Here is a 55,985-nt window from a genome sequence, read left to right as displayed (position 1 = left end):
TTGAAAGCAATGCAGTCTCCTGAATCCATTGCCGCCAAGCGTGGCAAAAGCGTCAAGGAGATCTTCTGATCATGGCTACCGTTAAAGTTACGCTGATCAAAAGCATGACCGGCCGCATCCCTAACCACAAACTGTGCGTTAAGGGTCTGGGTCTGCGTCGCATCGGTCACACTGTAGAAGTCCAGGATACTCCCGAGAATCGCGGGATGATCAACAAGGCTTACTACATGCTGCGTGTCGAGGGTTAATCGATGAAACTCAATGATCTGAGTCCAGCGCCGGGTTCCCGTCGCGAAAAGCATCGTCCGGGCCGTGGTATCGGTAGCGGTTTGGGTAAGACTGGTGGCCGTGGTCACAAAGGTCAGACCTCTCGCTCCGGTGGCACCATTGCTCCAGGCTTTGAAGGCGGTCAACAGCCGCTGCATCGTCGCCTGCCGAAGTTCGGTTTCGTTTCCCTGAAAGCCATGGATCGCGCAGAAGTGCGTCTGTCCGAGCTGGCTAAAGTGGAAGGCGACATCGTCACCGTGCAGTCCCTGAAAGATGCCAACGTGATCAACGTCAACGTACAGCGTGTGAAAATCATGCTGTCCGGTGAAGTGACTCGCGCTGTCACTATCGGCAAGGGAATCGGCGCCACCAAAGGTGCGCGTGCGGCTATCGAAGCAGCTGGCGGCAAGTTCGAGGAATAAATGGCTAAGCAAGGTGCTCTCTCTGCGCTCGGCAAAGGCGGTATGTCTGAACTCTGGGCTCGTCTGCGTTTTCTGTTCCTGGCGATTATCGTCTACCGAATAGGCGCACACATCCCGGTTCCAGGTATCAACCCGGACCGACTCGCGGACCTGTTTCGACAGAATGAGGGGACCATTCTTAGCTTGTTCAACATGTTTTCCGGCGGCGCGCTGGAACGGATGAGCATCTTTGCACTGGGGATCATGCCGTACATCTCGGCATCGATCATCATGCAACTGATGACCGCCGTCAGCCCGCAGCTGGAACAGTTGAAGAAGGAAGGTGAAGCTGGCCGTCGCAAGATCAGCCAGTACACCCGCTACGGCACTGTCGTCCTCGCTCTCGTCCAGGCTATTGGCATGTCCATTGGTCTGGCGGGGCAGGGCGTTGCGTTCACTGGTGACTTTGGCTTCCATTTCGTCGCGGTATCCACGTTTGTGGCTGGTGCGATGTTCATGATGTGGCTGGGTGAGCAGATTACTGAGCGTGGTGTTGGCAACGGTATCTCGATGTTGATTTTTTCGGGTATCGTCGCCGGTCTTCCGAGAGCGATCGGGCAGTCTTTCGAGTCTGCACGTCAGGGTGATATCAACATCTTCGCCCTGGTTGCCATCGGTTTGCTGGCAGTAGCGATTATCGGTTTCGTGGTGTTCATTGAGCGTGGTCAGCGTCGTATTGCTGTTCACTACGCCAAGCGTCAGCAGGGCCGCAAGGTCTTCGCTGCGCAGACCAGCCACTTGCCGCTGAAGGTGAACATGGCCGGTGTTATTCCGGCTATTTTCGCGAGCAGCATTTTGCTGTTCCCGGCTTCGTTGGGTGCCTGGTTCGGTCAGTCTGAAGGTATGGGCTGGTTGCAGGACATCTCGCAGTCGATCGCTCCTGGTCAGCCGTTGAATATTCTGCTGTTTAGTGCAGGGATTATTTTCTTCTGCTTCTTCTATACGGCGTTGATGTTCAATCCGAAAGACGTAGCGGAAAACCTGAAGAAGTCCGGTGCCTTTATTCCGGGCATCCGTCCAGGTGAGCAGTCTGCGCGCTACATTGATGGCGTTCTGACCCGCTTGACCATGTTCGGTGCTCTTTACATGACGGCCGTCTGCCTGTTGCCCCAGTTCCTGGTGGTTGCAGCCAACGTACCGTTCTACCTTGGCGGGACCTCGTTGCTGATCGTCGTCGTGGTTGTGATGGACTTCATGTCCCAAGTACAATCGCACCTCGTTTCGCACCAGTACGAATCCCTGATGAAGAAAGCCAACCTGAAGGGTTACGGCAGCGGCATGCTGCGCTGACCCATAAGGTTCGAGGAGTTGGTGATGAAAGTTCGTGCATCGGTGAAAAAGCTGTGCCGTAACTGCAAGATTATTCGCCGCGAAGGTGTTGTTCGAGTAATTTGCAGCGCGGAACCGCGTCACAAACAGCGCCAAGGCTGAGTGTGATTGTGCTTCAAGCCCGGCAGCTAGTGCGCTGCCGGGTTGATTATTTGTTATTACAGCGATATTATCTCGCGCCCTATTTCTTGGCTTCCGGGGCGTAGGTAGCTGTCAATTGGAGTCCCACTGAATGGCCCGTATTGCAGGCGTTAACATTCCAGATAACAAGCATACTGTTATCTCGCTGACCTACATCTATGGTGTTGGTCGCACTACTGCACAGAAAATTTGTGCAGAGACTGGGGTAAACCCAGCAGCAAAGATCAAAGATCTGAGCGACGAGCAGATTGAACAGCTGCGTGGCGAAGTGGCGAAGTTCACCACTGAAGGTGACCTGCGTCGCGAAATCAACATGAAAATCAAGCGCTTGATGGACCTCGGTTGCTATCGCGGTCTGCGTCATCGTCGCGGTCTTCCAGTGCGCGGTCAGCGTACCAAGACCAACGCGCGTACCCGTAAAGGTCCGCGTAAGCCGATCCGCAAGTAATCGCCCCAGCGAATCGACAGGAATTTAATCATGGCAAAACCTGCTGCTCGTCCTCGTAAAAAAGTTAAAAAGACAGTGGTTGATGGCATCGCCCACATCCATGCATCTTTTAACAACACCATCGTGACCATTACCGACCGTCAAGGTAACGCTCTTTCCTGGGCTACCTCCGGTGGTTCGGGTTTCCGCGGTTCCCGCAAGTCCACCCCGTTTGCTGCTCAAGTAGCTGCTGAACGTGCTGGTCAAGCTGCGCTGGAATACGGCCTGAAAAACCTCGACGTCAACGTCAAAGGTCCAGGTCCAGGTCGTGAATCCGCAGTCCGCGCTTTGAACGGCTGTGGCTACAAGATCGCCAGCATCACCGACGTGACGCCAATCCCGCACAACGGGTGCCGTCCGCCGAAGAAGCGCCGCGTGTAATCCAGGAGATTGTAAAGAATGGCTCGTTACATTGGTCCAAAATGCAAACTCGCTCGTCGCGAAGGCACCGATCTCTTCCTGAAGAGCGGCGTGCGCGCGATCGAATCGAAGTGCAACATTGAAGCAGCACCTGGTATCCACGGCCAACGCCGCGGTCGCCAGTCCGACTACGGCACCCAACTGCGTGAAAAGCAGAAGGTCCGTCGTATCTACGGCGTTCTCGAGCGTCAATTCAGCGGCTACTACAAAGAAGCTGCTGGCAAGAAAGGTGCAACCGGTGAAAACCTGCTGCAACTGCTCGAATGCCGTCTGGACAACGTTGTATACCGTATGGGCTTTGGTTCGACTCGTGCCGAATCCCGTCAGCTGGTATCGCACAAGTCGATCAGCGTAAACGGTCAGACCGTTAACGTTCCGTCCTACCAGGTTCGTGCTGGTGACGTGGTTGCTGTTCGCGAGAAAGCAAAAAATCAACTTCGCATTGTCCAAGCTCTCGATCTGTGTGCCCAACGTGGCCGCGTAGAATGGGTAGAAGTAGACACTGAGAAGAAGTCGGGCGTTTTCAAGAACGTTCCAGCTCGCAGTGATCTGTCCGCCGACATCAACGAAAGCCTGATTGTCGAGCTCTACTCCAAGTAAGGGCTAGAAAATAGGTGCATCCATGCAGATTTCGGTAAATGAGTTCCTGACACCCCGCCACATTGATGTGCAGGTTGTCAGTCCAACCCGCGCCAAGATCACTCTCGAGCCTCTCGAGCGTGGCTTTGGCCATACCCTGGGCAACGCGCTGCGCCGCATCCTGTTGTCCTCAATGCCCGGCTGTGCAGTAGTCGAGGCCGAGATTGACGGTGTGCTCCACGAGTACAGCGCCATCGAAGGTGTACAGGAAGACGTAATTGAAATCCTGTTGAACCTTAAAGGTCTGGCTATCAAGCTGCACGGTCGTGACGAAGTTACGCTGACCTTGTCGAAGAAGGGTTCGGGGGTGGTTACCGCTGCCGATATTCAGCTGGATCATGATGTCGAGATCGTTAATCCCGATCACGTAATCGCTAACCTGGCGTCTAACGGCGCCCTGAACATGAAGCTCGTAGTAGCTCGTGGTCGTGGTTATGAACCGGCAGACTCGCGTCAGAGCGATGAAGACGAAAGCCGCAGCATCGGTCGCTTGCAGCTTGACTCTTCGTTCAGCCCGGTTCGCCGTATCGCATACGTGGTGGAAAACGCCCGTGTCGAGCAGCGTACTAACCTGGACAAGCTGGTTATTGATCTGGAAACCAACGGTACCCTGGATCCTGAAGAGGCAATTCGCCGCGCTGCAACCATCCTGCAACAGCAGTTGGCTGCGTTCGTCGACCTCAAAGGTGACAGTGAGCCAGTGGTTGTCGAGCAGGAAGACGAGATCGATCCGATCCTGCTTCGCCCGGTTGACGATCTGGAACTGACTGTACGTTCGGCTAACTGCCTTAAGGCGGAAAACATCTACTACATCGGTGACCTGATTCAGCGTACCGAAGTAGAGCTGTTGAAGACTCCGAACCTGGGCAAGAAATCCTTGACTGAAATCAAGGACGTTCTGGCCTCCCGCGGTCTGTCCCTCGGCATGCGCCTCGACAACTGGCCGCCTGCAAGTCTTAAGAAGGACGACAAGGCGACTGCCTGATCGTCGTAATCACCGAACGTAGTGTTTGGTAAGGAATGAACCATGCGTCATCGTAAAAGTGGTCGTCACCTGAGCCGCACCAGCTCGCACCGCAAGGCCATGTTCCAGAACATGGCGGTGTCGCTGTTCGAGCACGAGCTGATCAAAACTACTCTGCCAAAAGCCAAAGAACTGCGCCGCGTTGCCGAGCCGCTGATCACTCTGGCCAAGACAGATAGCGTTGCTAACCGCCGTCTGGCTTTCGACCGTACTCGTTCGAAAGCTATCGTTGGTAAGCTCTTCAACGACCTGGGCAAGCGTTACGCTACCCGTGAGGGTGGCTACCTGCGCATCCTCAAGTGCGGTTTCCGCGCTGGCGACAACGCGCCTATGGCGTACGTCGAGTTGGTTGATCGTGCTACTGCTGGCGAAGCTGTATCTGCCGAGTAAGACGTCAGTCTGAAACAAAGAACCGGGCCTAGTGCCCGGTTTTTTGTGCCTGTAAGAAACGCGCCCTCTGTACAAGCGTCTCCCGCGTCCACGTCGTCATTATGTGATGGGGATGATAATTAGTTTTTCTCTATCGATACCTGCAAGTTAATGAATTTGTAGCTGTCATATTGATGATCAATACTCCCTCTCAGCCGATAGCCGGCAGTTCAAGACCGACAGAGGAAGGAAGATCGCATGAGCCAAAACAAAACGCTTACCACCGCCAGTGGCGCTCCTGTTGCCGATAACCAGAATTCCCGTTCCGCCGGCCCTCGAGGCCCGCTGCTGCTCGACGACTTTCACCTGATCGAGAAGCTTGCCCACTTCAACCGTGAAAACATCCCTGAGCGCCGTGTACACGCCAAAGGTTCGGGTGCCTACGGTATGTTCACCGTGACGCGCGATATCACTCAATACACCAGCGCGAAGTTGTTTGATGCGGTCGGCAAGCAAACTCCAACGTTTCTGCGGTTTTCCACCGTGGGTGGTGAGCGCGGCTCGGCCGATACCGAACGTGATCCACGCGGATTTGCCTTGAAGTTCTACACCGAGGAAGGCAACTGGGACATCGTCGGCAACAACACACCAGTGTTCTTCATTCGCGATCCACTGAAGTTTCCAGACTTTATCCACACGCAGAAGCGTTTGCCGCAAAGCAACCTGAAGAGTGCCCAGATGATGTGGGACTTCTGGTCGCATTCGCCTGAGGCGCTGCACCAGGTCACCATCCTGTTCTCCGACCGGGGCATCCCTGACGGATACCGCCACATGCATGGCTTTGGCAGCCACACTTACAGCCTCATCAACGCCCAGGGTGAGCGTTACTGGGTGAAGTGGCACTACAAGACCAAACAAGGGATCAAGAACCTTGCTCCTGCCGAGGCTGCGCGCCTAGCGGGAACTGATCCGGATTACGCCCAGCGCGATTTGTTCAATGCCATCGAACGCGGTGATTTTCCGAAATGGCGCGTGTGCATTCAGATCATGAGCGAGGCTCAAGCGGCGGCGCATTACGAGAACCCGTTTGATGTGACCAAAACCTGGTCGCAGAAAGAGTTTCCACTGATCGAAGTGGGTGAGTTGGAACTCAATCGCAATCCGCTGAACTACTTTGCTGAAGTCGAGCAAGCGGCATTCGGTCCTAGCAACATGGTCCCAGGTGTTGGCTTATCGCCTGATCGCATGCTGCAAGGTCGCGTATTCGCTTACGCGGATGCTCACCGCTACCGTGTTGGCACCAATCACCAGCAACTGCCGGTTAATGCGCCCCGAAGCCCGGTGAACAGCTACCAGCGTGATGGTTCGATGGCGTTTGGCAGTAACGGCGGCGCGGCACCTAACTACGAGCCGAACAGCTACGTTGAATCGCCGAAGCAAGCGCCTCGCTATGCGGAGCCGCCATTGGCACTGAGCGGTGCGGCTGATCGCTACGATCACCGCGAGGATACCGACTACTACAGTCACGCCGGTGCGTTGTTTCGCTTGATGACTGAAGAGCAGAAATCACTGCTGGTCAGCAACATCGCCGGAGCGATGGCGGGTGTGTCGAGCGATGTGGTTGACCGCCAATTGCAGCATTTCTACAAAGCCGATCCGGCGTATGGAGAAGCAATCGCAAAGCTGCTCAACGTACAGCTTAACGAAGTCTAAATGAGAAGCAGAACCGCCCTCGATTGGGCGGTTTTTGCGTTATTTAAACCACTTTTCTCAGAATATCTTCGCTTTTATCGCGCAAGCGGAGTGACCAATCGGTCGTCGTGGTTCAAACTACAAACTTTCAAGCAGGGAGATGTAGGGCGATGCAAGGCCACCCAGATGTGATCGATTACCTCAACACGTTGCTGACCGGCGAACTGGCCGCGCGTGATCAATATTTCGTCCACTCGCGGATGTATGAGGACTGGGGTTTCACCAAGCTCTACGAACGAATCAACCACGAGATGGAAGAAGAAGCCGGACACGCTGATGCCTTGATGCGCCGGATTCTGATGCTCGAAGGCACGCCGCGTATGCGTCCGGATGATCTGGATGTCGGCACCACCGTTACCGAGATGCTTGAAGCGGATTTGCGTCTGGAATACAAGGTCCGTGCCGCGTTGTGCAAAGGCATCAAGCTCTGCGAGCAGCACAAGGACTATGTCAGCCGCGAAATGCTGCGGGTTCAATTGCATGACACCGAAGAAGATCACACCTACTGGCTCGAGAAGCAGTTGGGTCTGATCAAGTTGATCGGGCTTGAGAACTACCTGCAATCCCACGCCTGATTGCATAGGGGAAGCCCCAACGTCTTTTGCAGGAGCGAGCTTGCTCGCGAAAAATCTGAAGGCGCTGCGTTATCGTTTACGACCTTCGTCGGAACGCCGCCCGGAGCAAGCTAGCTCCTGCAGATACAAAAAAAGCCCCTGTCACCGATGAAGTGACAGGGGCTTTTTCATGGGGGCAGGTTAAGCCCGATCGCGCTCCAGCAGCGGCTTGAGGTAGTAACCGGTATGGGATTGCTTCATCTCGGCCACTTCTTCCGGCGTGCCGACGGCAATGATCTGCCCGCCCTTGGAACCACCCTCCGGTCCCAGGTCCACCAGCCAGTCAGCGGTCTTGATCACGTCCAGGTTATGTTCGATCACCACCACGGTGTTGCCGTGATCGCGCAGGCGATGCAACACGTCCAGCAGTTGCTGGATATCCGCGAAGTGCAGCCCGGTGGTCGGTTCATCGAGGATGTACAGGGTCTTGCCGGTATCACGCTTGGACAGTTCGCGGGAGAGTTTCACCCGCTGGGCTTCACCGCCGGACAGCGTGGTCGCCGATTGCCCCAGTTTGATGTACGACAGGCCGACGTCCATCAACGTTTGCAGCTTGCGCGCCAGGGCCGGTACGGCATCGAAGAACTCCCGCGCTTCCTCGATGGTCATCTCGAGGGTTTCGTGGATGCTCTTGCCCTTGTACTTGATCTCCAGGGTTTCGCGGTTGTAACGCTTGCTCTTGCACACGTCGCACGGAACGTAGATGTCCGGCAGGAAGTGCATCTCCACCTTGATCAGGCCGTCGCCCTGGCAGGCTTCGCAACGGCCGCCCTTGACGTTGAAGGAGAAGCGCCCCGGCCCGTAGCCCCGGGAGCGGGACTCCGGTACGCCGGCGAACAACTCGCGGATCGGTGTGAACAATCCGGTGTAGGTCGCCGGGTTGGAGCGCGGTGTACGGCCGATCGGGCTCTGGTCGATGTCTACGACCTTGTCCAGGTGCTCCATGCCCTTGATGCTGTCGTGGGCGGCCGCCTCAAGGGTAGTGGCGCCATTCAGCGCTGTAGCGCTTAAAGGGAACAGCGTGTTGTTGATCAGCGTCGACTTGCCTGAGCCGGATACGCCCGTCACACAAGTGAGCAAACCAATTGGAATCTCCAGGTCGACATTGCGCAAGTTGTTGCCACGCGCGCCCTTGAGCGACAGCGTCAGCTTCTTGTTGCGCGGCGTGCGTCTGGCCGGGACTTCGATCTTTACCCGGCCCGACAGGTACTTGCCCGTCAGCGAGTCCGGATGCGCCATGACCTCGGCCGGTGTGCCTTCGGCGACGATATGCCCGCCGTGCACGCCGGCACCCGGGCCTATGTCCACCACGTAGTCGGCCAGGCGAATGGCGTCTTCGTCGTGCTCGACCACGATCACCGTGTTACCGATATCGCGCAGGTGCTTGAGGGTGCCCAGCAGCCGGTCGTTGTCGCGTTGATGCAGGCCGATGGAGGGTTCGTCGAGGATGTACAGGACGCCCACCAGGCCGGCGCCGATCTGGCTGGCCAGACGGATACGCTGGGCCTCGCCACCGGACAAGGTGTCTGCACTGCGATCCAGCGACAGATAGTCGAGGCCGACGTTGACCAGGAACTGCAGGCGTTCGCGGATTTCCTTGAGAATCTTGTCGGCAATTTCGCCACGGCGGCCGGTGAGCTTGAGCCCGCCAAAATAATCGGATGCCTCACCGATCGGCAGGTTGGTCACCGCCGGCAGGGTTTTCTCGCCGACCCACACGTGCCGCGCCTCACGCCGCAGGCGGGTGCCGCGGCAGTCCGGGCACGACTGGGTGCTGAGGAACTTGGCCAGCTCTTCGCGCACCGATGCCGATTCGGTCTCGCGGTAGCGTCGCTCCAGGTTCGGCACAATGCCTTCGAACGGATGCGAGCGTTTGACGATGTCGCCGCGGTCGTTCAGGTATTTGAAATCGACGTTTTGCGAACCGCTGCCATGCAGGATGAATTTCTGCTGGTCGGCGGGCAGTTCGTTGAACGGTACTTCCAGGCTGAACTTGTAGTGCGAGGCCAGCGAGCCGAGCATCTGGAAGTAATAGACGTTGCGCCGATCCCAGCCACGAATCGCCCCTTCAGCCAGGGTCAGTTCGCCATTGACCAGGCGCTTGATGTCGAAGAACTGCTTTACCCCCAGACCATCACAGGTCGGGCAGGCGCCGGCCGGGTTGTTGAAGGAGAACAGCTTGGGCTCCAGCTCGCTGATCGCGTGGCCGCAGATCGGGCAGGCGAAGCGTGCGGAGAAGATCATCTCTTCTCCCGGTTCGTCGTCCATCGGTGCCACCAGGGCGATACCGTCCGCCAGCTTCAGCGCGGTCTCGAAGGATTCGGCCAGGCGTTGTTGCAGGTCGGCGCGGACCTTGAAGCGGTCGACCACGACATCAATGGTGTGTTTTTTCTGCTTGTCGAGCTTGGGTGCTTCGTCCAGCTCGTAAAGCTTGCCGTTGATCCGGGCACGGACGAACCCTTGGGCGCGCAGTTCTTCGAAGACCGACAGGTGCTCGCCTTTGCGCTCGCGAATGACTGGCGCCAGCAGCATCAGCTTGCTGCCCTCCGGTTCGGCGAGGACCAGGTCGACCATCTGGCTGACGGTCTGCGCTTCCAGCGGGATGTCGTGGTCCGGGCAGCGCGGGATACCCACGCGCGCATAGAGCAGGCGCAGGTAGTCGTRRATTTCGGTGATGGTGCCGACCGTCGAGCGCGGGTTGTGCGAGGTCGACTTCTGCTCGATGGAGATCGCCGGCGACAGGCCTTCGATGGTGTCGACGTCGGGCTTTTCCATCATCGACAGGAACTGCCGGGCGTAGGCCGACAGCGATTCGACGTAGCGGCGCTGACCTTCGGCGTACAGGGTGTCGAAAGCCAGGGACGACTTGCCGGAGCCGGACAGGCCGGTGATGACGATCAGCTTGTCCCGCGGCAGGGTCAGGTCGATGTTCTTCAGGTTGTGGGTTCGAGCCCCACGAATCAGGATCTTGTCCAAGGTGGCCTCGCTCGGCGGGCGTCGAAAACGTAGGAGTATACGGCCAAATACTGGATGGATGCACACTATCGAACGAGTGGGCTACTGTCTTACATGAAGAGTGTGTCAGCAATGCGCGTCAAAGCGTCGCGATATACCCTGCCAATCGATGGGACTGGTAGAATCGCCGCCGGTTCACATGAGGTTTTTCCATGCACGATCCCCACAGCGAGCGCATGAGTGGCAGCGAGACCCGGGCGGCAAGCGGTCTGGCCCTGGTGTTCGCCTTCCGTATGCTTGGCATGTTCATGGTGTTGCCGGTACTGGCGACCTATGGGATGGATCTGGCCGGAGCCACGCCGGCCCTGATCGGTCTGGCGATTGGCGCTTATGGCCTGACCCAGGCAGTGTTCCAGATTCCTTTCGGTTTCATTTCCGACCGCATCGGTCGCCGCCCGGTGATTTACCTGGGCTTGGTCGTCTTTGCCCTCGGCAGTCTGCTGGCAGCCAATGCCGATTCGATCTGGGGCGTGATCGCCGGGCGGATCCTGCAGGGCGCCGGGGCGATTTCCGCGGCGGTCATGGCTTTGCTGTCCGACCTGACCCGCGAGCAACACCGGACCAAGGCCATGGCCATGATCGGCATGACCATCGGCCTGTCGTTTGCGGTGGCCATGGTGGTCGGCCCGCTGCTGACCCGCGCCTTCGGGTTGTCCGGGCTGTTTCTTGCCACCGGCGGTATGGCGCTGTTCGGCATCGTGATCGTGATGTTCATGGTGCCGCGCTCTACCGGGCCGTTGCAGCACCGCGAGTCCGGTGTCGCGCGCCAGGCGCTGATCCCGACGCTCAAGCATCCGGACCTGCTGCGTCTGGACTTGGGCATTTTTGTGTTGCACGCGATGTTGATGTCCAGCTTCGTCGCCTTGCCACTGGCGCTGGTCGAGAAAGCCGGGCTGCCCAAAGAGCAGCACTGGTGGGTGTACCTGACTGCGCTACTGATTTCTTTCTTCGCCATGATCCCGTTCATTATCTACGGCGAGAAGAAACGCAAAATGAAACGAGTTTTACTCGGCGCCGTCGTGACACTGATGCTCACTGAGCTATTCTTCTGGCAGTTCGGCGATAGCCTGCGGGCTCTGGTGATCGGTACGGTGGTGTTCTTCACCGCATTCAATCTGCTGGAAGCTTCGTTGCCATCGCTGATCAGCAAGGTCTCACCGGCAGGCGGCAAGGGCACGGCGATGGGGGTTTATTCCACCAGCCAGTTCCTGGGCTCGGCACTGGGGGGAATCCTCGGTGGCTGGCTGTTCCAGCATGGCGGTCTGTCGGTTGTGTTCCTCGGATGCGCCGGTCTGGCTGCCCTCTGGCTGGCCTTTGCTGTTACCATGCGTGAACCTCCCTACGTCACAAGCCTGCGCTTGCCGTTGTCGCCCGAGGCGATCCGCGAAGCGGGTCTGGTCGAGCGCCTGAAGGCGGTCGTAGGGGTAACAGATGCAGTCATCGTCGCAGATGAGGCGGCGATTTACATCAAACTGGACACCGAACTATTGGATCGCACCACCCTTGAGTGCCTGGTGAACAACCCGGCCGGGGCAGCGTGCGTAGCCTAGGAGAACGTTATGGCCCGTGGGGTTAACAAAGTCATATTGGTCGGCACTTGCGGCCAGGATCCCGAAGTTCGCTACTTGCCTAACGGTAATGCCGTGACCAACCTGAGTCTGGCGACCAGCGAACAGTGGACCGACAAGCAAACCGGTCAGAAAGTCGAAAAGACCGAATGGCACCGTGTGTCGATGTTCGGCAAAGTGGCGGAAATCGCTGGCGAATACCTGCGTAAAGGTTCGCAGGTTTACATCGAAGGCAAGCTGCAGACCCGCGAGTGGGAAAAAGACGGTATCAAGCGTTACACCACCGAAATCGTGGTCGACATGCAAGGCACCATGCAACTGCTGGGCGGCCGTCCACAGGGCGACCAGCAGGGCCAGGGCGGCGGTAACAACTACCAGCAATCCGCTCCGCGCCAGCAGGCTCCGCGTCCACAGCAGTCGGCGCCGCAACAGTCGCGCCCGGCACCACAGCAGGCAGCTCCTCAGCCGGCTCCGGATTTCGACAGCTTTGATGACGATATTCCGTTCTAAAGCAGCTGCAAGCCTCAAGCCTCAAGCTACAAGCAGCAAGCTGACAAAACAAAACCCGCACTTCGGTCTGAAGTGCGGGTTTTTTATGGGCGGTGAAATTTAGTTGCAGAATCAGGCCGCGATGAACTCGTCGGTCGAGACAACGCTGGCATACGCAAACGCCAGGGCCGCCATGAAAGCTGCATGAACCTGCACCGCCGGAACCGTCACGCCATTGAACTCCAGGTCACGGGTGGCGCAGGCGTCGTGGATCACTGTGACCTTATAGCCAAAGTCTGCCGCCGCACGAGTGATGCCATCGATGCACATGTGGCTCATGCTGCCCACGACCACCAGTTCCTTGATGTCTTGCTCGTCGAGGATCGATTTCAGCCCGGTTTCGCGGAATGAATTGACGAAGTGCTTGAGCACCACCGGTTCGTCGGCGCGGTTGAGGACTTTGGGGTGCAGCTTCGCGCCTTCGGAGTTCGGGGTAAAAAACGGCGCCTCTTCGGTGGTGAATTCGTGGCGGATGTGCACCACCGGATCACCCGCGTCGCGGAAGGCCTTGATCAGGCGTGCGGCGTTGTCGGCGGCGGCGTCGGCGCCAACCAGCGGCCACTTGCCTTGGGGGAAGTAGTCATTCTGGATATCGACTACGATGAGCGCTTGCCTGGTCATGACTGTTTCCTCGAAGTGTGTGTTGGCGTGGAATGAAGTATTGGCTCCGGCAGGCGATCCGGGGATTGGCCGCACCGACAATAGAAGGGGGAAAACTGACAATGGACGCAGAAAGGGCAATCGCCGAACTGGGGGTGTTGATCTATCCCGGGGCGCAGATGGCGGCGGTGCATGGGTTGACGGATTTGTTCGGGGTGGCGAACCGGATCGCCGCCGAACATCAGTCTGCGCAGTTGCCGCTGCTGCGGGTCAGCCATTGGCAGGTCGAAGGCGATCAGGCGCCGGTTCGGGTTTTCGACAGCCATCCCGGCCCGGAGCGCGCGCTGGTGGCCGTGTTGATTCCGCCGTCGATCACCGGTTTTTCCGAGGACAAGGCGCCACAGGGATTGATCCACTGGTTGCGTCTGCAACATGCCAGTGGCGCGACGCTGGGCGGGGTCTGCGTGGGGTCTATCCTGTTGGCCGAAAGCGGTCTGCTCGATGGTCGCAGCGCCACCACCCATTGGACCTCGGCCAAAGCCTTCGCCGAACGTTATCCGGCGATCCGGCTCAAGGCCGATACGCCGATTGTCGATGACGGCGACCTGATTACCACCGCCGGGCTGATGGCCTGGTCCGAATTGGGTCTGCGCCTGGTCAACCGGCTGCTGGGGCCGAGCATCGCCACCAGCACCGCACGTTTTCTGGTGGTGGAGCACAGCGACAGCGCCAGCGAGTGCGGCAGCAACTTCGCGCCGATCCTCAGTCACGGCGATGCCGCGATCCTCAAAGTGCAACACTGGCTGCAAAGCACCGGGGCGACGGATGTGTCGCTGGCGGCGATGGCCGAAAAGGCTGGCCTGGAAGAACGCACCTTTCTGCGCCGCTTCCGCGCGGTCACCGGGCTCAAGCCCACCGAATACTGCCAGCATCTGCGAGTCGGCAAGGCCCGGGAAATGCTCGAATTCACCAACGGCACCATCGACCACATCGCCTGGACGGTGGGTTATCAGGACCCCGGAGCGTTTCGCGCGACGTTCAGGAAAATCACCGGGCTGGCGCCGAGTGATTATCGGACGCGGTTCGGGGTGACGCCGGGTACTGCGGCACGGTAAGTGGTACAGCGCAAATCCGGTGTGGGAGCGAGCTTGCTCGCGATGAGGGCATGACATTCAACATTGATGTGCCTGACACACCGCTATCGCGAGCAAGCTCGCTCCCACAGGGTCGGGTGTGCGGCCTGGAGTCATGCAAAATGCCGGAGTATCAAAGGGCGTCGTGCAGAATAAAACAGGCCACATGCCATCACTTTCTACGCAGCGGGCTGATTTAAAACCCCTTTTTCTGTAACGGGCCTTGGCCTGATCCCTGCACCCCTTCAGCTACATTCATCAAGCGTCGATTGAAGGGGGAAGCATGACCCCGACAAACCGCAAGAAACTGGTGGTCGCCCATTCGGTGCTCACCGATGCGCCGCTGCATGAAGTCGAAACCAACCGTGCGCTGGCCCGTTGGCTGGCGCAGATATTGGGGCTCAAGTACGGCGGCAGCTACGATCCGCAGTTGCACGAAGGGCGGGACCTCTACCTGTTGCCGACCCAGACTCTGGTGGGCGCTGCGGCTGCCCGGCAACTGGGGATCAAGGGGCCGGAGGACTTGTGGGGCGGTTATGTCGACCACGACTTCATCTGCACCAAAGCCATCAGTCACGGCTTGTTGAACCACGATGCCCATGCACCACCAGGCTGGGCGCCGTTGTTTTCCGAGCGGGTGCGCAGCGTAGTGCTCGACGGCCTCAGCGTGTTTTCCCTGAAGGATGCACGGCCGGCGGCAGAACATTTGTTGTACGCCGGGCCGATCCGCCTGAAGCCGATTCATGCCTGCGCCGGACGTGGTCAGGAAGTGATCAACAGCCTCGACCGGTTCGACGAGATGCTTGCCAGGCCTGACGCCAAAAAACTGTTCAGTGAAGGCGTGGTGCTGGAGCAGGATCTCGACCAGGTGATCACCCACAGCGTCGGCCAGAGTTTTATCGGCAACAAGGTACTCAGTTACTGCGGTGATCAATACCTGACCGAGGACGCTCAGGGTGAACAGGTGTATGGCGGGTCAAGGCTGCTGGTGGTGCCGGGTGGCTATGACCAATTGCTGAAGCTGGATCTGCCGGAAGACGTGCGCCTGGCGATCCATCAGGCTCAGGTTTTCGACAAGGCGGCGGATGAAGCCTATCCGGGTTTTTATGCATCGCGGCGCAACTACGACATCGCCCAGGGCGTTGACAGTGACGGCCAGCGGCGCAGTGGCGTGCTCGAACAGTCCTGGCGCATGGGCGGTGCCAGCAGCGCCGAGGTGGCGGCCTTGCAGAGTTTCGTCAACGATCCGGGGATGCGCGCGATTCGTGTGGCTTCGGTGGAAACCTACATCGATCAGCCGCTGCCGGCAGACGCCATCGAGGTATACCGCGGGCCGGCGCAGACCAATGACTTTCTCCTCAAGTACGTAACGGTTGAATCCTATGACGGCTAGAAGCGAATCCATTCAGATCGACATAGACAATGAACAGATGAGCGGGACTTTTCTGAGTCCCAAATCGAAGGTCCCCGGCGTGCTCTTCGTGCACGGCTGGGGCGGTAGTCAGGAACGGGACCTGGAACGCGCCAAAGGCATCGCCGGGTTGGGCTGTGTGTGCCTGACCTTTGACCTGCGCGGGCACACCGGTGGCACCGGCATTCCATTGTCCCGGGTGACCCGGGAAGACAATTTGCGTGACTTGCTGGCGGCCTATGACCGTTTGCTCGCGCACCCGGCCCTCGATACCTCGGCGATTGCCGTGGTCGGCACCAGTTACGGTGGTTATCTGGCCGCGATTCTGACCTCGCTCAGGCCCGTTCGCTGGCTGGCACTGCGGGTGCCGGCACTGTATCGCGACGAGCTATGGCACACGCCGAAGCGCGATCTGGACAAGCTGGATCTGCGCGATTACCGAAGCACCCTGGTGTGCGTCGACAGCAATCGTGCCTTGCATGCCTGTTCGCTGTTCACCGGGGATGTGCTGTTGGTGCAGTCAGAGACCGACGAATACGTGCCCCACGCGACGATCATGAGTTACCGCGCGGCCTGCCAGCAGACTCACTCGCTGACCCACCGCATCATCGACGGTGCCGACCATGGATTGAGCGACCCGGTTTCACAGCAGGCTTACACCTCGATTCTGGTGGGCTGGATTACCGAGATGGTGGTGGGGGAGCGGTTGAGCATTATTCAATCATCCTGAGATTTGCGCTGTGCTTGCGGACGCCTTCGCGGGCAAGCCCGCTCCCACAGTGGGCCCGTGTGAACTCACAATGTATGACTTACGCAGATCAAAGGTGGGAGCGAGCTTGCTCGCGATGGCGGTCCTGGAAGCACCACAAATTACTTGGGTTTCTTCGCAATCCGTAACGACTTGGCCTTGGCTTCCACCAGCAGGTACATCACCAGGGCAATCAACAACGGCAGGATGAAATAAATCGCCCGATAGGCCAGCAAGCCCGCCACCAGGCTGCCCCGCGAAAACTCGTGTTGCAGCAGCGCAACGAACACCGCCTCGAGCACGCCGAGCCCGGCCGGGATGTGCGTGATGACTCCGGCGATGGCGCTGATCAACAACACCCCCAGCACCAGTGGATAGTCGAGCTTGCCCGGCAGCAACATGAAAATCACCGCCGCCATCAGCGACCAGTTCAGTGCCCCGAGCGCCAGTTGCAGCACCGCCATGCGTAGCGACGGCAGGTCGATTTCCATGCCGCGAATCGCCCACTCCCGACGTTTGGCAAACCGGCACGCCGCCAGGTACCCGGCGCTCAGCAGCAACAACAAGAGCCCGACGCCTTGCAGCGCGCTACTGCTGAGTCTCCAGCCCGGCGGCATGTGCACCAGCCCGCTGCTGAACACCGCGCCGGCAATCACCATGTAGCCGAACCAGTTGGTCGCCAGGCTCAGGCCGAGAATTTTCGCGATGTTGCTCTTGCTCACCCCGAGCCGCGAATACAACCGGTAACGCATGGCGATGCCGCCGACCCAGGCGCTTAGATTCAGGTTAAAGGCATAGCTGATGATTCCCACGGGCAGGATCTGTTTCCACGTCAGGTTCTGGCGGATGTAGGTGCGGCCGATCAGGTCGAAGCAGGCGTACACCAGAAAACTCACCAGGGTCAGCCCCGACGCAATGATCAGCGTACGCACTTTGAAATCGGCCAGGTTATCGAACACTTCGTCCCACTCGATGCGCTGGGCGAGCATTGTGAACAGCACAATCAGCATCAGGAAAAACAGCATCGTCAGCGGTCGTTTCCAGTGGCTCCAGTGGGATTTGCCCGAATGTTTGGCGGGGGCCGGCGCGTGGGTCTCAGCGCGGTTCATGGTCAGCGCTCCCGGTCGGAGGAGGGAAGGGTTTCAGGCGAGGTTTATGCGCCGGCAGCCAACCGGCCCACGCCGGGAAATGCCGCAGGAAGTGAAACACCAGAAAACCGACGGTCATGTGCCAGACGCGACCTCGTGGCGCGATATCGGGAGACATGGCCTTGCAATGGTTGTCGCTGAGGTCTTCCAGGCGATCGAACAAATGACGATTGAAGCCGTGGTCGCGGATCAGCACGTTGGCTTCCAGATTCATCGACAGGCTCAACGGGTCCAGGTTGCTGGAACCGACGGTGCTCCAGTCTTCGTCCACCAGCGCGACTTTGCCGTGCAGCGGGCGGTCGCAATATTCGTAGATCTTCACCCCGGACTTGAGCAGGTAATCGTAAGTCATGCGCGCGGCGAGCCTGGCCACCCGCATGTCTGGCTGTCCCTGCAGGATCAGCCGCACATCAACGCCACGGCGGGCCGCGTTGCGGATCTCGCGCAGCAAGCGGAAACCGGGAAAGAAGTAGGCGTTGGCGATCACCACCCTGCGCTGTGCCTGACGCAGCACCTGGCGGTAAACCTCTTCGATGTCGCTCGGGTGTTCCCCGTTGTCGCGGTACACCAGCCGCACCTGACCATCATGATCGTTGAGGGCCAGTTCCGAACGTCGCACCCGGCGTCGCTGCCACCAGTATTTTGCCCGCACCGGGCGACCACATTGCAGCAGGGCGAAGTGATGGATATCGGCAACGGCCGGACCCTGAACTTCTACGGAGTAATCCTGTTTGGCCTCGGGACCGAAGTCGGCCAGATGATCGGCGGAAAAGTTGATCCCGCCGACGAATGCGACGGTGCCATCCACCACCACAATCTTGCGGTGCAGGCGCCGGAACCAGTTGGTGCGGATGCCCAGGCGTTTCGGTGCCGGGTCGAACATTTGCAGGTGCACCCCGGCTGCGGTCAGGGCGGTGAGGAACCCGCTACTCAGTTCGCCACAGCCAAAACCGTCGAGGCTGACGGTGGTGCGAACACCACGTTGAGCGGCTTCGATCAGGATTTGTTGCAGCTCATTGCCGACCTTGTCCTCGAACAGAATGAAGGTTTCCAGCAGGATTTCACTTTGCGCCCGGCGCAGGGCTTCAAACACCCGGGGAAAATACGCTTCGCCGTTTTCCAGCAACTCGACGCGATTGCTGCCTTGCCAGCCGTATTCGATATCGACCGTTATTGGCTCGCGGGTGGGCGGAGCAGGGATGTGTTCCAGCGTGGTTTTTTCCATCGACTGGCTGCTCATAGCTCTATCTCCACCGACAGTGGGACGTGGTCGGAAAGGTGCGACCAGGGCCGGATTGTCAGCACGCGTGGATGGCTGGCCTTGAGGTTGCGCACGTAGATACGGTCCAGGCGCAATACCGGCAAGCGCGCGGGGAAACTGCGCGCCGGTTTGCCATGGTGCGCGGCGAAGACTTCACGCAAACCGCTGGGCTTGAGCAGCGCATCGGCGCGCTGGCGCCAGTCGTTGAAGTCGCCGGCGACGATCACCGGGGCATCGCCCGGCAGGGCGTCCAGACGCTGGGCGAGCAATTTCAGTTGTGCCGTGCGGTGGGTTTCGCGCAACCCCAGATGCACGCAAATCGTATGCACCTCCTGGCCGTCGCCGGGCAAACGCAACACGCAATGCAACAGCCCGCGGTTCTCGTGCCCGCTGATGGACACGTCGAGGTTGTCGTGGCGGATGATCTGGAATTTCGACAACAGCGCATTGCCGTGATCGCCCGCCGGATACACCGCATTGCGTCCATAGGCGAACTGCGGCCACAGGGTGTCGGCGAGGAACTCGTATTGCGGCATCGCCGGCCAGTTGGTGTAGCGCCTGGGGTGCTGCTCGTGGGTGCCGTGGACTTCCTGCAAAAACACCACGTCGGCAGACACGCTGCGCACCGCTTCACGCAGTTCCGGCAGGATGAAACGCCGGTTCAGCGCGGTGAAACCTTTATGGGTGTTGACCGTCAGCACCGTGAAACGACAAGTGACGGACGGACCCTGTACCGGCAAGTCGGTTGCATTTGAGTGTGCGGGAATACCGGTGTGATTCGCTGTCATGTCACCTGCCGCCTGACTACCCCTGTCTTTGGGTGACTGCGGGGCAGCGGCGAAAGTTTCGATGGGGCTACGGACGGTATATTTTCTACAGAGCACCACCGAACAAGTGTGGGAGCGAGCTTGCTCGCGATGGCGGTTTATCAGTCACATCCATGTTGAATGGACCGCCGTCATCGCGAGCAGGCTCGCTCCCACAGGGTTTATCAGTGGCCGGCGATAATGCGGGCAGAACCGTCAGCCGGTTCGGCATACACCGGGCCGAGGCGATCAAGACGACCACTCCACGCGGTCAATGCCAGCGCCACCAACACCACCAGGCCACCGATCCACGCGGTATGAATCAGCCCCATGTGGGCGACGATCAGGCCACCGCCCCAGGCGCCACCGGCAATGCCGAGGTTGAACGCCGCGATGTTCAGGCCGGATGCCACATCCACGGCCTGCGGCGTGTGATGTTCGGCCTGTCGCACCACGTACACCTGCAATCCCGGCACGTTGCCGAATGCCACGGCACCCCAGACCAGCACGGTGGCCAGCGCCAGCCAAGGATTGCCGGCAGTGAAGGTCAGCGCGAACAGCACGGCGGCGAGCAGGGCAAAAATGAGTTTCAGGGCGCTGATCGGACCGCGTTTGTCCGCCAGTTTGCCGCCCCAGATATTGCCGACGGCCACAGAGATGCCATAGACCAGCAACACCAGGCTGACGGTGCTGGCGCTGAAGCCGGAGAGGTCCTGAAGAATCGGCGCGAGAAAGGTAAAGGCGGTGAACGAGCCGCCGTAGCCAACGGCCGTCATCGCATACACCAGCAACAGGCGAGGTTGCTTGAGCACCTGTAATTGCTGCAACAACGACGCGGGTTTGCTGTGGGCGATATTTTTCGGCACGTAGATCAGGCTGCCGATGAAGGCGATGACGCCCAGTGCCGAAACGGCAAGGAAGGTTTCACGCCAGCCGAAATGCTGGCCGATGAATGTCCCCAGCGGCACGCCGGTGACCAGCGCCACGGTCAGGCCGGTGAACATGATGGCAATCGCGCTGGCGGCTTTTTCCTTCGGCACTAGACTGGTGGCGATGGTCGAGCCGATCGAGAAAAACACCCCGTGGGCCAGGCCGGTGACGATCCGGGCGAGGATCAACGACTCGTAGCTCGGTGCTTGCCACGCCAGCAGGTTGCCGAGGGTGAACAGCACCATCAGCGACAACAGCAGCAATTTGCGCGGCACCTTGCCGGTGAGGGCGGTCAGCACCGGGGCGCCGACGGCAACGCCAAGGGCATACAGGCTGACCAGCAGGCCGGCGGACGGCAGGCTGACGCCGAGGTCGGCGCCTATGGTGGGTAACAGGCCAACGATGACGAACTCGGTCGTCCCGATGGCGAAGGCGCTGAGGGTCAGCGCGAGCAGGGCAATGGGCATGGCTGCAACTCCGGTGGTTGATTCGATGGAGCGCAGTGTCGGGGTTTGGCTCGTACGGAAAAATACAGGGATGGACATTTGATATTTGCGTACAGATCAAATATCGCGAAGGCGGGTGCATACTTGTGGCGAAGGGGCTCGTCGGATCGCCACATAGAGCATTGCCTTCCTCTTATCGGCGGGAAATATCCGAACTTGCCCGGCATTTCTCGATCAGTTCCTTACAGACACAGCCAAAGGAGCGGGTGCTTTGATCAGGCTCAAGAGCGCGATACTGCTGGGGGCGTTGCTGTTTCTGGGCAGCGAGGAACTGGAAGCCGCCGCGATACCGGGGCTGCCGGCCGCCGCAACCGCCGCGACACCGCCAGCACACCCAGAACCGCTGGTACAGGGCGGCTTGCTCGGTGCCATCAGTTCAAGCATTGACGAGGTCCAGAGCAAACTCGATCTCAACGAAAACCTGGTCGACGCCTGGCGCCTGCGTGCCGATCGCGCAGCCGAAGAAGTGGATCAACTGGTCAATCACCCATCGGCCCGCTCGAGCTGGAGCGTTGCCGGGGATTTCCTGTTGTTGACCTGCGTGTGGGCGACCGTTTTTGCCGGGCTTTGGCTGCTTGGGCGGCTGACCGCCAGACGCCTGTGCGAGCAGCGTTTACTGCTCAGTCGCGAACGGGGCCAGGCATTGCTCGGTTACGTGCTGCCCTACGCCCTTCCGGCAGTGGTCAGTCTGCCGTTGACGATTTATGCCAGCCAGTTTTTGCCGATATCGGCGGGCCGGGCGCTGGCGCTGTGTCTGGCTTATGCCACAAGCGCGGGGATCTTTGCCGCGTCATTGGTGATGTCGCTGATGGTGGTATTCAATGCCGGCCACAAGCGCCGCGCGGTGCAGATCATCCGTGAGAAAAGTCCCCGGCCGTTGTTCGGTATCGGCTTTCTGGTGGCCTTGAGCGATGCTCTGACCAGCCCGCAGATCTCCCTTCAACTGGGCAGCAACCTCACCAGCAGCATTGCCGTGTTTACCGGGTTGGCCGCGTCGATTTCTTTCGGCTTGCTGGTGATTCGCATGCGTCGCCCGGTAGCCCATGTGATCCGCATCCTGCCGCTGGCCCAGCGCCTCAGTCAGCCGGCGTTGCGTGAAACCCTGCGGATATTTTCCGGGCTCTGGTACTGGCCGATTCTGTTGATGGTACTGGTTTCGATCATCAACCTGATCGGTGCCGGGGCGGACAACCAGAGAGTGCTGCGCAGCGCCTTGTTCACCACGGTGCTGCTGATTGCCACGGTGTTTCTCAGCACCACGCTGCATCATCTGTTCAAGGCGCGCAGCGAGTCGGACCTGCGCCGCAGCGGTGCCTACAAGGAGCGCTTCCTCAACCTTTCCCACGCCTTGCTGCGCATCGGCATGGCCGTCGTCTTCATCGATATTCTCGGGCGGATCTGGGGCGTATCGCTGTTCGAGTTTGCGGTGAGCAATGCCGTGGGCCGGGCGATCAGTGATTCCCTGAGCCACATCGGCCTGATCCTGCTGGTGACCTGGATGGTCTGGGTGGTGCTCGACACGGCGATTCAGGAGGCCCTGAAACCGCCGACCAACAAACGCTCGGCGCGCCAGCCCAGTACGAGGGTGAAAACCATCCTGCCACTGCTGCGCAACGCGATCAAAATCATCCTGGTGGTGATTTGCGCGATCACTACCATGGCCAACCTGGGGATCAACGTCGCACCGTTCCTGGCCGGTGCCGGGGTTATCGGCCTGGCAATCGGATTCGGTTCCCAGCAACTGGTGCAGGACGTGATTACCGGGTTGTTCATCATCATCGAAGACACCCTGTCCATCGGTGACTGGGTGGTGCTCGATTCCGGTCACGCAGGTACCGTCGAAGGCCTGACCATCCGCACCTTGCGCCTGCGTGACGGCAAGGGCTTCGTGCACTCGGTGCCGTTCGGCCAGATCAAGGCCGTGACCAACCAATCGCGGCAATTCGCCTATGCGTTTTTCTCGGTGCAATTCACCTACGACACCGATGTCGACAAGGCCATCGAACTGATCCGCGAGGCCGGGCATTCCATCAGCAGCGACGCGTTCCTGCGCTACAACCTTCAAGGGCCGCTGGATGTGTTTGGCGTCGACAAAATGGACCTCAACGGTGTGGTGTTGACCGCGCAATTCCGTACGGTGTCCGGTGGCCAATATGCGGTGAGCCGGGCTTTCAACCAGCGTTTGAAAAAGCTTGTGGATAACTGCCCGTGGGTGCATTTCGCGCAAACTTATCCACAACAGGCGCTGGTGCCGAGGCATCCGGTCGAGCCACCGCTGGAGGCTGGAGCTGAGCCGGAGCATGCGGCGGTGCTGATGCCGGATCGGCCGCGGTCTCAATAGTTTTTTGTCGACAGTACTGGCCTCTTCGCGGGCAAGCCCGCTCCCACAGGGGGATTTGCGAACGACACAAATCAACTGTGGGAGCGAGCTTGCTCGCGATGGGGCCGGTCCAGACGACATTAATGCCGAATCAGCTTGCTGCGCACCTCGGCACTCGCCTGCTGATCCAGCTCCCCCCAAAACTGTTGATTGCCGGCAATTTCGGCAGCGACCGGCAACCCGTCGCGATACACCAGCCGATTGCTGGCCAGCGCCGGGATTTTCACGCCAGGCAGTAGCGTGCCGGCGAGGTTCAGCGGATCCACCCCGCACACCGCGACCAAACTCCCGTCATGGGGCCGACGCCGCACCTCCCGTAGCATTGGAATCGCCTCGGGCAGGGCGAATTGCTCGCCCGCCAGGCCACTGACAAACCGCCCGCCGCGAATTTCGCCGCGTGCCTCCAGGCGATGGTAAGTACGCAGCAGTTCGCGCCAGCTTGGTAACCAGTCCGCCTCACGCTCCAGCAAACGCCAGAACACCACGCCGTAGCGGCGCAGCAAGGTCATGGCGATGTGTTCCAGGGTTTCGGCAGGCGTCGGAGCGGGGCTCTGGTTTTGCACCGCCGGCGCGGCAGGTGCGCGTCGCAACAGGGCCCAGCGACCGGCGTCGTCCATGCCACCGATAAATGCCCCGCGTCCGCGCCGACTGTTGCGAGGCTGGCGCTTACTGGCCGGGGTGATCAGTGCGCGCAATCCGGCGAAGCTGTCGGCATTCACCAGCCCTGCGCCCACCAGTTCCTGCAGGGCGATTTCCAGCTCCGATCGCAGCAGGTGGGCCTCATGGATCAGCTCATCGAAAAACAGTGCGCCGTGCTGGCTGAGGGCGGCGTGGACCTTTTGCGTTTTCGGCGACAGTTCGCTGACCGGAGTCTGTTCGGTCAAGCCGCTCCAGAGTTCGACCCGGTTGCGCGGCAGCAACACAATCGGCGTACTGCGCAGCGCGGTGCTGGCGCTTTTGTTATGCGCGGTCAGGCGCGTCCACACCAGTCTGCCGCTGCGGCACAACTCATCCAGCCAGGTCGCCGAGTAGTCCTTGATTCGCGTCGGCAGGATGTCGCTGTCCCAGGCTGAAGCGGCGGCAGGGTAGCCTTCAAATTGTGCAATAACGGCTGGCAATACTACCGCGCCCTGGCCCTGGCTTGCGGTCGACACATGCTGCCAGTCAAACAGGAATCGCATGAAATCCTGCAACGCCACCGGTTCGATTTCCCGACGCAGGCGCTTGACCGTGTAGCGGTGAATCCGCGCCAGCAAATGCCGCTCGCACCATTCTTCCCCGGCGGTGCCCGGGGTGAAGCGGCCGCGCAACACGTAGCCTTCGCGTTCCAGTTGCGCCAGGGCCTGGTCCACTTGTGCAGCGGGCAAACCGAGTGGTTCGGCAATGCGATCGAGCGCAAGTGGCCCGAAGGCGCTGAGCCGTGCGCGGATCAGTTCAAGTACGGCTTCGTCGGGGTCCCAGACTTCATCGAAGTTCGGCAGCGCTTGCAGGGGGGGTGTCAATTCGGCTTGTGGATAGATCGCCCGCAGGCARGTCAGKCGCTCCAGCGCCAGCCACAACGATTGCCCTGCGTTGATCTGCAAACGGCTCGCGCGKCCRCTGTCGGCCAGGGTATTGAGCCAGTCGAGCCACTGCGGGTTGGTGCGAGCCTCGGCATCGGTGATGCACGCCAGGCTCATCAACGCTTCGTGCATTTCATCGACACCGGAGGGCGCTGGCCAGGCTTCGTCGCGCACGGCGGCAATCGCCTCGGCGTCCAGCGCACCGAGATCATCGGTGGATTGCGGATCGCTCCAGCGCCGATTGAGCACCGCTTGGGTGCGGCGTTCCTCCAGCGGTGCATCGTCGAGGAAGGTGTAGGGGCGGGCGCTGAGAATCTCCGCCGCCAGTGGCGAAGGCGCCGGCAAGTCGCGGCTGATCAGGCGAATGTCGCCACGTTCCATGCGCCGCAACAAGGCCAGCCAGCCCTCAGTGTCCATGGCTTCGTGCAGGCAATCGTCGAGGGTTTGCTCCACCAGTGGATGGTCGGGAATCTCCCGTTCGCCGGCGAGGTTTTCCACGCAGGCGATCTGATCGGGAAACACGCTGGCGATCAGGTCTTCACTTTTCATCCGCTGGATCTGTGGCGGCACTTTGCGCCCGCCGCTGTAGCGTGGCAGGGCCAGGGCCACGCCGGCATTCCAGCGCCAGCGCACGCCGAACAGCGGCGCGTCGAGCACGGCTTGAGTCAGGATGTGCTCGGCGCTGTTGCTGTGCAGGTAGCGCCAGACATCGTCCAGTTCAAAACTGTGGCTGGTGGACAGCGACAGCACAATGGCGTCTTCGCTGGCGGCGGCCTGCAATTCGAAATTGAAGGTGCGACAGAAACGCTTGCGCAGGGCCAGGCCCCAGGCGCGGTTGATGCGACTGCCGAACGGAGTGTGAATGACCAGTTGCGTGCCGCCGGACTCGTCGAAAAAACGCTCCATCAACAGCGTGTCTTGCGATGGCAGGGCGCCCAGCGTCTGCCGTGCGCGGGCCAGGTAGTCCACCAGTTGTTCGGCGCTGGCGAGGTTCAAACCCAGGGTCTCGGTCAGCCAGTCGAGCGCTGGCTGCACATTGCCTGGCGCAGTCCCCAGCAGGTCGTCGAGTTGTGCCTGCAAGCGCGCCACCGCCGAGGACAATTCGGCACTGCGCCCCGGTGCTTCACCGAGCCAGAACGGGATGGTCGGCGGTTGGCCCTGGGCATCCTCGACCCGAACCTTGCCGGTTTCCACCCGCAGGATTCGATAGGACGTATTGCCCAGCTGGAAGACATCACCGGCAATGCTTTCCACCGCGAAGTCTTCGTTGATGGTGCCGATATTCAGCCCTTGAGGCTCCAGCAGCACGCTGTAGTCGGCGTTGTCCGGAATGGTTCCGCCACTGGTCACTGCGGTCAGTTTCGCGCCACGGCGACCGCGCAGGGTGCGGCTCACAGCGTCGCGGTGCAGGTAGGCGCTACGGATGCCCTGACGCCCGTTGTAGCCCTCGGCGAGCATCTGCAGCAGCGCCTGGTAGTGTTTGTCGTCGAGCCCGGCGTAGGGCGAGGCACGGCGCAGCATTTCCAGCAGCGCTTGCTCCGGCCACTCCTGGCAACTGACCTCGGCGATGATCTGCTGCGCCAGCACGTCCAGCGGTGCTTGCGGGATCAGCAAGGTATCGAGTTCACCCCGGCGCACGCAGTCGAGCAGCGCGGCGCATTCGATCAAGTCGTCGCGGGTGGTGGCGAATAAACGCCCCTTGGGCGTGCCGCCGACCTGGTGCCCGGAGCGTCCGACCCGTTGCAGAAAACCGGCAATCGAGCGCGGCGAGGCGATCTGGCACACCAGGTCGACGTCGCCGATGTCGATCCCCAGTTCCAGCGACGCCGTGGCGATCAGCACTTGCAGGTCGCCGCGCTTGAGTCGCTGCTCGGCGTCCAGGCGAAATTCCTTGGCCAGGCTGCCATGGTGGGCCGCCACGGCGTCCTTGCCCAGGCGTTCGCTCAGGTGACGGCTCAGGCGTTCGGCCAGGCGCCGGGTGTTGACGAAAATCAGCGTGGTCCGGTGCTCGCGGGCGAGGGCGGCGAGGCGGTCGTAAACCAGTTCCCAGACATCGTTGGCCATCACGGCCGATAGCGGCACGGGCGGCACTTCGATGTCCAGGTCGCGGGGGCGGGCGTGGCCGATGTCGACGATCTCGCACGGGCGATCGCGACCGACCAGAAAGCGCGACACCGCTTCGATGGGCTTTTGCGTGGCCGACAGGCCGATGCGCAGCAGCGGCTCCGGGCAGAGTGCTTGCAGGCGCTCGAGGCTCAGGGCCAGGTGACTGCCGCGCTTGCTGGCGGCCATGGCGTGGATTTCGTCGATGATCACCGTTTGTGTGGTGCCGAGCATCTGCCGGCCCGAGTCGGAACCGAGCAGCACGTACAGGGATTCCGGGGTGGTCACCAGGATGTGCGGCGCCATCTTGCGCATCGCCGAACGGTCTTTTTGTGGCGTGTCACCGGTGCGTACTGCGGTGGTGATCTGCAATTCGGGTAGGCCCATCACGCGCAATTGCCCGGTAATGCCGGCCAGCGGGTTTTGCAGGTTGATCTGGATGTCGTTGGACAGGGCCTTGAGTGGCGAGACGTAGACCACCAGGGTTGCGTCGGGCAGGCCTTCGGCGGATTCCAGGCCGCGGTGCACCAGGTCGTCGATGACGGCGAGAAAGGCGGTGAGGGTCTTGCCGGAACCGGTGGGCGCGGCGACCAAAGTCGAGCGGCGCTGGCGGATCAACGGCCACGCCCGGGCCTGGGCGGTGGTGAGTGCCGGGAATGTGTGGCTGAACCAGGCGCTGACGGCAGGGTGAAAGCCGCTCAGGGCACTGTCTGCGGGGATGGGCAGGTTCATGCAGCAAGTTATGCGGGTGGGGACACAAGATGCAAGTACCGCTCGGGATCTCTATCGATGCTGATGACCTCATCGCGAGCAGGCTCGCTCCTACAATGGATTTGTGTACGCCGAACCCTGTAGGAGCGAGCCTGCTCGCGATAGGGCCAGTGTCAGCACCACAAATCCCGGACATCTACACTTTACGGGTGACGGTTGCGCACTAAACCCGCAAAATGCAACGATTCCGGCAATTACCAACGACACCGCCTGGGCGCGGTGTCGATAAAGCCATTGTTCCAATCAGACTGGGCCTGCTGACTCTATGCGAATGCGCCTTATGTTACTGGGCGGCGGAAATGCCCTTGGGCAGGCGCTGATTCGCCTCGGTGCGGAGGAAGACATCGGTTTCCTCGCCCCCCGCCCGCCCGAAGACGGCTGGGATGCCGCGAGCCTGACACAACTGCTCGACGACACCCGTCCCGATGCATTGATCAACCTTGCCTACTACTTCGACTGGTTTCAGGCCGAAGCGGTCAGCGAACAGCGCCTGGCCGGGCAAGAGCGCGCGATCGAGCGTCTGGCGGAACTGTGCCAGCACCACAATATCGTTCTGCTGCAACCTTCGAGCTATCGCGTATTCGATGGCTCCCGCGCCACCGCCTACAGCGAAAAAGACGAACCGGTGCCCCTGGGCCAGCGCGGCCAGGCCTTGTGGCGGATCGAGCAAAGCGTTCGCGCCACCTGCCCGCAACACGTGCTATTGCGTTTCGGCTGGTTGCTGGACGACAGCCCGGACGGCACCCTTGGCCGCTTCCTCGCCCGTGCCGAACAACCCGAAGAACTGTTGATGGCCGACGACCGGCGCGGCAATCCGACGCCAGTCGACGATGCCGCCCGCGTGATCATTTCAGTGCTCAAGCAACTCGATTGCGCCGCACCGCTGTGGGGCACCTACCACTATGCCGGGCATGAGGCGACCACGCCGCTGGCGCTGGGGCAGGCGATTCTGACCGAAGCCCGCAGCCTGCATCCGCTGGCCATCGAAGCCCCGACCGCCCAGGCCCACGCCGCGCGTCCGGATGCTGCAGAAGAACCGCAACACGCGGTATTGGCCTGCAAAAAAATTCTGCACACCTTCGGGATCAAGCCGCGCGCCTGGCGTGCGGCGCTTCCCGCTCTACTGGACAGGTTCTATCGCCATGGCTGACCGTCCCGTTTTGATCACCGGCGGTGCCGGTTTCATTGGTTCGCACCTGACTGACGCCCTGCTTGCCAAGGGCCATGCGGTGCGGATTCTCGATGACCTGTCCACCGGCAAGCGCAGCAATCTGCCGCTGGATAATCCCAGGGTCGAACTGATCGTCGGCGACGTGGCCGATGCAGCTGTGGTCACCCAGGCGATGGCCGGTTGCAGCGCCGTGGCGCACCTGGCCGCCGTGGCTTCGGTGCAGGCTTCGGTGGACGATCCGGTGCGCACGCACCAGAGCAACTTCATCGGCACGCTGAACGTCTGCGAAGCCATGCGCCAGGCCGGAGTCAAGCGCGTGCTGTTTGCTTCCAGCGCGGCGGTGTATGGCAACAATGGCGAAGGTGAGTCGATCGACGAAGACACGCCCAAGGCGCCGCTGACGCCTTATGCGGCGGACAAACTGGCCGGTGAGCATTACTTCGATTTCTACCGCCGCCAGCATGGGCTGGAGCCGGTGATTTTCCGCTTCTTCAACATCTTCGGCCCGCGCCAGGATCCGTCCTCGCCGTACTCCGGGGTGATCAGCATTTTCAGCGAGCGCGCGCAAAAGGGCCTGCCGATCACGGTGTTCGGTGATGGCGAACAGACCCGGGATTTTGTCTACGTCGAAGACCTGGTCGACTTGCTGGTGCAGGCTATCGAGAAGCCCCGGGTCGAAGACGGTGCGGTCAACGTGGGCTGGAACCAGGCGACGACCCTCAAGCAAATGCTCGAAGCGCTCGAAGCTGTGGTCGGCCAGCTGCCTCCGGTGAGCTACGGCCCGGCGCGCTCCGGTGACATCCGTCATTCCCGGGCGAACAACCGGCGTCTGCTGGAGCGCTTTCACACCTCCTCGCAAACACCGATGAGCGTGGGGCTGGCGCGGTTGCTGGGACGATAGATCGCTTCCATGCGGGCATGAAAAAGGCGCCTTTTTACAGGCGCCTTTTTCACGGCCGGAATTTACGTTAAAGCGGGTAGATTCCCTGTGGCGAGGGGGCTTGTCGGATCGCCGCACCGTCCCGTTCGACTGCGCAGCAGTCGTCGTCATTTTTAAGTCTAATCACCACCAAGCCTCATTCACCACCACGTGAACGTTCTATCAGAACTTGTAGCCCAGGCCGACCATGTACACAAACGGATCGACGTCGACGTTGACCTTGGCGCGGGTGCCCGGTGCAATTGAGTTGTTTTCAACGGTGGCGCGGGTGTCGATGTCGATGTAGCGCACCTGGGCGTTGAGCAGGAAGTTGTCGGTCAGCATGTAGTCGGCACCGACCTGCCAGGCCAGGCCCCAGGAGTTCTTCGCCTTGAAGTTGCTGAAGCCGGCGGATTTGGCTTCGCTGCTGAGGTTTTCGTCGTAGATCCAGGTGTAGTTGATGCCGCCACCGACGTACGGCTGGAAGGCTGACTTCGAATCCAGCGGGTAGTAGACCACGCTCAGGGTTGGCGGCAGGTGTTTCAGGGAGCCGAGTTTGCCGTTGGCAGCCGGCAGGGCCGTGCCTTTGAGTTTCACGTCATGCTCGAACGGAGTGGCGGCGAGCAGTTCGATCCCCCAGTTGTTGGTGAGCATGTAGGCGAAGTTCAGGCCCAGCTGCGTGTCGCTGTCCATGGTCGCCTTGCCGCCCAGGTTGGTACCGGCCAGCGGACCCTGATCGACCTTCACGCTGGAGCTGTCGGCCTTTGGATTAACGGTGATGGCGCCCGCACGAAGGATGATGTCACCGGCCTCGTGGGCGTGGGCGAGCGGGGCTGCGAGCGCGAGGGCAACCAGCGTGGCGCTGAGCATGGACTTGTTCATGGGGGCTCCAGAGGACGTTAAAAATGTTCGATGTCCAATGGTAAGGTGCCTAACGAATCGGTCTTTTGATGCAGCTCAATGAATGTGGGAAGGGGTTGGATTTTGTGGTGTTTTTGCTAGCTTCATCGCGAGCAGGCTCGCTCCTACAGGGGATTTGAGTCGAGACACAGATCAAATGTGGGAGCGAGCTTGCTCGCGATGACTGACTTTCAAGCAACCCATGACTACCGGTTTCACTCCGGCAATTCATACAGATAAATCTTGTCCGCCTCCATCTGATACCCGGCATCCGCCAACTCGCTGGTGGACGCCTTGACCTGCAACGCGCCCTCGATCCAGTAAGGCTGATACAACTCGTCGAGCTTCACGCCGACTTCGCTTTTGACGTGCACGATCTGGTTCGACGGCGGAGGCGGCACATGAATGCAGGCGCCGAAATACGGCACCAGCAGAAACTCGGTGGTGCGTCCTTCCTCGCTCACTTCCAGTGGCACGATGTAGCCCGGCAGGCGAATGTTCTGGCCATCGAGGGCCTTGACCACCGGTGCATTGGGCATGTCCTGCCTGGCGGCGGGTGCCGACTCGGCTGACAGCGCATTACTCATCTGCGACAGGTCGTGCAGCGGCGTCATGTTCGGTACTTCTTTCGGCGCATCCGGCGGAATCATCTCCGACCAGGTCAGGTCTTTTGGCTGGGCCGCCCACAGGGGCAGGGCAACCAGCATCAACAGCGCAAGTACAGCGCGGGGCATTTTCAACGTCCTCATAAGCGGATCGACAGGCCATCGGCCAAGGATTGGCGATAGGCGCGCCAGGCCGGCACGCAGCCCATCAGCAACGCGGCGATCAGGATGCCACCGAGCAGTGTCCATTCATATTCACTGGGCCAGGACAGTGGCAGGTACAGGCCGTAATTGGCCTGCACATAACCCTGGGCCGCGGCGATGCACACATACAGCAACGCCACGCCGGCGATCACGCCCGACAGCGCCAGGGCAAAGGCTTCCAGCACCAGCAACGTCGCGATGTGCCAGGGTCGTGCGCCCACCGAACGCAGGATCGCCATTTCCCTGCGTCGCTCGTTGAGGCTGGTGAGAATGGCCGTGAGCATGCCGATCAACCCGGTCAGCACCACAAACAGCGAGACCACGAACAAGGCTTTTTCTGCCGTGCCCATCAGGCTCCACAGCTCTTGCAACGCCACGCCCGGCAGGATCGCCAGCATCGGTTCGCCGCGGAATTCGTTGATTTCGCGCTGCAGGGCAAAGGTCGAAATCTTGTTGTTGAGGCCGAGCATGAACGCGGTGATCGCTTGCGGCGTCAGGTCCATGTTGCGCGCCTGATCGGCCGTGATGCGACCCTCGCCACGGGCCGGCACGCCGTTGTGCCAGTCGATGTGRATCGCTTCCATGCCGCCGAGGCTGATGTGCAGCGTGCGGTCCACCGGGGTGCCGGTGCGYTTGAGAATGCCGACCACGGTGAACGGYTTGTCGTCRTGCTTGACCAGGCTGATCGCCGCCACGCCGTGGGCCAGCACAAGTTTGTCGCCGAGTTTGTAGTGCAGCGCATCGGCTACTTCGGCACCGAGCACGACTTCGAACGGGTCGGTGGCGAAGGCCCGGCCAACAGCCAGCTCCAGGTGTTGCTGGCGGCCGTACTGGTAATGCTCGAAGTAGGCTTCGGTGGTGCCCATCACCCGGTAGCCGCGGTGGGAATCGCCGAGGGACATCGGGATCGCCCACTTCACTTTCGGGTTGTTGGCGAAGTGCTCGAAGCTGTCCCAACGAATGTTGTTGGTGGCGTTGCCGATGCGGAACACCGAGTACAGCAACAGGTTCACCGAGCCTGAGCGGGCACCGACGATCAGGTCGGTGCCGCTGATGGTGCTGGCGAAACTGGCCTTGGCTTCGGTGCGCACGCGCTCCACCGCCAGCAGCAGGCACACCGACAGGGCGATGGCGAACGCAGTGAGGATCGCGGTGAAACGGCGGTTAGCCAGGCTGGCCATGGCTAGACGAAACAAATACATCTCAAACCTCGGACAGGATGGCGGCGCGATTGAGTTCGGCCAGCGACAGGTTGTGGTCGAACAGCGGCGCCAGGCTCTGGTCATGGCTGACGAACAACAGGCTCGACCCGGCTTCGCGGCACTCGGCGAACAGCAGGCGAATGAAGTTCTCGCGAGCGTCGTAATCGAGGGCCGAGGTCGGCTCGTCGGCGATCACCAGTTCCGGTTGACCGATCAGCGCGCGGGCGGCGGCGACCCGCTGTTGTTGGCCGATGGACAGCGAGTCGGCGCGGCGACCGAGGATGTTTTCATCCTTCAAACCCAGGTGGGCGAGTAGCGTGGCGGCCGCTTTGTCGACGCTGCCGTGGCGTTGTTTCGCCCGTTCGGCGCGCAGTTTCGAGAAATGGCAGGGCAGTTCGACGTTCTCGCGCACCGACAGAAACGGCAGCAGGTTGAATTGCTGGAAGATGTAACCGGTGTGATCGACGCGAAAGTGGTCGCGGGCGCCGGCCGACAGTTGTGTCAGTTCCTGGCCGAGCAGGCGGATGCTGCCGCGATCAGGCTTTTGCACGCCGCCGAGCAGGCCGAGCAGGGTGGTCTTGCCGCTGCCGCTGGGGCCTTTGAGGAACAGGGTTTCTCCGCGCTCCAGACGAAACGCCGGGATGTCCAGCAGTGGCGGGTGACCGGGCCAACTGAAGCCCAGGTCGGACAGTTCGATGAGTGCTTGGGTCATGTGAAACCGGTCAGGTTGGTGGTGAACCCCTGTGGGAGCGGGCTTGCTCGCGAATGCGGTGTGTCAGAGACATTGATGCAAACTGATACGGCGCCTTCGCGAGCAAGCCCGCTCCCACATTTGATTTGCGGTGGATCAGAATTTCAGCGCAGCAGCCTTGGCCGTCACTTCAACCCCTTGCTGTCCGCTCGGGCCGATCAGTTGTACCTGAATATTCCGGGTGGCCGGGAACGTGTTGAAAATGTTCGCCAGGTCCAGGGTCTTCAACGCGTCTGGCGTGGCGCAGGTGAACTGATAGCGAGCGTGGATTTCGCTGTGATCATGGTGATGTTCGTGGCCGTCTTCGTCCTTGGCGTCTTCATCATGGTCATCGTCGGCATCGGGCGTGTCACCGAACAACGGGCTTTCCAGTTCCTGGTTTTCCACCACGCAACCGGCGGCTTTCGGCAGGTTGAACAGGGCCAGTGGTTGCTCAAGCCGGGTACGTGCGGCGACGACTTTGGCTTTGTCTGCATCGCTGGTGGCGACGTGTTCGAAACCCACCAGGTTCATGGCCGGACTTTCCAGTTCCAGCTCCAGGGTCTTGCCGTCCAGCACAGCGTTCAGGCGCCCCACGCCATGTTCGTGGGCACCCAGGCTGCCATGCTCATGATCGTGTTCGTCGGCAGCATGGGCGGCAGCCAGCGGCAACATGGCAAACGGCAGAGCGAGAAGCAGACGGCGCATGACGAGTCTCCGAAAAGTAAAATGAAGAATTTGTTATGTAATCTTATAACGTAATTGCGCAGAGTTTGACTGCCTGCTTGGCGTTGCACAAGTCCCATGGGAGCATGCCGGGAAGAAATGTGCGGGAGCAGACCTATGTTGCGAATTCGCGGAAGCATCGGCGACTGGCCGGTGGATTTGACTCTGGAGATGGACGATGCGGACTGGGCGCGACTAGGGGCGCAGTTGCAGGTGGAAAAACCCGCAGTCAGCGCGCCGACGGCGAAACCGCTGAATCAGGATGATGCGCTGTGGCAGATCGCCAGGGATTTGTTGCGCAAGGCAGGGCAACTCAGCGGGCCGGATCTGCTCGAGCAACTCGAAGGCCTGACCGGCAGTGCGGCGGCGGGCAAACGCCTGCTGGTGCGTTTGCGCCATTGTGCGGATGTGAAAGTGGAAAGCGGCGGCGATACACCGTTGTACCGCTGGCTGTTGTAGGAGCGAGCTTGCTCGCGAAGGGCGTCAGGGCACCGCGGTCATACAGGTAGCCCTCATTATCGTTGACGCCCATCGCGAGCAAGCTCGCTCCTACAAGGTGGCGATTAGTACAACGCGGCAAACAACTTGCGGCGGTACGTGCTCACCAACGGATGATCATTGCCCAGCAACTCGAACACCTGCAGCAAGGTCTTGTGCGGCAAACCTTCGCTGTAGCTGCGGTTGCGGATGAACAGCTTGAGCAATGCATCCAGCGCGGCGTCGTACTGCTGACGGGCCAGTTGCTGGATCGCCAGTTGGTAGACCGCTTCATCGTCCTGGGGATTTTTCGCCAGCCGGGCTTTCAGGTCGGCGGCATCCGGCAAATCCCTGGCCAAACCGAGAAACTTGATCTGCGCCTTGGCTCCGGCCAGTGCGGCCTTGTGTTCGTCGCTCTTGACTGCATCCAGCACGGCTTGCGCTTCGCCCAGTTCACCGCGTTCGGTCAGGCAGCGGGCGTACAGGATCAGTGCCTTGGCGTTGGTGTTGTCTTCACCCAGCAGCACTTTGAGCAGGGCTTCGGCATCGGCAAAGCGGCTGTCGTCGAACAGTGCCTGGGCCTGTTCGAACGGATCGGCAGCGGCCGGTGGCGGCATCTGCACATGGGGTTCGAGCAGGGCGCGGACGGCGGATTCAGGCTGGGCACCGGCAAAGCCGTCGACCGGCTGGCCGTCCTTGAACAGCACCACGGTCGGCAGGCTGCGGATACCGAAGCGGGCGACGATGTCTTGCTCGATGTCACAGTTGACCTTGGCCAGCAGCAACTCACCCTGATAACTCTCGGCAATGCTCTGCAACATTGGCATCAGCACTTTGCAGGGCGCGCACCATTCGGCCCAGAAATCCACCAGCACCGGCTTGTGGAAAGAGTTCTCGATCACCGACTGGTCGAAATCGGTAGTCGTGGCGTCGAAGATGTACGGCGTTTCCTGACTCATGGGCAATCTCGTAGAAGCGTGAATGGGGCAACTATACGGCTTGGTGGGGGGCGGCCGGAAGCGGTTGGCCGCTAGTCTTCTGCTGCCTGACAAACCGTCATCGCGAGCAGGCTCGCTCCTACAGGGTTTTTGTGAACGACACAGACCAAATGTGGGAGCGGGTTTGCTCCGGGCGGCGATCCGACGAAGCTCTTGGCTAACGCTGCGCGTGGTAGAGGCTCACATGCCGAAACTCGTGGGGCTCGGCCAGATCCGGCAGGGTCATGGCTTCAAGCATTTCGATGCGCCGGTACAACGGATGGCGAAAATCCCGCACTCTTGAGTCCGCCACCAGCGCCTCTCGGCCGCGACTGAGGAACTGGTCGAGCAGCGGCAGGTTCGCCCGGTCGTACAACACATCCGCCACCAGAATCAGGTCGAAGCGATCGGCCTCGGCGAAAAAGTCCGTCGAGTAATTGAGCTGTACATCATTGAGTTCGGCATTCGCCCGACACGCGGTAATCGCCAGCGGGTCGAGGTCGCAGGCCAGCACTTCCAGCGCGCCGGCCTTGGCAGCCGCAATCCCCGCCACACCGGAACCCGCACCGAAATCCAGTACCCGCTTGCCTTCGACCCAATGTGGATTTTCGGCCAGATAGCGGGCCACGGCCAGGCCACTGGCCCAGCAGAAACTCCAGTACGGCGGTTCATGCAGGATGCGCCGGGTTTCTTCCGGGCTGAAGGCACGGTCCATGTTGTCGCCGTCGATCAGCCACAGTTGCAAATCGGTTTCCGGCAACGGGCAGGCCACCAGTTGTGCATCGCCGAGCAATTCAGCCAGGGCCCGTTGCAGGTCGAGCGGTGCACTCATGGGGCTTTGACGAATTGCAGTTGGCCCAGGGCCTGGGTGGTCGGCTGGGTAATCAGCTGCGACGGCAGGTGCAGGATCAACTGGCCGGACTGACTGGCGCGGCCTCGCAGTTCAACGCGGGCACCGACCGGGAAGGATTCCGGATTGAAGCGCAGGTGAAACGGCAGCACCTGGTTGTTGCCGATCAGGCTGGAACTGGCGAGCAATTGTTGCGGGCGGTCTTTTTCGTCGATCACCAGCAGCGCCAGTTCGACTTCTGCGCCGGCGGGCACACCTTGCAAGGTGCCGCTCAATTCGCGCTGATACGCGGGCAGCGGGCCAAGTTCGGCAGCCTCCCGGGCCTTCTTCTGTGCTTGCTGCGGCGCCGGGCCTGGCGTTGGCGGCTGGGGCTTGGGTGCATTGCTGCCGCAAGCCACCAGCAGGCTGAAAACACTGAGCAAAATGAGCGGGCGTAACGACATTGGTGGCTCCATAAAGCTGAATTCCATGGATCAAGTGATCATCCCGTCTGTATACCGCAAACCCTATGGCTTGTCTTGCCACCGGGATGCGCTACCATGGCCCTCCCTTTTTTTGTTGCCTGCCACCATGCACTGTCCCTTCTGCGGTGCCAACGACACCAAGGTCATCGACTCGCGTCTGGTCGCCGAGGGCGAACAGGTGCGCCGCCGGCGTGAATGCCTGGCCTGCGGCGAGCGTTTCACGACGTTCGAGACGGCTGAACTGGTGTTGCCGCGCCTGATCAAAACCGACGGCAGTCGCCAGCCGTTCGACGAAGAAAAACTCCGCGCCGGCATGCAGCGCGCGCTGGAAAAGCGCCCGGTGAGCGTCGAGCGCCTCGAATCGTCGCTGGTGCACATCAAACACAAACTGCGTGCCACCGGCGAACGCGAGGTCAAATCCCTCGTGGTCGGCGAGCTGGTGATGGCCGAGCTGCAGAAGCTCGATGAAGTCGCCTACATCCGCTTCGCTTCGGTGTATCGCCGCTTCCAGGACCTCAACGAGTTCCGCGAAGAGATCGATCGCCTGGCCCGTGAACCGGTGAAAGAATGACCACGCCTGCCGAACAAGCCATCCTCGACGCCCATTTCATGGCCCGTGCCCTGGAACTGGCGCGCAAGGGACATTACACGACGCACCCCAATCCGCGGGTCGGTTGCGTGATCGTGCAGGGCGGGCAGATTGTCGGCGAAGGCTGGCATGTTCGCGCCGGCGAGCCCCACGCCGAAGTCCACGCCCTGCGCACCGCCGGTGAGCAGGCTCGTGGCGCTACCGCTTATGTGACGCTTGAGCCTTGCAGCCACCACGGCCGTACGCCGCCCTGTGCCGATGCGCTGGTGAATGCCGGTGTGGCCCGCGTGGTCGCGGCGATGCAAGACCCGAACCCGGAAGTCGCCGGTCGCGGTCTGCAGCGTTTGGCCCAGGCGGGTATCGCCACCGAAAGCGGCGTGCTGGAAAGCGAGGCGCGCAAGCTCAACCAAGGCTTTCTGAAACGCATGGAACACGGCTTGCCGTTCGTGCGGGTCAAGTTGGCGATGAGCCTGGACGGGCGCACAGCCATGGAAAGTGGCGAAAGCCAGTGGATCACCGGCCCGGCCGCACGTTCGGCGGTGCAACGCCTGCGCGCCCAGGCCAGTGTGGTGCTGACCGGTGCCGACACGGTGCTGGCGGACAACGCGCGGTTGACCGTACGCGCCGATGAGCTGGGTCTGGACGCCGAGCAAACTGCACTGGCCATGAGCCGTCCGCCGTTGCGTGTGCTGATCGACGGTCGCCTGCGGGTGCCGCTGGATGCACCGTTCTTCAAGGCCGGCCCGGCGCTGGTCGCTACCTGCGTGGCGGTGGAAGAGCAATATGCCAACGGTCCGGAATGCCTGATCGTGCCCGGCTACGACGGCCAGGTCGATTTGCGTCAGCTGCTGGTCGAATTGGCTGCTCGCGGGGTCAACGAAGTGCTGGTCGAGGCCGGTCCGCGTCTGGCGGGTGCCTTTGCCCAGTTGGGTTTGGTGGATGAGTTCCAGATTTTCATCGCCGGCAAGTTCCTGGGTTCCTCGGCGCGGCCGCTGCTGGACTGGCCGCTCGCGCAAATGAAGGATGCGCCGGAGCTGAAAATCACCGAAATTCGTGCCGTTGGCGATGACTGGCGAGTCATCGCCATTCCTTTGCCAGCAGCGAGCGTATAATTTCCGGCCATCGCGCAAGCTTTGGCTTTGTTCTCGAGGAGAACCTCATGTTTACCGGCATCATCGAATCCATCGGCAGTATTCGTGCATTGACCCCAAAGGGCGGTGATGTGCGGGTTCACGTCGAAACCGGCAAGCTCGACCTGAGCGACGTCAAGCTGGGCGACAGCATCGCGGTCAACGGCGTATGCCTGACCGCCGTTGAGTTGCCGGGCAATGGCTTTGCGGCGGACGTCAGTCGCGAAACCCTCGACTGCACCGCCATGAACGACCTGAAAAGCGGCAGCCCGGTCAATCTGGAAAAAGCCCTGACTCCGACCACTCGCCTCGGCGGGCATCTGGTCAGCGGTCACGTCGATGGCGTGGGCGAAGTGGTTGCCCGTACCGAAAACGCGCGCGCCGTGGAATTCCGCATTCGTGCGCCGAAGGAACTGGCCAAGTACATCGCCCATAAAGGTTCGATCACCGTCGACGGCACCAGCCTGACCGTGAACGCGGTCGACGGCGCCGAGTTCCTGCTGACCATCATTCCTCACACCCTGAGCGAAACCATCATGGCGTCGTATCAGCCTGGTCGCCGGGTGAACCTGGAAGTGGACTTGCTGGCCCGTTATCTGGAGCGCCTGCTGCTGGGCGACAAGGCCGCAGAGCCTGCAAAATCCGGAAACATTACCGAAAGCTTTCTGGCCGCCAACGGCTACCTCAAATCCTGACTCAAGGGGGTGCCTTGTGGCGCTCAATAGCATCGAAGAACTGGTTGAAGACATCCGCCAAGGCAAGATGGTCATCCTCATGGATGACGAAGATCGCGAGAACGAAGGCGATCTGATCATGGCCGCCGAGTGCTGCAAGCCCGAGCACATCAACTTCATGGCCAAGCACGCCCGTGGCCTGATCTGCATGCCGATGAGCCGCGAGCGTTGCGAACTGCTCAAGCTGCCGTTGATGGCGCCGCGCAACGGTTCCGGTTTCGGTACCAAGTTCACCGTGTCCATCGAAGCCGCCACCGGCGTGACCACCGGCATTTCCGCTGCCGACCGCGCGCGCACCGTGCAGGCTGCCGCCGCCCGTGATGCCAAGGCTGAAGATATCGTCAGCCCGGGTCACATCTTCCCGCTGATGGCCCAGGCTGGTGGCACATTGGCCCGTGCCGGCCACACCGAAGCTGCCTGCGACCTGGCGCGCATGGCCGGTTTCGAGCCGAGCGGCGTGATTTGCGAAGTGATGAACGACGACGGCACCATGTCCCGTCGCGCCGAGCTGGAAGCTTTTGCCGCCGAGCACGACATCAAGATCGGCACCATCGCCGACCTGATTCACTACCGAATGATCCACGAACGTACCGTTCAGCGGATTGCCGAGCAGCCACTGGACAGCGAACTGGGCCAATTCAACCTGGTGACCTATCGTGATTCGGTGGAAGGCGACGTGCACATGGCCCTGACCCTGGGCAACGTGTGTGCCGAAGAACCGACCCTGGTCCGGGTGCACAACATGGACCCGCTGCGTGACCTGTTGATGGTCAAGCAACCGGGTCGCTGGAGCCTGCGCGCCGCCATGGCCACGGTTGCCGAGGCCGGCAGCGGCGTGGTGCTGTTGCTGGGTCACCCGCTCGATGGCGACGTGTTGCTGGCGCATATCCGCGAAACCGCGGACCACGCAGCGGTGAAAAAACCGACCACCTACAGCACTGTGGGTGCCGGTTCGCAGATTCTGCGCGACCTGGGCGTGCGCAAAATGCGCCTGATGTCGGCACCGATGAAATTTAATGCGATATCCGGTTTCGATCTGGAAGTTGTAGAATACGTGCCCTCCGAATAATGACCGGTTGTTCCCGGCCTTGAATTCGCGGTTCAAATATCACTGAGGGACGCGTACGAGACGCGTCCCGGCTCTTTAAGAGATCTAACGAATGACCCTGAAGACCATCGAAGGTACCTTCATCGCCCCTAAAGGCCGCTACGCTCTGGTAGTGGGCCGTTTCAACAGCTTCGTCGTTGAAAGCCTGGTCAGCGGTGCAGTTGATGCCCTGGTTCGCCACGGCGTAAGCGAAAGCGACATCACCATCATCCGCGCACCTGGCGCCTTCGAAATCCCGCTGGTTGCGCAGAAAGTCGCTCAAAAGGGCGAGTTCGCGGCAATCATCGCCTTGGGCGCAGTCATTCGTGGCGGCACTCCGCACTTCGAATACGTGGCTGGCGAATGCACCAAGGGCCTGGCCCAGGTGTCCATGGAGTTCGGCGTACCGGTTGCATTCGGCGTGCTGACCGTTGATTCCATCGAGCAAGCCATCGAACGTTCCGGCACCAAGGCCGGTAACAAAGGTGCCGAAGCTGCCCTGTCCGCTCTGGAAATGGTCAGCCTGCTGGCGCAGTTGGAGGCCAAGTGATTAGCGACGAAAGCGATCGTTTCAACCCGCGCGATCCAAAGCCTGCGGATGCCGGCAAGCCATCGAAAAGCGTCAAGCGTCGCGAAGCCCGTCAGCTCGCGACTCAGGCGCTGTACCAATGGCACATGGCCAAGCAGTCGCTGAACGAGATCGAAGCGCAGTTCCGGGTCGATAACGATTTCACCGATGTCGACGGCGCGTACTTCCGCGAAATCCTGCACGGGGTTCCGCAGTTCAAGACCGAAATCGACACTGCACTCAAGCCTTGCCTGGACTTGACCATCGAAGAGCTGGACCCGGTTGAACTGGCGGTTCTGCGCCTGTCGACCTGGGAACTGCTCAAGCGCGTCGACGTGCCATACCGCGTTGTGATCAACGAAGGTATCGAACTGGCCAAGGTCTTCGGTTCCACCGATGGCCACAAGTTCGTCAACGGTGTGCTCGACAAGCTGGCCCCGCGTCTGCGTGAAGCTGAAGTGAAGGCGTTCAAGCGCTGATCGGCGCTTGAGTTGCTGCCAATGGGCGAGTTTGAGCTGATCCGCAATTTCTTTGCCGCCGCGCCTTGTGCGCAGGGCGGCGAAGGCGTTGCCCTCGGGATCGGCGATGACTGCGCCTTGCTGGCTGTTCCTCCCGGGGAACAGTTGGCGATTTCTACCGATACGCTGGTGGCCGGCGTGCATTTTGCCGACCCTTGCGATCCCTTTCTGCTCGGTCAGCGTTCGCTGGCCGTGGCCGTCAGCGACCTGGCTGCCATGGGCGCCACCCCCGTTGCCTTTACCCTTGCCCTGACCTTGCCGACGGTAACCGCCGATTGGCTGCAAGCCTATGCCCGTGGTTTGAACCAGATGGCGCAAAGCTGCAGCGTGGCGCTGGTGGGTGGCGACACGACCCGTGGGCCGCTGAGCCTGACCATGACCGTATTCGGGCGTGTGCCGGGCGGTCTGGCGTTGACCCGCAGCGGTGCACAACCGGGCGATCTGCTGTGTGTCGGCGGCGACCTGGGCAATGCCGCCGGTGCCTTGCCCTTGGTGCTCGGTCAGCGCACGGCCGAAGCCAGCATTGCCGAGCCGTTGCTGGCGCATTACTGGTCGCCGCAACCGCAGCTTGGCCTGGGTCAGGCGCTGCGGGGCAAGGCCACTTCGGCAATGGATATCTCCGACGGCTTGCTCGCTGATTGCGGGCATATCGCGCTGGCCTCGAAGGTCGGTATCGAAGTCGAGCGGGATCGTTTGCCGCTGTCGCAAAGCCTGGTCGACTTTCTCGGTCAATCGGATGCACAGGTTGCGGCCTTGAGCGGAGGCGATGACTACGTCCTGGTTTTCACCTTACCGTCCGTCGAGTTGCCGCTATTGCTGGCCGACGGTTGGCCGATCCATGTGATTGGAAAGGTGGTGACGGGGCTTGGYGTAAGGCTGCTGGACGCCGATGGCAAAGACATCACCCCGCAAAATCGGGGTTATCAACATTTTCGGGAGTCACCGTGACAGATCATCCCAAACAGGTCCCGGCGGAATTCGTACCGCCGTCAGTCTGGCGTAATCCGTGGCATTTCCTGGCGTTCGGCTTCGGCTCGGGCACCTTGCCAAAGGCGCCCGGCACTTGGGGATCGTTAGTTGCGCTGCCTTTTATCCCGTTGTGGCAAATGCTGCCCGACTGGGGTTACTGGCTGATGCTCGGCATCACCATGCTGTTCGGCTTCTGGCTGTGCGGCAAAGTGGCCGACGATTTACGGGTACACGACCATGAAGGCATCGTCTGGGACGAAATGGTCGGGATGTGGATCACCCTGTGGCTGGTGCCGGAAGGTTGGCAATGGTTGCTCGCGGGCTTCTTGATGTTCCGCTTCTTCGACATCCTCAAGCCGTGGCCGATTCGCTGGATTGACCGGCACGTACATGGCGGCGTCGGCATCATGCTCGATGATGTCCTGGCCGGGGTGTTCGCCTGGTTGGCAATGCAGGGACTGGTGTGGTTTTTCGCCTGACCGGGGATTTCCCGGCGTTAATCAGGAGAGCGGTTAATCGGGGGTAGCAGGGATGGCTTTACGCGGTTTGATGGTGATGGCGTTTGCGATGTTTTGCTCTTTTGCCCAAGCGGGAGGAGGGGGAGGTACGCCGCCGTCGGTGATTCATCTGGCCAGCGAAGACTGGGAAGACTACACCTCTGCTGACGGTCATGGACTGGGTTGGGACGTGCTACGGCAAGTGTTCGAGCCGGCGGGCGTCAAGGTCGACATCCGCACCGAGCCCTACTTGCGCTCCCTGGGCCTGGCCGAACGTGCCGAGGTCGATGCCTGCGTCGGTTCCTATCGTGACGAATCCGAGGGCGTGCTCTATCCCCACTGGAACTTCGACACCGATCACATCTATGCCTTGGGCCTGGCCAGCAGTCCGGTACCCACCCCGGAAACCCTGGGCAATTATCGGCTGGCCTGGGTCCGCGGCTACGATTACCAGCATTACTTGCCCAATGTGCGCCACTTCGACGAAGTGATACGGCGTACTGGCATCGTGTCGATGCTGACCCACAATCGCGTCGACTTCTATATCGATGCCCTGACCGAAGTCGATGACGTCCTCAACCGCGCCAAGGATCCGTCCCAGCTGCGGCGCACCCATATTGCAGAGTTGCCGCTGTATCTGTGTTTCGCCAAGACCCCGAAGGCGCGCAGCCTGATGGCCCTGTTCGATCAGCGCATGGAGCAACTGGTGAAAAGCGGCGAGCTGAAACCGATTTTTGAACGCTGGAAACAGCCGTATCCGTTTGATTCGAACTGACCCGGATGCAATGGCAGACACTGAACCCTGTGGGAGCGAGCTTGCTCGCGATAGCGGTAGTTCAGACACAGGTGCATGAGAAGGCGTCCGCCATCGTCGGAACGCCGCCCGGAGCAAGCTCGCTCCCACAGGGGTTGTGTTGCCAGGCCTGTTATCAAACTATTTGATAGTTATCGCCGATAATTCAGCCTAAGCGTCCTCCGGAACCTGCTGTTACAATGCCGGCTCTGCGAATCTTCAGACTTTTAGATCAGGAGCACACCGGTGCCTGTCGTTTTTGTCGCCGCTTCCAAGCTGCCAACGCCTTTTGCGCAATTCACCATGCACGGCTTTCTCGATGAGGCCACCGGCCGCGAGCACGTTGTGCTGAGCCTGGGTGAGTTCGCCGACGGTGCCCCGGTACTCGGCCGGTTGCACTCCGAATGTCTGACGGGCGATGCCTTGTTCAGCCAGCGTTGCGACTGCGGCTCGCAACTGGAGGCCGCCTTGCAGGCCATCGCCCGCGAAGGTCGTGGTGTTTTGCTCTACCTGCGCCAGGAAGGCAGGGGCATTGGCCTGCTGAACAAAATCCGCGCCTATGAGCTGCAGGACGGTGGCGCCGATACCGTTGAAGCCAACGAGCGCCTGGGTTTTGCTGCCGATCAGCGTGACTACGCCATGTGCCTGCCAATGCTGGAGCACCTGGGTGTGAAGTCACTGCGCCTGATGACCAACAACCCGCGCAAGGTCAAAGCCTTGACCGATATGGGGATCGCAGTCGCCGAGCGCGTGCCGCTGCACACCGGCCACAACCCGCATAACCGACTCTACCTGGCGACCAAGGCCAGCAAGCTCGACCACATGATGGGCAATGAGCATCAGGGCGAGGTAGACCGGGCGTGACCCGCGGTCAGGTGCGGCGGCGACTGTCCGTCAACTGGTGGCAATATCTGGCATTGGCCTTGTTGCCGCTGTTTGTGATCAACGTGGTGTTCGGCCAGGCCGAAGCCATCCTGCCGGTGCTGGCGATGCCGTTGTTCATCGCCGGTGTCGCTTCGATGTTTGTCAGCCTGAAGTTTTTCGGTGCCTACAAACACGCGCTGATCGCCACCCAGAAAGCCCTCGATACCCCTGAAGAACCGGCCGCCTGGGTCAGTCTTGCAGCCAAGCGTCGCACGGCATTCTTTGCCGCCGGTCTGCCGGCCTGGATCGGTGCCCTGGCGGTATTCGTCGGTCTCGAAGCGGTGCCGCTGATGCTGCTGGCGCTGTCGACCGCCGTGCTGTTCTACCTCTACCGTATTCCGCGTCAACTCGGTTGATGCGCTCGGTCTGGCTGGCGGTGTTGCTGTTGGCCGCCAGCGGCTCGGCAGTCGCGGTCGAGCGGGTTGTCAGCCTTGCACCATCGCTCTCTGAAATTGTCGTTGAACTGGGTTCCGCCGACCTCCTGGTCGGTGTGCTGGACGCCGGTGAACGCCCCGCCGAACTCAAGAACCTGCCCTCCGTTGGCCGCTATGGCCAGTTGGACGTGGAGCGCCTGCTCAGCCTGAAACCCGATCTGTTGCTGCTATGGCCCGGCAGCGTCGGCCCGGCCCAGCGTGACCAGCTCAAGCGCCTGAATATTCCCACTTTCGTCGCCGAACCCCACAGCCTGGACCAGCTCACCGCGCAAATCGAGGCCATTGCCGCTCAGCTCGGTCGACCTGAACGCGGAATTTCATTGACCACCGATTTACGCCAGCGGCTGGATGAATTGCGCCAACGCTATCGCCGGGATGAGCCATTACGGGTGTTCTATCAGGTGTGGGATCGACCGCTGTACACCGTCGGCGGCGAGCAGATAATCAGCGATGCGCTGGAGGTCTGCGGTGCACAAAACGTATTTGCCGACCTGAAGTTGCCTGCACCGCAAGTCAGTGTGGAAGCCGTGTTGCAGCGCAATCCCGAGGTGATTCTGGCCAGCGATCAGGCGCAACTTGATGCGTGGAAAGCCTGGCCGCAGGTGGCGGCGGTAGCGCAAGGGCAATTGCGCCTGGTCACGGACAAGGGGTTGGAGCGGCCGAGTGGGCAGATGGTCGAGGCGACTGTAAAGCTGTGCCAGTTGATCGCGCCTGATCGCTAGGACTGCGGCGTCTGCAATCGCGGGCAAGCCCGMTCCCACAGGGATCCGGTTTGATCGCAAAACTGTAATTCAACCGCAAAACCTGTGGGAGCGGGCTTGCCCGCGAAGAGGCCGGTCCAGACAGTACAAATCCCGGATCAGATTCCAGGCGTCCACGTTACCCCGAACATCCACGCCCGACCTTCCTCGCGATACCCATACTGGCTACCTTGGTAGCTGTACAACGCCCGGCTGTAACCCTTGTCCAGCAGGTTATCGACCTTCAGCTCCAGTTCGATTTCACGATTGAGCTCCCAACTGCTGCGCAGTCCCAACAAGGCATAACCGCCGAGCGGCTGTTGATTGTTCAGGTCGTCATAGCTGCTGCTGACCGCTTGCCAACTGGCGCCGAGGCCCAGGCGATCGAATTGCCGATCCAGGTCCAGGCTCAAGGTGCGCCGCGCACGACGGGCCAGAGTATGGCCAGTGTCGCGATCGCGCGGGTCGATGATCGCCACGCCAAGGTTGCTCTGCCAGCCGAACAACTCCTGCTTCAATGCCGCTTCAAAACCGTTTATCCGCGCCGAGGCAACGTTCTCCGGGCGCGAGTTGCTGCCGAAGATGATCGCGTCTTCAAGGTCGGTGCGATACAGCGAGGCCTCCAGACGACTGCTCTCGGTCAACTGGCTGCGCCATTGCAGCTCATAGCTTTTCGAGGTTTCAGGCTTCAGGTCCGGGTTGCTGAAGTCGGGGTAGTACAGGTCGTTGAACGTCGGCGCGCGGAAGCCTTCGCTGTAGGTCAGCAGCATTTCGTTGTCCGGGTTCAGCGGCAGGATGAAGGTGCCGCTCCAGGTATTCTGGCTACCGAACTGCTGGTTATCGTCGTGACGCAGGCCCAACTCCGTGGAGAAACTGTCCGCCTGAAAGCGATGCTGGATAAACGCGGCGCGGTTCCAGCGGCTGTCCTCGTCGTACGCCGTGCTGCTGTTGACCCGGTCTTCATACCAGTCGCCACCCAGCAGCAGGCTGTTGCGCTCGTTGAGCGTCAGGTCGTTCTGCCAGTTCACCGAATCGCGGTAAGTATTGAAAACACTGCGCTCATCGCTGAGCTTGTCGAAGGTCTTCTCGCGGTTTTCACTGTGACCGAGTTCGACACGGGTTTTCCATGCTTCATTGATGCGCGCGTCGATGTAACTGCTGACACTACTCACATCGAATTCGTTGTAGGGCTGCTGTTGGACTGCCCCGAACGGGCTGTCGAACTCGCTCTTGCCACGGTTGTCCAGCACGTTGGCGCCGATCTCGATGTCATCGCCGAGGGCATGGCTCAAGCTCAGGCTGAACGACTGGTTGCGATACGCGTCATGGTCGCCGTCGCTGGGGTGTGGCTCGTGGGTGCGATTGATCCCGGCGGTTTCGTCGAGGCTGGCGCCGAGGTTGAAGCGGGTTCGCTCATCACCACCGGACAGGCCAAGGCTGTGCTCCCAGGACTGGTTGCTGCCAAAACCCGTGTGCAAACGCGGTTGCAGACCTTGCTCGCCGCCACGGCGGGTGAAGATCTGGATCACCCCGCCAATCGCATCACTGCCATAAATCACCGAACGGGAACCGCGCAGCACTTCCACGCGCTCGACCTGCTCGATATTGATGTGTTGCAGATTGCTGTCGCCGGAGGTCGAGCTGCCGATGCGCTGGCCGTCCACCAACACCAGGCTCTGGGCCGACTGCGTGCCGCGGATGTAGACACCCGGAAGGCTGCCGCGCCCACCCGTTTGCGAAACCTGCACACCCGGCACCCGACGTAGCAGATCGGTAACGCTGTCGGGTTGCAGGCGATCGATGTCTTCGCGGGTGAATACAGTGTTGGCGGCGCTGCTGTCATTGCGCGCTTCGACCTGGCGGTTGGCGCTGATCAATACGTCGGGCAGCTTCAGGGCTTGATCGCGTTCGAAGGTGTCGGCCAGCAGTGGGCCGGCCGGCAACAGGGCCAGCGTCAGGGCGAAGGGGGAGAGTTTCATGGGTAGTCCGTTGGTGTTTCGTGGCGCACACAAATCAAATGTGGGAGCGGGCTTGCTCGCGAAGGCGGAGTGTCAGTCAACTTTCCAGTTGAATGATCCGACGCTTTCGCGAGCAAGCCCGCTCCCACAGGGGGGATTGCATGTATCCAGAGATTTAGATGTTGAGCAGTTGCAGGCGCTCGCGGATCGAAGCCTCGATCCCGGCTTCATCCAGCCCACACTCGGCCAGCATTTGCGCAGGCTTGGCGTGTTCGACGTAAATGTCCGGCAAGCCCAGGTGCAGCATCGACTTGAGGATGTTCTCGCGAGCGAGGAACTCGCTGACCGCGCCACCGGCACCGCCCATGATCGCGTTTTCTTCGACGGTCACCAGTAGCTCGTGGCTACCGGCGATTTCGCGAACCAGTGCTTCATCGAGTGGTTTGACGAAACGCATGTCGACCACGGTCGCGTCCAGCGTCTCGGCGACTTTCAGGGCTTCGGCCAGTTGCACGCCGAACACCAGCAGGGCAACTTTGCTGCCCTGGCGGCGAATCACACCCTTGCCGATCTCGATCGATTCGAGGTCTTTCTCGATGGTCGCGTTCGGGCCATTGCCGCGTGGATAGCGCACGGCCGCCGGGCCTTCATACAGGTGACCGGTGGTGAGCATTTTGCGCAGCTCGTTTTCATCGCTCGGGGTCATCACCAGCATGCCCGGGATGCAACGCAGGAACGACAGGTCGAAGCTGCCTGCATGGGTCGGACCGTCTTCACCCACAAGGCCGGCGCGGTCGATGGCGAACAGTACGTCGAGATTCTGCACGGCGACGTCATGCACCAGTTGGTCGTAGCCGCGCTGCAGGAAGGTCGAATAGATGGCGACCACGGGTTTGGCGCCTTCGCAGGCCATGCCGGCCGCGAGGGTGACGGCGTGCTGTTCGGCAATGGCCACGTCGAAGTAGCGCAGTGGGAAACGTTCGCTGAAAGCGACCAGGTCCGAGCCTTCCTTCATCGCCGGGGTAATCCCGACCAGACGTGGATCGGCCGCCGCCATGTCGCACAGCCATTCACCGAACACACCGGAGTATTTCGGCCCGCTGGCCTTTTTCGGCGCAGCGGCCGGAGCGTCCAGAGGTTCGAGTTTGGTGATGGCGTGGTAACCGATCGGGTCGACTTCCGCCGGGGCGAAGCCTTTGCCTTTCTTGGTGACGACGTGCAGGAACTGCGGGCCTTTCAGATCGCGCATGTTGCGCAGGGTGGCGATCAGGGTCGGCAGGTCGTGGCCATCGATCGGACCGATGTAGTTCCAGCCCAGCTCTTCGAACAGCGTGCCGGGAACCAGCATGCCTTTGGCATATTCTTCGGTGCGGCGGGCGATTTCCCAGGCACCGGGCAGGCGCGACAGCACTTTCTTGCTGCCCTCGCGCATGCTCGCGTAGGTGCGGCTGGAAAGGATCTTCGCCAGATAGTTCGACAAGCCACCGACGTTACGTGAGATCGACATGTCGTTGTCGTTGAGGATCACCAGCATGTTGGCGTCCACTTCCGGCGCATGGTTCAGCGCCTCGAACGCCATGCCCGCGGTCAACGCGCCGTCGCCGATCACCGCGATGGCCTTGCGTTCACTGTTTTGCAGGCGGGCGGCAATCGCCATGCCCAGCGCCGCACTGATCGATGTGCTGGAGTGGCCGACACCAAAGGTGTCGTACTCGCTCTCGGAGCGGCGCGGGAAGGCCGCGACGCCGTCCTTCTGGCGCAGGGTGCCCATGCGCTCGCGACGACCGGTGAGGATCTTGTGCGGATAAGCCTGATGACCCACGTCCCACACCAACCGGTCGTCCGGGGTGTCAAAGACGTAATGCAGCGCGATGGTCAGCTCGATCACGCCCAGGCCGGCACCGAAATGCCCACCGGTCTGGCCGACCGTGTAGAGCAATTCCAGGCGCAACTCATCGGCCAGGGTTTCCAGCTCGGCTTCGCCTAACCGGCGCAGGCCGTCCGGCGTGTTCGCGCGGTCGAGCAGGGGCGTGGTCGGGCGCTTGCGGGGAATCTCATGAAACGTCGTGGGCATCAGGCGAATCGTTATAGGTATAAAAGATGCGGCAGTTTACCTGATGCTTCGTCCCCTGCCCACGCGTTGGTTTTTTTTGGCGGATACGCCGTCAGCTGCGGCGATCGACGATATACCGGGCCAGATCACGCAACGGCTCGGCTGCCGCGTCAAACGGTCGCAGTGCGTGCAGGGCCTGGTCGCGCAATTCCAGGGCATAGGCCTTGGCGGCGTCGAGGCCGAGCAGGGCCGGGTAGGTCGGTTTGTCCCGGGCAATGTCGGCGCCCTGGCGTTTGCCGAGGGTTTCGGTATCGCTTTCGACGTCGAGAATGTCGTCCTGGACCTGGAATGCCAGGCCGATGGCCTGTGCATAAGTCTGCAGGGACTTGAGTTCGTCTTTCTCGGCACGGCCGCTGGCCAGGGCACCGAGTTTGACGCTGACCTCGATCAACGCGCCGGTCTTGTGCCGGTGCATGTACTCCAGGGCTTTCTGGTCGAGCTTCAGGCCGACCGAGCCGAGGTCGATGGCCTGACCGCCGACCATGCCCGCCGGGCCTGCCGCCAGTGCCAGGGCGCTGACCATTTGCAGGCGGATTTCGGCCTGCGAAGTGCTCAAGCGTGGGTCGAGCAGGGCGCTGAAGGCCAGGCTCTGCAAGCCGTCGCCGGCAAGGATCGCGCAGGCTTCATCGAATTTCTTGTGGGTGGTTGGCTGGCCGCGACGCAGATCGTCATCGTCCATGGCCGGCAAATCATCATGCACCAGCGAGTAGGCGTGGATCAGTTCCACCGCACAGGCCGCGCCGTTGGCTTGCTCGGCCTTGCCGCCCAACGCTTCGCACGCGGCGTAGGCCAGCAGTGGACGCACGCGTTTGCCGCCATTCATCACGCTGTAGCGCATGGCCTCGTACAGCCGCGCCAGCTCCGGGCTCGGTGCCGTGAACAGGGTTTCCAGGGCCGCATTGACACGAGCCTGGCTGGTTGCCGAGTACGCTGCAATCATTCTGGCTGATCCGCGTCGAAGGGTTCCTCGGCCAACTCGCCATCACGTTCGAGCAGCACCTGAACCTTTTGCTCGGCCTGGGCCAGCGCCGCCTGGCAATCGCGGGTCAGACCGATGCCTTGCTCGAAAGCGGCCAGCGAGTCTTCCAGCGACAATTCGCCATTCTCCAGACGCTCCACCAGCGTTTGCAGGTCGGCGAGGGACTGTTCGAAATCCAGTGCAGCTTTTTTGCGGGCCATGGCGGCGATTTCCGGTTGACGTTAAACCGGCGCGACACTAGCAGATAGGGGGTTTATGGGCAAATGAGCGGGGTGATTGGTGCAATGGTTTCAGTGCTCAGGATTGCGCCTCGTCGGGATATTTGATCTGGTACCGAGTACTGCGCCCACCCCCGGGCAGGCGTTGCAGGCAGTCTTTGTTCAGCAGTTCGGTCAGATGACGGGTCGCGGTCGCTTTGGATACTTTGGCGACGGCCTGGTATTGAGCCGCACTGATACCGTGCTCGAAGCCTCTTTCGCCGCCATCGAGCAAGCGATTCAGTACCTTGGTTTGTTCGGCCGACAGCCTGGATGTCTGGTGCGCCTGCCAGAATCGCGCCTTGCCCAGCACACTGTCGATCCGTGTCATGGCTTGTTGCAGGCTRCACAAAAGGGTTTGCAGGAACCACTCCAGCCACACAGTGACATCGGTCGTAGCCTTTTGACTCGTTTCCAATACCCGGTAGTAACCGGTGCGATCTTCAAGAATGCTTGCCGACATTGCGTAAAAACGAATCGCTTGAGCCTCGCCCTGTGCCAATGCCAGGTCGGTGATGGTGCGCGTGAGGCGACCATTGCCGTCGTCAAAAGGATGGAGCGTGACAAACCAGAAGTGTGCGATGCCAGCACGCAGCAATGGGTCGAGCCCGCCCTGACTTCGGCCGCTCTCAAACCAGTCGAGGAAGATTTCGAGTTGACGTTCAAGGCCCGGTCGAGGCGGCGCTTCGAAGTGCACGGTCGGCTTGTCGAGACGACCGGAGACGACCTGCATCGGTTCATCGCCTCGCAATGCACCGACACGAATCGCCCGGGCGGCCAGGTCGCCGTCCTGTTCCGGGAACAACCATTCATGCCAGTCCAGCAAACGATCCAGTGTCAGCGGTTCAGCGAAATGCTGCGTAGCATCGAGCATCAATTGCGCAAGACCTTCACTGCGCTGGCTAACCCTGTCGCCATCAACCAGATCCAGACCCAAGCGTCGAGCCAGCGACGAACGAACGGAGCCGACATTCAGTTGTTCACCTTCAATGGCCGATGAGGTGACGATGTTTTGCAACAACGCATCCAGCTCACTTTGCGCGCTCAGCGAACTGTCCACGGAACTGGCCATGCCCATTAGCCGACCTTGTGCTTGAACGCACTCGCGTAACAAGGGCGCCAAGCGTTCGGCACTCCAGGTGAACTCCGGCCAATCAGGCTGCTGCCATATCCATTGAGGTGTCATGAATTTGATGCTCTGGAGGGGGATGAGCCGATTGGAAAGGCTATTCGGCTCACATAATGAGCCGAATATGATACTTATTCGGCTCACCGTCCACCCGCTACCGTGATATCCACCGCAATTTCGAGCCATCCGATTGTTAAAAAACACCCGAATGTCTAACCTTCGAGCCCTATACGACCTGGCAGTCACGGGTCTTTCAGACGAAATGCAGTCTCCACATCTGTAACGTGCCCAGGATCAGGCGCAAGGTTTCGTCATGCATGCCAGGAGGCGTCACATGCGCTCATTTCTTTTGCTGCTGATCGGGTTGGCTGTCGTGCCCGTGATTCTGGCCGCGCCGGATGCCGAGTTGTCGGAGCCGGTGGGTGGCTGGCGTTACAACGGCTTGCTGGACCGTAGCGAAAACCCGCAAGTCGCCTATCCCACGCCGCCGATTGACCGAGGCGTGCAGCGCAATCGCACGATGATCGAAGGCCGACTCAAGGCCATCGGCACTCAGCGCGGGCCGCACACGTTGGCGGTCAACGGCAATCCGCTGAACCTCTACACCGACGAGCAAGGGCGTTTCGCCCGGCCGTATGCGTTTGGTGCCGGTTCCAACAGCGTCGAAGTGCGCAGTGCCGAAGGCCAGTCCCTCAAGCGTGTGCAATTCTATGAAGCCAACAACCTGCGCACACCGGCAAGGATTCGCGTGGTGCTGGGTTGGGACGATCCGAAAGCCGAGCTCGACCTGCATATTGTCACGCCCGATGGCCAGCATGCCTTCTGGGCGCACTCAGCCTTGACCAATGGCGGTGGCCTCGACCCTGACGGCGTCGATGGCCCGGGTCCGGAAATGTTCACCATGACCGCACCGCTGCATGGCACCTATCTGGTTTACGTGAACTATTGGGGCAACTTCGGCAGCGGCGGCTATAACTTCGATGAGACCAGCAACCAGAACGAGGTGATTACCTCGCAGATCAACCTGGTGCTCAACGAAAACACCGTCGATGAAAAACGCGAGACGTTCATCGTGCCCCTGCGCGCAATCGGCGACCTGCTGCTGGTCAAGACTTTCAACTACTAAGCATCCCCGTTCCACGGATGAAATTCGGGTTTTGTGAACATGAGTGATAGCACTGTTACTCCGGCTGCTGGCGCGCCAGCGACCAAATCTTCCCTGCATTGGCCGACGCTGCTGATCGGGATATGCCTGATCGTTGGCGTGGCCGGTGGGTTGGGGTGGTTAATGCACAAGCCCAAGGCCCCGGCACCTGTGTTGGCCAGTGACAAACTGGGCATGAGCCGCCCGGATGGCTTGCTGGAAACCCATTCCCTGAGCCAGTTGCCCAAGGACTTGCTGGCAGTACCGTTCCTCAAGGAAACCCTGACTGAAGATTTCGTCTTCTATTACGAATCCCACGCCGATCGCCTGGGTTTGATCGGCAGCTTGCGGCGGATCATCTACGAACATGACCTGAAGTTGCAGGACACCCTGATCGAGCAACTGTTCGATCAGCCTGCCGACGTAGCGTTGTGGCGCGGGGCGGATGGGCGGCTCAAGGATTTCCTGCTGGTGATGGATCGCGGCGGGTTGGCAAAGGTGCTGGAGCCGCTGGCCAAAGTGGCGCTGGACGACTCGCAGTTGAGCAAAGTCGCTGACGTGAAAGTCGGTATCGACGACGTGGCGCTCTATCAACTCAACTACAACGCCAGCAAGGCGCTGCTGTTCGCGTCCCATGGCGACAAACTGGTGGTGCTGTCCAACCCGGCGAAACTCTACGACCCGCAAAGTGGTGCTGCACAGGAAAACGGCAGCGTTTCGACCCAGGCCATCGCAGCCCTGCTCAATGGCGACAAACTGTTCCCCGAAGCCTTCGGCCTGCCACCGCGTGCGCCGCAGGTGAAGCAACGCCTGTCGGTGAACGCCAGTGTGCTGGCCATGGGTTACCAGCGTTTCATTCCGAACTTTGCCGGCCTGCGCTTTGACATGGACGACACGGGCTGGCACAGCTTTCTGGCCATGGATGAACTGGAAAATCAGCCGGACTTCGATTTCAAACCGATCTGGCAAGCCATGCCCATGGGAGCCAGCGCTTGCGTGGCGTTGCCACTGGCTGCCGAACAACAGAAACCGCTGCTGGTGAAACTCGGCGCAGAGGAGAAGGTGGCCCAAGCATTGACTGAACACATGGCCGGTGCGGCGGGCCTGTGCTGGTATGCCGATTCGCGGTTGTACACGCCCTTGCTGGTGGCCAGCCTCAACGATGATGACAGCGGCAAACTCGATGGGGATCTGGGCAACCTGTTCGGCTCGATGATCGGCGCCTACGAGAACAACGTCGAAGACGGTGCCTTCCCGGTGGTGGAAAAACAGGCAGGCCAGAGTCACCAGTGGCAACGTCAGGTCAGCTCCAGTTTCGGTCCCTATGCGGCCAAAGAGGCCGAAGACCCCGATGCCATCACCGGCAAGGCGTTCATGAAAGTCAGCCTGGCACGCCACGGTTCGACGCTGCTGTTTTCCCTCGACGACAAGCTGCTGGACAAGGCTCTCGGTACCCTCGACAAACGCTTCCCGCCAATGGTCGACGTAGTGCCCAAAGACCTGCTGATGCCGGTCTATTTCGGCCCGGATTCCATGGCGCAACTGATGCAGCAGGAAACCCTCGACAGCCTGCCCCAGGACATGGAACCGGTGTTCTACAACGCTGCGCAAACCTACCTGATCCCGAAATTGCGCAAGCTCGGCGGCTACGGCAAATACGCCCTGACCTTGCCCGAAGGCAGCGAGCCCGACGGCCACTGGCAGTGGTTGCCGCTGGAGTGGAAAGCGCTGTGACGGCATTGATCCGCAGTCTCGGCCTGCTGGCGCTGTTGCTGAGCGCGAGCGCCCGCGCTGTCGAGACACCGCCGCTCGACCCGCAGCAGTCCCAGGTGTTCCGCGCCTGGTTCGTGCGCATCGCCCAGGAGCAACTCAGCCAGGGCCCGAGCCCGCGCTGGTATCAGCAGGATTGTGCCGGGCTGGTGCGTTTTGCCGCCAATGAAGCGCTGAAAGTCCATGACGACAAATGGCTGCGCAGCAATGGCCTGTCCAATCGTTACCTGCCGCCGGAGCTGCAATTGAGCGATGCCCAGCGCGGTCTTGCCCAGCAATGGCAGCAGGGTGGCGGCAAGGTCGGGCCTTACGTCAACGCGATCAAGTTGATCCAGTTCAACAGCCATCTGGTCAGCCGCGATGTGTCACAGGCGCGACCGGGCGACCTGATGTTTTTCGATCAGGGCGACGACCAACACCTGATGATGATGAT

The 55,985-nt window shown here is 60.8% G+C and carries 56 protein-coding genes (1 of these 56 running past the window's edge); 36 read left to right on the top strand and 20 right to left on the bottom strand.

Annotation, left to right across the window (positions count from 1 at the left end):
• From rpsE to bfr, 12 genes are all read left to right on the top strand, one after another.
• Positions 1–69, top strand: partial view of a 30S ribosomal protein S5 gene (gene rpsE / locus AB4Z35_RS13910; RefSeq protein ID WP_003186035.1) — the 3' portion only. The gene continues 432 nt to the left of window position 1, outside the view; 69 of the gene's 501 nt are visible here — the last part of the coding sequence; the start codon falls outside the window, past its left edge; the stop codon is at positions 67–69.
• A 2-nt stretch (positions 70–71) separates the two neighbouring features.
• Positions 72–248: a 50S ribosomal protein L30 gene (gene rpmD / locus AB4Z35_RS13905; protein WP_003176408.1), complete on the top strand. Its 177-nt coding sequence runs from the start codon at positions 72–74 to the stop codon at positions 246–248.
• 3 nt (positions 249–251) lie between these two features.
• Positions 252–689: a 50S ribosomal protein L15 gene (rplO, locus tag AB4Z35_RS13900; RefSeq protein ID WP_003228720.1), complete on the top strand. Its 438-nt coding sequence runs from the start codon at positions 252–254 to the stop codon at positions 687–689.
• Positions 690–2,018: a preprotein translocase subunit SecY gene (secY, locus tag AB4Z35_RS13895; protein ID WP_003228718.1), complete on the top strand. Its 1,329-nt coding sequence runs from the start codon at positions 690–692 to the stop codon at positions 2,016–2,018.
• Between the two features lie 24 nt (positions 2,019–2,042).
• Positions 2,043–2,159 carry a 50S ribosomal protein L36 gene (rpmJ, locus tag AB4Z35_RS13890; RefSeq protein ID WP_002555468.1) on the top strand — a complete coding sequence of 39 codons (117 nt, stop codon included), beginning with the start codon at positions 2,043–2,045 and terminating at the stop codon, positions 2,157–2,159.
• 130 nt (positions 2,160–2,289) lie between these two features.
• Positions 2,290–2,646, top strand: a complete 357-nt coding sequence (rpsM, locus tag AB4Z35_RS13885; RefSeq protein WP_009045849.1) for a 30S ribosomal protein S13 — start codon at positions 2,290–2,292, stop codon at positions 2,644–2,646.
• Positions 2,647–2,676: 30 nt separating this feature from the next.
• Complete coding sequence (gene rpsK, locus AB4Z35_RS13880) at positions 2,677–3,066, top strand: 30S ribosomal protein S11 (protein ID WP_002555466.1); 390 nt, start codon at positions 2,677–2,679, stop codon at positions 3,064–3,066.
• Between the two features lie 18 nt (positions 3,067–3,084).
• Positions 3,085–3,705 carry a 30S ribosomal protein S4 gene (gene rpsD / locus AB4Z35_RS13875; RefSeq protein WP_003176404.1) on the top strand — a complete coding sequence of 207 codons (621 nt, stop codon included), beginning with the start codon at positions 3,085–3,087 and terminating at the stop codon, positions 3,703–3,705.
• A gap of 22 nt (positions 3,706–3,727) precedes the next feature.
• On the top strand, positions 3,728–4,729 hold the full coding sequence (locus AB4Z35_RS13870; protein ID WP_007970428.1) for a DNA-directed RNA polymerase subunit alpha: 1,002 nt from the start codon (positions 3,728–3,730) through the stop codon (positions 4,727–4,729).
• A gap of 42 nt (positions 4,730–4,771) precedes the next feature.
• Positions 4,772–5,158 (top strand): 50S ribosomal protein L17, encoded by a 387-nt coding sequence (rplQ, locus tag AB4Z35_RS13865; RefSeq protein WP_007970429.1) that lies wholly within the window; start codon positions 4,772–4,774, stop codon positions 5,156–5,158.
• Between the two features lie 237 nt (positions 5,159–5,395).
• Positions 5,396–6,850 carry a catalase gene (locus AB4Z35_RS13860; RefSeq protein WP_442097622.1) on the top strand — a complete coding sequence of 485 codons (1,455 nt, stop codon included), beginning with the start codon at positions 5,396–5,398 and terminating at the stop codon, positions 6,848–6,850.
• Between the two features lie 149 nt (positions 6,851–6,999).
• Positions 7,000–7,464, top strand: coding sequence for a bacterioferritin (bfr, locus tag AB4Z35_RS13855; RefSeq protein WP_007970123.1), 465 nt, complete (start codon positions 7,000–7,002; stop codon positions 7,462–7,464).
• Positions 7,465–7,644: 180 nt separating this feature from the next.
• Here the strand turns inward: bfr and uvrA are convergent, their stop codons facing one another.
• Positions 7,645–10,479 (bottom strand): excinuclease ABC subunit UvrA, encoded by a 2,835-nt coding sequence (gene uvrA / locus AB4Z35_RS13850; protein ID WP_442097621.1) that lies wholly within the window; start codon positions 10,477–10,479, stop codon positions 7,645–7,647.
• Positions 10,480–10,670: 191 nt separating this feature from the next.
• Here uvrA and AB4Z35_RS13845 point away from each other — a divergent pair, with 191 nt between their 5' ends.
• Together AB4Z35_RS13845 and AB4Z35_RS13840 are read left to right on the top strand one after the other, a co-directional pair.
• A complete protein-coding gene (locus AB4Z35_RS13845) occupies positions 10,671–12,068 on the top strand; it encodes an MFS transporter (protein ID WP_442097620.1) in 1,398 nt (465 codons plus the stop codon).
• 9 nt (positions 12,069–12,077) lie between these two features.
• Positions 12,078–12,596, top strand: coding sequence for a single-stranded DNA-binding protein (locus AB4Z35_RS13840; protein WP_007984430.1), 519 nt, complete (start codon positions 12,078–12,080; stop codon positions 12,594–12,596).
• Positions 12,597–12,707: 111 nt separating this feature from the next.
• On the opposite strand, the gene AB4Z35_RS13835 is transcribed toward AB4Z35_RS13840, so the two are convergent.
• Positions 12,708–13,256 carry a cysteine hydrolase family protein gene (locus AB4Z35_RS13835; RefSeq protein ID WP_442097619.1) on the bottom strand — a complete coding sequence of 183 codons (549 nt, stop codon included), beginning with the start codon at positions 13,254–13,256 and terminating at the stop codon, positions 12,708–12,710.
• Positions 13,257–13,357: 101 nt separating this feature from the next.
• Between AB4Z35_RS13835 and AB4Z35_RS13830 the strand changes: the two genes are divergently transcribed.
• From AB4Z35_RS13830 to AB4Z35_RS13820, 3 genes are all read left to right on the top strand, one after another.
• Positions 13,358–14,350: a GlxA family transcriptional regulator gene (locus tag AB4Z35_RS13830; protein ID WP_442097618.1), complete on the top strand. Its 993-nt coding sequence runs from the start codon at positions 13,358–13,360 to the stop codon at positions 14,348–14,350.
• A gap of 301 nt (positions 14,351–14,651) precedes the next feature.
• Positions 14,652–15,761 (top strand): DUF3182 family protein, encoded by a 1,110-nt coding sequence (locus AB4Z35_RS13825; protein WP_442097617.1) that lies wholly within the window; start codon positions 14,652–14,654, stop codon positions 15,759–15,761.
• Entirely contained in the window at positions 15,751–16,509 is a 759-nt protein-coding gene (locus AB4Z35_RS13820) for an alpha/beta hydrolase family protein (protein WP_442097616.1), read from the top strand. The genes AB4Z35_RS13825 and AB4Z35_RS13820 overlap by 11 nt, the downstream gene beginning before the upstream one ends.
• 140 nt (positions 16,510–16,649) lie before the next feature.
• Here AB4Z35_RS13820 and AB4Z35_RS13815 read toward each other — a convergent pair whose 3' ends face one another.
• From AB4Z35_RS13815 to AB4Z35_RS13800, 4 genes are all read right to left on the bottom strand, one after another.
• Positions 16,650–17,636, bottom strand: coding sequence for a lysylphosphatidylglycerol synthase domain-containing protein (locus AB4Z35_RS13815; RefSeq protein WP_442097615.1), 987 nt, complete (start codon positions 17,634–17,636; stop codon positions 16,650–16,652).
• Positions 17,623–18,915, bottom strand: a complete 1,293-nt coding sequence (gene clsB, locus AB4Z35_RS13810; protein ID WP_442097613.1) for a cardiolipin synthase ClsB — start codon at positions 18,913–18,915, stop codon at positions 17,623–17,625. Before clsB ends, AB4Z35_RS13815 begins: the two co-directional genes overlap by 14 nt.
• A complete protein-coding gene (locus AB4Z35_RS13805; RefSeq protein ID WP_442097612.1) occupies positions 18,912–19,724 on the bottom strand; it encodes an endonuclease/exonuclease/phosphatase family protein in 813 nt (270 codons plus the stop codon). The genes clsB and AB4Z35_RS13805 overlap by 4 nt, the downstream gene beginning before the upstream one ends.
• A 203-nt stretch (positions 19,725–19,927) precedes the next feature.
• Positions 19,928–21,139, bottom strand: a complete 1,212-nt coding sequence (locus AB4Z35_RS13800) for an MFS transporter (RefSeq protein ID WP_442097611.1) — start codon at positions 21,137–21,139, stop codon at positions 19,928–19,930.
• A gap of 250 nt (positions 21,140–21,389) precedes the next feature.
• Here AB4Z35_RS13800 and AB4Z35_RS13795 point away from each other — a divergent pair, with 250 nt between their 5' ends.
• Positions 21,390–23,519: a mechanosensitive ion channel family protein gene (locus AB4Z35_RS13795; protein ID WP_442097609.1), complete on the top strand. Its 2,130-nt coding sequence runs from the start codon at positions 21,390–21,392 to the stop codon at positions 23,517–23,519.
• Positions 23,520–23,638: 119 nt separating this feature from the next.
• Here the strand turns inward: AB4Z35_RS13795 and AB4Z35_RS13790 are convergent, their stop codons facing one another.
• Positions 23,639–27,955: a DNA glycosylase AlkZ-like family protein gene (locus AB4Z35_RS13790; protein ID WP_442097607.1), complete on the bottom strand. Its 4,317-nt coding sequence runs from the start codon at positions 27,953–27,955 to the stop codon at positions 23,639–23,641.
• A gap of 304 nt (positions 27,956–28,259) precedes the next feature.
• Between AB4Z35_RS13790 and AB4Z35_RS13785 the strand changes: the two genes are divergently transcribed.
• Together AB4Z35_RS13785 and AB4Z35_RS13780 are read left to right on the top strand one after the other, a co-directional pair.
• Complete coding sequence (locus AB4Z35_RS13785) at positions 28,260–29,144, top strand: sugar nucleotide-binding protein (RefSeq protein WP_442097606.1); 885 nt, start codon at positions 28,260–28,262, stop codon at positions 29,142–29,144.
• Positions 29,137–30,066: an NAD-dependent epimerase/dehydratase family protein gene (locus AB4Z35_RS13780; protein WP_007999167.1), complete on the top strand. Its 930-nt coding sequence runs from the start codon at positions 29,137–29,139 to the stop codon at positions 30,064–30,066. Before AB4Z35_RS13785 ends, AB4Z35_RS13780 begins: the two co-directional genes overlap by 8 nt.
• A gap of 201 nt (positions 30,067–30,267) precedes the next feature.
• Here the strand turns inward: AB4Z35_RS13780 and AB4Z35_RS13775 are convergent, their stop codons facing one another.
• The 5 genes from AB4Z35_RS13775 to AB4Z35_RS13755 all read right to left on the bottom strand — a co-directional run bounded on the left by AB4Z35_RS13775 (position 30,268) and on the right by AB4Z35_RS13755 (position 34,433).
• Positions 30,268–30,966: an OmpW/AlkL family protein gene (locus tag AB4Z35_RS13775; RefSeq protein WP_442097605.1), complete on the bottom strand. Its 699-nt coding sequence runs from the start codon at positions 30,964–30,966 to the stop codon at positions 30,268–30,270.
• Between the two features lie 233 nt (positions 30,967–31,199).
• Complete coding sequence (locus AB4Z35_RS13770; RefSeq protein WP_007999169.1) at positions 31,200–31,718, bottom strand: DUF3299 domain-containing protein; 519 nt, start codon at positions 31,716–31,718, stop codon at positions 31,200–31,202.
• An 11-nt stretch (positions 31,719–31,729) separates the two neighbouring features.
• Entirely contained in the window at positions 31,730–32,995 is a 1,266-nt protein-coding gene (locus tag AB4Z35_RS13765; protein WP_442097604.1) for an ABC transporter permease, read from the bottom strand.
• Between the two features lies 1 nt (position 32,996).
• Complete coding sequence (locus AB4Z35_RS13760) at positions 32,997–33,707, bottom strand: ABC transporter ATP-binding protein (protein ID WP_007999174.1); 711 nt, start codon at positions 33,705–33,707, stop codon at positions 32,997–32,999.
• A gap of 135 nt (positions 33,708–33,842) precedes the next feature.
• Positions 33,843–34,433: a DUF2796 domain-containing protein gene (locus AB4Z35_RS13755; RefSeq protein ID WP_442097601.1), complete on the bottom strand. Its 591-nt coding sequence runs from the start codon at positions 34,431–34,433 to the stop codon at positions 33,843–33,845.
• A 135-nt stretch (positions 34,434–34,568) separates the two neighbouring features.
• Here AB4Z35_RS13755 and AB4Z35_RS13750 point away from each other — a divergent pair, with 135 nt between their 5' ends.
• The gene (locus AB4Z35_RS13750) at positions 34,569–34,910 is read left to right on the top strand and encodes a hypothetical protein (RefSeq protein WP_442097599.1); all 342 of its coding nucleotides are present in this window, start codon (positions 34,569–34,571) and stop codon (positions 34,908–34,910) included.
• A 104-nt stretch (positions 34,911–35,014) separates the two neighbouring features.
• Here AB4Z35_RS13750 and trxA read toward each other — a convergent pair whose 3' ends face one another.
• The 3 genes from trxA to AB4Z35_RS13735 form a co-directional block, all read right to left on the bottom strand.
• On the bottom strand, positions 35,015–35,887 hold the full coding sequence (trxA, locus tag AB4Z35_RS13745; protein WP_442097598.1) for a thioredoxin: 873 nt from the start codon (positions 35,885–35,887) through the stop codon (positions 35,015–35,017).
• Between the two features lie 196 nt (positions 35,888–36,083).
• Positions 36,084–36,737 (bottom strand): class I SAM-dependent methyltransferase, encoded by a 654-nt coding sequence (locus tag AB4Z35_RS13740; RefSeq protein WP_007999185.1) that lies wholly within the window; start codon positions 36,735–36,737, stop codon positions 36,084–36,086.
• Complete coding sequence (locus AB4Z35_RS13735) at positions 36,734–37,198, bottom strand: YbaY family lipoprotein (protein WP_442097597.1); 465 nt, start codon at positions 37,196–37,198, stop codon at positions 36,734–36,736. The genes AB4Z35_RS13740 and AB4Z35_RS13735 overlap by 4 nt, the downstream gene beginning before the upstream one ends.
• Positions 37,199–37,325: 127 nt before the next feature.
• On the opposite strand from AB4Z35_RS13735, the gene nrdR reads away from it, so the two are divergent.
• The 12 genes from nrdR to AB4Z35_RS13675 all read left to right on the top strand — a co-directional run bounded on the left by nrdR (position 37,326) and on the right by AB4Z35_RS13675 (position 46,184).
• Positions 37,326–37,790, top strand: a complete 465-nt coding sequence (gene nrdR, locus AB4Z35_RS13730) for a transcriptional regulator NrdR (RefSeq protein ID WP_003228656.1) — start codon at positions 37,326–37,328, stop codon at positions 37,788–37,790.
• On the top strand, positions 37,787–38,920 hold the full coding sequence (gene ribD / locus AB4Z35_RS13725) for a bifunctional diaminohydroxyphosphoribosylaminopyrimidine deaminase/5-amino-6-(5-phosphoribosylamino)uracil reductase RibD (protein ID WP_442097596.1): 1,134 nt from the start codon (positions 37,787–37,789) through the stop codon (positions 38,918–38,920). Before nrdR ends, ribD begins: the two co-directional genes overlap by 4 nt.
• Before the next feature lie 47 nt (positions 38,921–38,967).
• Positions 38,968–39,633: a riboflavin synthase gene (locus tag AB4Z35_RS13720; RefSeq protein WP_008000433.1), complete on the top strand. Its 666-nt coding sequence runs from the start codon at positions 38,968–38,970 to the stop codon at positions 39,631–39,633.
• 16 nt (positions 39,634–39,649) lie between these two features.
• Entirely contained in the window at positions 39,650–40,741 is a 1,092-nt protein-coding gene (gene ribBA, locus AB4Z35_RS13715; protein WP_007984459.1) for a bifunctional 3,4-dihydroxy-2-butanone-4-phosphate synthase/GTP cyclohydrolase II, read from the top strand.
• A 91-nt stretch (positions 40,742–40,832) separates the two neighbouring features.
• Positions 40,833–41,309 carry a 6,7-dimethyl-8-ribityllumazine synthase gene (ribH, locus tag AB4Z35_RS13710; protein ID WP_003228649.1) on the top strand — a complete coding sequence of 159 codons (477 nt, stop codon included), beginning with the start codon at positions 40,833–40,835 and terminating at the stop codon, positions 41,307–41,309.
• Positions 41,306–41,806 (top strand): transcription antitermination factor NusB, encoded by a 501-nt coding sequence (nusB, locus tag AB4Z35_RS13705; RefSeq protein WP_008000432.1) that lies wholly within the window; start codon positions 41,306–41,308, stop codon positions 41,804–41,806. The genes ribH and nusB overlap by 4 nt, the downstream gene beginning before the upstream one ends.
• A gap of 21 nt (positions 41,807–41,827) precedes the next feature.
• Positions 41,828–42,793, top strand: a complete 966-nt coding sequence (gene thiL, locus AB4Z35_RS13700) for a thiamine-phosphate kinase (RefSeq protein WP_442097595.1) — start codon at positions 41,828–41,830, stop codon at positions 42,791–42,793.
• Entirely contained in the window at positions 42,790–43,293 is a 504-nt protein-coding gene (locus AB4Z35_RS13695; RefSeq protein WP_007970166.1) for a phosphatidylglycerophosphatase A family protein, read from the top strand. Before thiL ends, AB4Z35_RS13695 begins: the two co-directional genes overlap by 4 nt.
• 52 nt (positions 43,294–43,345) lie before the next feature.
• The gene (locus AB4Z35_RS13690) at positions 43,346–44,086 is read left to right on the top strand and encodes a substrate-binding periplasmic protein (protein WP_442097594.1); all 741 of its coding nucleotides are present in this window, start codon (positions 43,346–43,348) and stop codon (positions 44,084–44,086) included.
• 264 nt (positions 44,087–44,350) lie between these two features.
• Positions 44,351–44,968 carry a GTP cyclohydrolase II gene (gene ribA / locus AB4Z35_RS13685; RefSeq protein ID WP_007984463.1) on the top strand — a complete coding sequence of 206 codons (618 nt, stop codon included), beginning with the start codon at positions 44,351–44,353 and terminating at the stop codon, positions 44,966–44,968.
• Positions 44,965–45,384 carry an MFS transporter gene (locus AB4Z35_RS13680; RefSeq protein ID WP_442097593.1) on the top strand — a complete coding sequence of 140 codons (420 nt, stop codon included), beginning with the start codon at positions 44,965–44,967 and terminating at the stop codon, positions 45,382–45,384. The genes ribA and AB4Z35_RS13680 overlap by 4 nt, the downstream gene beginning before the upstream one ends.
• Positions 45,384–46,184, top strand: coding sequence for a cobalamin-binding protein (locus AB4Z35_RS13675; RefSeq protein WP_442097592.1), 801 nt, complete (start codon positions 45,384–45,386; stop codon positions 46,182–46,184). Before AB4Z35_RS13680 ends, AB4Z35_RS13675 begins: the two co-directional genes overlap by 1 nt.
• A 137-nt stretch (positions 46,185–46,321) precedes the next feature.
• On the opposite strand, the gene AB4Z35_RS13670 is transcribed toward AB4Z35_RS13675, so the two are convergent.
• The 5 genes from AB4Z35_RS13670 to AB4Z35_RS13650 all read right to left on the bottom strand — a co-directional run bounded on the left by AB4Z35_RS13670 (position 46,322) and on the right by AB4Z35_RS13650 (position 52,695).
• The gene (locus AB4Z35_RS13670) at positions 46,322–48,181 is read right to left on the bottom strand and encodes a TonB-dependent receptor domain-containing protein (protein ID WP_442097591.1); all 1,860 of its coding nucleotides are present in this window, start codon (positions 48,179–48,181) and stop codon (positions 46,322–46,324) included.
• 154 nt (positions 48,182–48,335) lie between these two features.
• Positions 48,336–50,234: a 1-deoxy-D-xylulose-5-phosphate synthase gene (gene dxs / locus AB4Z35_RS13665; RefSeq protein WP_442097590.1), complete on the bottom strand. Its 1,899-nt coding sequence runs from the start codon at positions 50,232–50,234 to the stop codon at positions 48,336–48,338.
• A 91-nt stretch (positions 50,235–50,325) separates the two neighbouring features.
• On the bottom strand, positions 50,326–51,213 hold the full coding sequence (ispA, locus tag AB4Z35_RS13660; RefSeq protein WP_007994159.1) for a (2E,6E)-farnesyl diphosphate synthase: 888 nt from the start codon (positions 51,211–51,213) through the stop codon (positions 50,326–50,328).
• The gene (locus AB4Z35_RS13655) at positions 51,210–51,452 is read right to left on the bottom strand and encodes an exodeoxyribonuclease VII small subunit (protein WP_007970180.1); all 243 of its coding nucleotides are present in this window, start codon (positions 51,450–51,452) and stop codon (positions 51,210–51,212) included. Before AB4Z35_RS13655 ends, ispA begins: the two co-directional genes overlap by 4 nt.
• A gap of 97 nt (positions 51,453–51,549) precedes the next feature.
• The gene (locus tag AB4Z35_RS13650; protein ID WP_442097588.1) at positions 51,550–52,695 is read right to left on the bottom strand and encodes a Fic family protein; all 1,146 of its coding nucleotides are present in this window, start codon (positions 52,693–52,695) and stop codon (positions 51,550–51,552) included.
• 277 nt (positions 52,696–52,972) lie between these two features.
• Here AB4Z35_RS13650 and AB4Z35_RS13645 point away from each other — a divergent pair, with 277 nt between their 5' ends.
• From AB4Z35_RS13645 to AB4Z35_RS13635, 3 genes are all read left to right on the top strand, one after another.
• Positions 52,973–53,764: a YfaP family protein gene (locus tag AB4Z35_RS13645; protein WP_442097587.1), complete on the top strand. Its 792-nt coding sequence runs from the start codon at positions 52,973–52,975 to the stop codon at positions 53,762–53,764.
• Between the two features lie 39 nt (positions 53,765–53,803).
• Positions 53,804–55,516 (top strand): DUF2138 domain-containing protein, encoded by a 1,713-nt coding sequence (locus AB4Z35_RS13640; RefSeq protein WP_442097586.1) that lies wholly within the window; start codon positions 53,804–53,806, stop codon positions 55,514–55,516.
• Positions 55,513–55,985 (top strand): DUF1175 family protein (locus AB4Z35_RS13635; RefSeq protein WP_442097585.1); only part of this gene is annotated, 473 nt, incomplete at its 3' end. The genes AB4Z35_RS13640 and AB4Z35_RS13635, both read left to right, overlap by 4 nt.

This window comes from Pseudomonas sp. KB_15, assembly GCF_052114525.1.
GTDB lineage: Bacteria > Pseudomonadota > Gammaproteobacteria > Pseudomonadales > Pseudomonadaceae > Aquipseudomonas.
This window is presented reverse-complemented; position numbering and strand designations above follow the sequence as displayed.

Bases quoted from the DNA above. Each gene is read 5' to 3' on its own strand.
- rpmD (WP_003176408.1), top strand. From the start codon at position 72: ATGGCTACCGTTAAAGTTACGCTGATCAAAAGCATGACCGGCCGCATC.
- rplO (WP_003228720.1), top strand. From the start codon at position 252: ATGAAACTCAATGATCTGAGTCCAGCGCCGGGTTCCCGTCGCGAAAAG.
- secY (WP_003228718.1), top strand. From the start codon at position 690: ATGGCTAAGCAAGGTGCTCTCTCTGCGCTCGGCAAAGGCGGTATGTCT.
- rpmJ (WP_002555468.1), top strand. From the start codon at position 2,043: ATGAAAGTTCGTGCATCGGTGAAAAAGCTGTGCCGTAACTGCAAGATT.
- rpsM (WP_009045849.1), top strand. From the start codon at position 2,290: ATGGCCCGTATTGCAGGCGTTAACATTCCAGATAACAAGCATACTGTT.
- rpsK (WP_002555466.1), top strand. From the start codon at position 2,677: ATGGCAAAACCTGCTGCTCGTCCTCGTAAAAAAGTTAAAAAGACAGTG.
- rpsD (WP_003176404.1), top strand. From the start codon at position 3,085: ATGGCTCGTTACATTGGTCCAAAATGCAAACTCGCTCGTCGCGAAGGC.
- AB4Z35_RS13870 (WP_007970428.1), top strand. From the start codon at position 3,728: ATGCAGATTTCGGTAAATGAGTTCCTGACACCCCGCCACATTGATGTG.
- rplQ (WP_007970429.1), top strand. From the start codon at position 4,772: ATGCGTCATCGTAAAAGTGGTCGTCACCTGAGCCGCACCAGCTCGCAC.
- AB4Z35_RS13860 (WP_442097622.1), top strand. From the start codon at position 5,396: ATGAGCCAAAACAAAACGCTTACCACCGCCAGTGGCGCTCCTGTTGCC.
- bfr (WP_007970123.1), top strand. From the start codon at position 7,000: ATGCAAGGCCACCCAGATGTGATCGATTACCTCAACACGTTGCTGACC.
- AB4Z35_RS13845 (WP_442097620.1), top strand. From the start codon at position 10,671: ATGCACGATCCCCACAGCGAGCGCATGAGTGGCAGCGAGACCCGGGCG.
- AB4Z35_RS13840 (WP_007984430.1), top strand. From the start codon at position 12,078: ATGGCCCGTGGGGTTAACAAAGTCATATTGGTCGGCACTTGCGGCCAG.
- AB4Z35_RS13835 (WP_442097619.1), bottom strand. From the start codon at position 13,256: ATGACCAGGCAAGCGCTCATCGTAGTCGATATCCAGAATGACTACTTC.
- AB4Z35_RS13830 (WP_442097618.1), top strand. From the start codon at position 13,358: ATGGACGCAGAAAGGGCAATCGCCGAACTGGGGGTGTTGATCTATCCC.
- AB4Z35_RS13825 (WP_442097617.1), top strand. From the start codon at position 14,652: ATGACCCCGACAAACCGCAAGAAACTGGTGGTCGCCCATTCGGTGCTC.
- AB4Z35_RS13820 (WP_442097616.1), top strand. From the start codon at position 15,751: ATGACGGCTAGAAGCGAATCCATTCAGATCGACATAGACAATGAACAG.
- AB4Z35_RS13815 (WP_442097615.1), bottom strand. From the start codon at position 17,636: ATGAACCGCGCTGAGACCCACGCGCCGGCCCCCGCCAAACATTCGGGC.
- clsB (WP_442097613.1), bottom strand. From the start codon at position 18,915: ATGAGCAGCCAGTCGATGGAAAAAACCACGCTGGAACACATCCCTGCT.
- AB4Z35_RS13805 (WP_442097612.1), bottom strand. From the start codon at position 19,724: ATGACAGCGAATCACACCGGTATTCCCGCACACTCAAATGCAACCGAC.
- AB4Z35_RS13800 (WP_442097611.1), bottom strand. From the start codon at position 21,139: ATGCCCATTGCCCTGCTCGCGCTGACCCTCAGCGCCTTCGCCATCGGG.
- AB4Z35_RS13785 (WP_442097606.1), top strand. From the start codon at position 28,260: ATGCGAATGCGCCTTATGTTACTGGGCGGCGGAAATGCCCTTGGGCAG.
- AB4Z35_RS13780 (WP_007999167.1), top strand. From the start codon at position 29,137: ATGGCTGACCGTCCCGTTTTGATCACCGGCGGTGCCGGTTTCATTGGT.
- AB4Z35_RS13775 (WP_442097605.1), bottom strand. From the start codon at position 30,966: ATGAACAAGTCCATGCTCAGCGCCACGCTGGTTGCCCTCGCGCTCGCA.
- AB4Z35_RS13770 (WP_007999169.1), bottom strand. From the start codon at position 31,718: ATGCCCCGCGCTGTACTTGCGCTGTTGATGCTGGTTGCCCTGCCCCTG.
- AB4Z35_RS13760 (WP_007999174.1), bottom strand. From the start codon at position 33,707: ATGACCCAAGCACTCATCGAACTGTCCGACCTGGGCTTCAGTTGGCCC.
- AB4Z35_RS13755 (WP_442097601.1), bottom strand. From the start codon at position 34,433: ATGCGCCGTCTGCTTCTCGCTCTGCCGTTTGCCATGTTGCCGCTGGCT.
- AB4Z35_RS13750 (WP_442097599.1), top strand. From the start codon at position 34,569: ATGTTGCGAATTCGCGGAAGCATCGGCGACTGGCCGGTGGATTTGACT.
- trxA (WP_442097598.1), bottom strand. From the start codon at position 35,887: ATGAGTCAGGAAACGCCGTACATCTTCGACGCCACGACTACCGATTTC.
- AB4Z35_RS13740 (WP_007999185.1), bottom strand. From the start codon at position 36,737: ATGAGTGCACCGCTCGACCTGCAACGGGCCCTGGCTGAATTGCTCGGC.
- AB4Z35_RS13735 (WP_442097597.1), bottom strand. From the start codon at position 37,198: ATGTCGTTACGCCCGCTCATTTTGCTCAGTGTTTTCAGCCTGCTGGTG.
- nrdR (WP_003228656.1), top strand. From the start codon at position 37,326: ATGCACTGTCCCTTCTGCGGTGCCAACGACACCAAGGTCATCGACTCG.
- ribD (WP_442097596.1), top strand. From the start codon at position 37,787: ATGACCACGCCTGCCGAACAAGCCATCCTCGACGCCCATTTCATGGCC.
- AB4Z35_RS13720 (WP_008000433.1), top strand. From the start codon at position 38,968: ATGTTTACCGGCATCATCGAATCCATCGGCAGTATTCGTGCATTGACC.
- ribH (WP_003228649.1), top strand. From the start codon at position 40,833: ATGACCCTGAAGACCATCGAAGGTACCTTCATCGCCCCTAAAGGCCGC.
- AB4Z35_RS13690 (WP_442097594.1), top strand. From the start codon at position 43,346: ATGGCTTTACGCGGTTTGATGGTGATGGCGTTTGCGATGTTTTGCTCT.
- AB4Z35_RS13675 (WP_442097592.1), top strand. From the start codon at position 45,384: ATGCGCTCGGTCTGGCTGGCGGTGTTGCTGTTGGCCGCCAGCGGCTCG.
- AB4Z35_RS13670 (WP_442097591.1), bottom strand. From the start codon at position 48,181: ATGAAACTCTCCCCCTTCGCCCTGACGCTGGCCCTGTTGCCGGCCGGC.
- dxs (WP_442097590.1), bottom strand. From the start codon at position 50,234: ATGCCCACGACGTTTCATGAGATTCCCCGCAAGCGCCCGACCACGCCC.
- ispA (WP_007994159.1), bottom strand. From the start codon at position 51,213: ATGATTGCAGCGTACTCGGCAACCAGCCAGGCTCGTGTCAATGCGGCC.
- AB4Z35_RS13655 (WP_007970180.1), bottom strand. From the start codon at position 51,452: ATGGCCCGCAAAAAAGCTGCACTGGATTTCGAACAGTCCCTCGCCGAC.
- AB4Z35_RS13645 (WP_442097587.1), top strand. From the start codon at position 52,973: ATGCGCTCATTTCTTTTGCTGCTGATCGGGTTGGCTGTCGTGCCCGTG.
- AB4Z35_RS13640 (WP_442097586.1), top strand. From the start codon at position 53,804: ATGAGTGATAGCACTGTTACTCCGGCTGCTGGCGCGCCAGCGACCAAA.